The following is a 57,671-nucleotide window of genomic DNA, read 5'->3' on the forward strand; positions in this document are numbered from 1 at the left end:
CTAGGACACGCTACATCGTGTGCGTCGGACGGTCGTTGGTGAGCTTGCCAGCTAGGTAGTTCTCAATCTTCTCCTGGGTCGCGCCGCGGTCCTGCTCACTAAACTGCACGCCTATGCCTGCCGTGCGCTTTCCTTGAGCACCCTTCGGCGTCATCCACACCACGCGGCCTGCCACGGGCAGCTTCTCTGGCTCATCCATCAAGGTGAGCAGCATGAAGACCTCGTCACCTAGACGGTAAGAGCTGTTAGTCGGGATGAAGAGCCCTCCGTTCTTCACAAACGGCATGTACGCCAGGTACAGGGCACTGGTGTCCTTGATCGTCAGACGCAGCAGACCAGGTTTGTTCGGAGCTATGGCCATAGGTTAGATAGTGGCAGATGTGTTGCAACGGGCATAGTAGCTAGATCACGCTCTCGGGCGGAGAAGTAGCGCTCATGACGGCCTGCGCCGGGTACGCGCCGGTCGCGTCACGCGGGCCCAGTCGATCAGCAGCCCCTCGAGCAGCAGGCGCTGATTAGCTTGACCGCGCAGGGTTAGGGTCGCCTCTGCGAGGCGGTCAGAGAACCCGAAGAGATCACTCGCCGCTACCCACCGTGCACCTTGCGCGGCCAGCACGCGGTAGCTGGTGGCCATCTCGCTCGCGTTGTCCTCCCCGGCAGCGACCAATCCTTCCCGCGCGATGGCGTGCAGCGCCCCTTGCCACCAGTTCACGATTCGGCCGATGTCGAGCTTCTCCCACCGGCCGGCGACGCTGATGGGCTCCGCCTTGCCCAGTGCGATCTGACCCAGTGCTTCGGCAAGGTCCGCGGCCTGTTCCGCGAAACCGTCCTCGACCAGCCGCAGTGCCGCCAACGGCGATTGCCGTGCCAGTTGCAGCGCCTCGGTACTCGCCCCTACATCCACCCCTCGCTCAGCGAGCCATGAGCGCGCTTGCAATCCACCTGGCCCGGCCACGGACACTTGCTGGCATCGGCTACGAATCGTCGGCGCTAACGCGTCCGCCTGGTGTGTGATCAGCACCAACACCGCCCCCGACGGCGGCTCTTCGAGGGTCTTGAGGAGACTGTTCTGCGCGCTGATCGTCATCCCCTCCGCCGGGGTGATCAGCGCCACTCGGCTGCCACCGGCGTGGGGTTTCAGGGCGAGCTCCGCGGAGAGCTCTCGCACCTGATCCACCGAGATGGTGGCCTTGCCCTCCGCGGGGACCAGCCGCTGTAGGTCCGGATGATTGCCCACCGCCGTGAGACCGCAACCCCGACAACGTCCACAGGGCCGGGCCGACGCGTCCACACCTTCAGCCTCACACAACCATGCGTCGGCGAGCGCGTGCGCGAGGGCGTTCTTACCGATGCCTATCGGTCCGCTCAGGAGAAGCGCATGGGCAAGGGTCTGTGCAAAGCGGGCCCCGACCAGGCGAAGGTATAGGTCGTCGAGCCATGGCAGAGCTACGCGCTGACCTTGACCATCTGGCAAGTTAACGAATCCGCTAGCCATGCGACTTCCCGAGCCGCGGGTAGCGCGCCGCCAAACCATCTCGAACGCGCATAGCTACGGCCTCGGGCCCGCCATCGCCCGCATCGATGAGCAGGAATCGCTGCGGCTCGCGCCGAGCCAGCTCCAGGTAGCGATCGCGAACTCGCTGGAAGAAGGGCGCAGCCTGCTGTTCAAAACGATCGGCCTTGCCGTGGCGTGCGCGCGCGCGCGCGAGGGCGACGTCGACCGGCGCGTCTAATAGCACCGTGCAATCAGGTGCGACCAACTCCTCTGCGTGCACCCACTTTGCCAGCATTTCGATCCGCTCGTCGTCGAGGCCACGTCCAGCGCCCTGGTATGCGCGCGTCGCATCCGTAAAGCGATCACACACCACCCACTCGCCCCTGCGCAGGGCGGGGAGGATGCGATTCGTGATGTGGGTTTGTCTGGCAGCGAACATGAGCAACAACTCTGCCAATGGCGGAAGCTCGTCCCCCTCCGTCGCCAGCAGCACCTCACGGATGCGTTCGGCGCGTGGGGTTCCTCCCGGCTCGCGAGTGGCTACCACGCCGACACCGTGGGACTCAAGCCAGGCGCTTACGGTCGACACTTGAGTGCTCTTGCCCACGCCCTCGATCCCCTCGAGCGTAATCAGCTGCCCGCGGCCCGTTCGACTACTCATTCGCGCGTCCGTGCTGCTGCTGCCGTTGTCGCTGGAGGTAGCGACGCACAGCGGCATTGTGTTCCTCCAGGGTCGCTGAAAACTGGTGGCTGCCATCACCCACCCCAGTCGCCACGAAGTAAAGCGCATCGCCCACGGCCGGGTGTGCGGCCGCCTGCAGGGCCGCCCGCCCCGCCATGGCGATCGGGGTCGGCGGCAGGCCGCTACGCGTGTAGGTGTTGTAGGGGGTATCCGTGCGCAGATGGGCGCGCGTGATATCGCCAGCGTAGGCATCGCCAAGGCCGTAGATCACAGTGGGGTCGCTCTGCAATCGCATGCTCCTGCGAAGGCGTCGCACAAATACCCCAGCGATCTTCTCGCGTTCCTCGGCGAGGCCCGTTTCCTTCTCCACGATGGAGGCGAGCACTAGCAGGTCACTGGCATTCTCCAGTGGCAGTGCCGTGTCTCTCGCCTCCCAATGCGCCATCAACGCTTCCCGCAGACGTGCGTGGGCGCGCTTGAGCAGCGCGATATCTTCGCTACCTTCGGGGAACTGATAGGTATCAGGAAAGAGCTGCCCTTCGAGGGTCGCCCAAGTGCATCCGTCGGGCGCACAGTCGGCGCGATACTCCAGGGCCTGCACGATGGCCGCCGGGCTGCTGGTCGCCGACGTCACGCGCACGTGGGGGTGCTCGCGAATCGCCCTGACCGCCTCGCGCACGGTCCAGCCCTCTATCAGCGTGACCTGATACTGAATCACCTCGCCGCTCACGAGCAGGGCCAGTAGGCCCGAAGGCGTCAGCGACTGGTCGAGGCGATACTGCCCCGCCTGAATCCGCGTCGCATCGCCCTGCCACCTCGCGAGCAGGCTCAACCAACGCGGATGGGTCAGCCAACCGCGCTCCGCGAGCTGTTGCGCCAAGTGCGTGAGAGAGGTTCCAGGCTCAACCTCCAGCACGGCATCAGCGGGAATTGGCAGTGGGGATTCCAACCAACGCCATACCGCATTGGCGCCCCACGCAGCCACGCCACCCAACCCGAGCAGCGCGATGACGGCAACCGCAAGCACGCGGGAAATGAGTGAGGTCATGCGTTCGGGACCCCAATTCGCTGACCTAGCGCTCGGCGCAAGCGCTCGATGCGACCATCGACGTCCGCCGAGCCCAAACGCAGAGCTTCGCCATCGATGCTGCCAACTTGGCGAACACCTGTTAAAGAGCTGCTCAGCATGACCGCATCGGCACGATGGCGAAGCGTATCCAGGGTGAGATCCTCATAGGCCACGGCCACGCCCTCATCGCGTGCAACCTCGAGCAGGGCCCGCCGCATGACCCCGGCAACCCCCGCCTGCTCCAGGGCAGGCGTCACCAGCGAGTCGCCTCGCAGGGCGAATACGTTCGCCGATGTGGCGCACACGATCGCCTCGCCAGCGGCACGCATGAGACCTTCGGTGACCTCGCCGCCCGTCCACTCACTACGCGCGAGCACCTGCGGTAGTCTGTTTAGGTGCTTCATACCCGCCAGGACGGGATTGACACTCAGCGGGGTGTCGCACACACGCACGGCTATCGGTGCCTGAGGCGCGTTGCACCAGGTGTCGGCGAAGCCGGCGGCCTGGCAGGTTTCCAAAAACAGACGCCGCGGGGTCACCGTGGGCGGGATCGCGTAGCCGCGGGGGCCACTGCCGCGAGTTAACAGCAGCTTTAACACACCATGATCCAGCACCCGAGCGCGTTGCTGAACGGTGGACTCCAGGGCTGGGCGATCGATCGGCAGCGACAAGCGGGCGGCGTCGGAGCAGAGCCGGTCGAGATGATGATCGAGCAGGCGGACTCGACCGAAAACCACCGCCATGGTTTCGAACAAGCCATCACCATAGGCGAGCCCGCGGTCGTCCGCCGGCACGCTGACCCTGGATTGCTCGGGCATGGGCGCCTTTCGACGGGGTCGAAGCTAGTCGACGCGTTTGAAGATCACGGTGCCGTTGGTGCCACCGAAGCCGAAGGAGTTGGACAGCACGACACTGAGGTTGGCTTCGCGGGCCGTGTGGGGCACGAAATCCAGGTCACACTGAGGATCCGGGTTATCCAAGTTGATGGTGGGCGGAATCACCCCCTCACCCAGCGCAAGCACCGAGAACAGAGCTTCGATCGAACCGGCTGCCCCCAACAGATGCCCCGTCACCGACTTGGTGGAGCTGACCGCGAGCCTGTTGGCGTGGTCGCCGAAGGTGCGCTTCATGGCGATCGTCTCAGCAATATCGCCCGCTGGGGTCGACGTAGCGTGGGCGTTGATGTAGTCAACGTCTTCCGGGTTGATCTTCGCATCGCGAAGAGCGGCCGTCATGCAACGGCGCGCCCCGTCACCATCTTCCGAAGGCGAGGTCATGTGGTAGGCGTCAGCGCTCATGCCGAACCCAGCGTACTCGGCATAGATCTTCGCCCCGCGAGCCCGCGCGTGCTCGTGCTCCTCAAGCACCAGACAGGCCGCGCCGTCGCTCAGGACAAAGCCGTCCCGGTCCTTGTCCCAGGGGCGGCTCGCGAGCTGCGGTTCGTCGTTGCGGGTCGAGAGAGCGCGCGCCGAGCAGAAGCCGCCGAGGCCTAGCGTCGTGGTAGCCATCTCGGCACCGCCGGCGACCATGACGTCGGCATCGCCGTGCTGGACCATCCGCGCGGCATGCCCAATGTTGTGCGTGCCCGTAGTGCACGCCGTGACCACACTAATGTTAGGTCCGCGCAGCTTGTACTTGATCGACAAGTTGCCGGCGACCATGTTGATGATGCTGGCTGGAACGAAGAAGGGCGATATCTTCCTCGGCCCCTTGTCCAGCGCCGCTTCGTAGTTGCGCTCTATCGTGCCAATACCGCCGATGCCCGCACTCACCGCGCAGCCGATGCGTTCGGCGAGCTCGTCGTCGATATCCTCAAAGCCAGCGTCCACGAGCGCGTCCGCACCGGCCGCGATACCGTAGTGCATGAACGGGTCCATCTTCCGCGCTTCTTTAGGCTCGAGGTAGGCCCCAAGATCGAAGTCGCTGATCGTGCCGCCGAAGCGCGTGGTAAAGGCGCTGACGTCCATGGACGTGATCGGACCGATCCCGCTACGACCTTCTTTCACCGCGGACCAGGCCGCCTCGACCGTGTTGCCCACGGGCGATACGACGCCGAGTCCAGTGACTACGACTCGTCTCATGTTGCTCAACCTCGGCCTGGAAAGGCTGGCCGCAAGGCACGGTCCAGCCTGCGCTTGAAGGGACCCGCAGACCCGGGGAACCGAGCGACTCTAGTCGCTGGAACGATCCTTGATGTAGTCGACGGCCTGCTGCACCGTGGTGATTTTCTCGGCCTCTTCATCCGGGATTTCCAGCTCAAACTCCTCTTCGAGCGCCATGACCAGCTCAACGGTGTCGAGCGAATCGGCACCCAGATCATCGACGAAGGAAGCATCGCTGGTGACGGAGTCTTCCTTCACCCCGAGCTGCTCGGCGACAATCTTCTTGACCTGTTCTTCAATGCTCATGTTCGTGTAGTTCCCCTTCAAGGATCTCGTGTAAACCCGGACCTCGGCCCGGGGCGGCTTCCGCTGCGGCGCTGCATTTTACGCAAAAGCGCCGCCTGACTACTACTGGTTGGCACAGGGCTCGGGCGCGCTAGCACCCCATCAGCTCTATTGCATGTGCAGACCGCCGTTAACGTTCAGGGTCTCGCCGGTGATGTAGGCCGCACTGGGCGAAGCCAGAAACGCCACCGCCGCCGCGATGTCGTCCGCCGAGCCGAGGCGGGCCAGGGCGATCTGCCCCTGCAGGGCCTCTCGCTGCGCCTCGTCCAACGCATCGGTCATGTCCGTGGCGATGAAACCCGGCGCTACCACGTTGACGGTGATGCCTCGCGAGCCTACTTCTCGCGCCAGGGACTTGCTGAAGCCGATGATCCCTGCTTTGGCGGCCGCGTAGTTGGCCTGGCCTGCGTTGCCCATCAGGCCCACCACGGACGCCACGTTGATGATCCGACCCTTGCGAGCCTTGGTCATGCCGCGCAAGGCGGCCTTGCACATCCGGTACATGGACGTGAGGTTGGTGTTGAGCACCTCGTCCCACTCTCCACCTTTCATGCGCATCAGCAGGTTGTCGCGGGTAATGCCGGCGTTGTTCACGAGCAACGTTGGCGGACCCGCAAGCTCCTTGACCGCAGCAAAGGCCTCGGTAACAGAGTCATCGTTCGATACGTCGAGCACCAAACCGTGGCCCTTGGCCCCAGCCTCACGCAAAGCGGCTTCGACACCGTCTGCGCCACCCTGGGACGTTGCCGTGCCGATCACGACGGCACCTTGAGCCGCAAGTAGGCGTGCGATCGCGGCGCCGATCCCGCGCGACGCGCCGCTCACTAGGGCGATCTCACCCTCGAGCAATCGATCAACCACGGCTGAGCTCCCGCAGCGACGCGAGGGCCTCGTCCATGGTGGCGGGGTCGTAGATCCCGTGGATGGCCAGCTCGCGGCGTCGCTCGATCCGTCGATTGAGCCCCATCAACACCTTTCCCGGTCCACACTCGATCACCGCATTGACCCCTTCCTTCACCATTGAGCGAATCGTGTCGACCCAGCGCACGGGCTTGTACAGCTGCTGTACGAGCGCCTCACGAATGTCCTCGGGGTATCCGTGACGACCGATGTCCACGGTGTAGATCTCCGGTACCAACGGATGGCGGAACAGGGTGTCTTCCAATCGTTCGCGCATTCGCTCCGCGGCCGGCCTCATCAAGGAGGAGTGGGAGGGCACGCTCACTTGCAGAAGCACCACGCGCTTGGCTCCCCTGTCGCGGGCCGACTGCATAGCACGCTCGACCGCACCCGCATGGCCAGCGATAACGATTTGATTAGGCGCATTGAAATTGACCGGCTCGCAAACGCCTCCCTCGGCCACCGACTCCTCACACGCACTTGCCACCTGTCGATCGGTCAGCCCGATGATCGCCGCCATCGCACCTTCGCCCGCAGGAACGGCCTCTTGCATGACGCGCCCTCGGTACTCGACCAGCTTGATCGCGGTGGTGAAGTCCAAGGAATCCGCACACACCAGCGCGGTGTACTCGCCCAGGCTGTGTCCGGACATGACGGTTGGTGAAGGGCCGCCACGGTTACGCCACACACGCCATGCGGCAACACCCGCTGCCAGCATGGCTGGCTGCGTGCGCTCCGTGCGCGCCAGCTCCTCCACTGGACCCGCTTGGGTCAAGGCCCAAAGGTCGTAACCGAGCGCGTCGGAGGCCTCTTCAAAGGTGTGATTTACCACCGGCTCGGCGGCGGCCAGCTCGGCGAGCATACCAACCGATTGTGACCCCTGCCCTGGGAACACGAAGGCTAGCGCCATTACGGTCTCCAACGTCGCAAACGCGGAAGTTTACTGGCCCCGGCGCTGCACGCTCAACCGTTCGCGACAGGTTTCGTCGAGGGTCATCAGCAACCCGAAGGCTGTCAAACCACCCGCCGTACCGTAGAGGTGAGCCACCTCGATGACCGGCCCCCGAGAGGCGCTAGTCGACCAGGGCATGGGCCCAATCGACACCTCCCAAGCGAGCTTGGCCGCGAGCCCACCCAGCATAAGCGCGGCACCGGGCATGCGGGCCAGAGCCATCCAAGTCGCACCGGCGACGAACAGGCCGTGTTCCACCCCGGATAGGCCGACGTACCACCCCACCTGCGGCTGCCAGTAGTAGAGGCCCGCATCGATTGCCAAGCAACCCCCTAAAAATGCCGCCCACCAAGCGCGCACCGGTAGATTTCCCGCGAACAGTAACCAGATGAGCGCAAACGCCACCCCATCCAGCAGGAGATGGGCACCATTCATGTGTACGAGGTGGGCCGACAAGAGACGCCATGGCTGCGCGATGAGTAGCGGTAGATCACGTTCGTAGCGCAAAAGTAGCCGCCAGACGTTACCCCCTAGGGCGAATGCCAAGGCCAAGCCCACGGGCACTAAGACGCCAATCCAATCCGCGGCAGCCAGGCGCAGCATTTCGCGTCTGCGTGAGGTCCCAGATCTCATTGTCCACGGGTCCATTTGCTAGAATGGGGGGCTTCTTAGCCGTCGGCGGCAAGAGTACCCACTGAAGGGTCGTCGGCGCTCGCGCATCCCCGCACGTCTGCGGACGCGCGGCCCCCCAATAGTATGAACACGGTAACGAGATCAGGGAGTCTTGAGAGATGATGAACGCAACGCCCCGAGTGGCGAAGGGCCGTCAACACGGATTTACGCTCATCGAAATTATGGTAGTGGTCGTGATCCTCGGCATCCTGGCCACGTTGGTGCTGCCCAACGTCATGGGCCGCGCAGATGACGCTCGCGTGACAAAGGCCAAGTCTGACGTGCAGGCGCTCATGTCGGCGCTAAACCTCTACCGTCTGGATCATCTTCGCTACCCCGCCGCAGACGTCGGCCTCGAGGCGCTGGTGAACCCGCCTCCCGGCACCACCCGCAATTACCTGCAGAAGAGCACCGTCCCTCGGGACCCTTGGGGCAACCCCTATCAGTACGTAAATCCCGGGGTTCGCGGTGAGATCGACGTGCTGAGCTTCGGCGCTGACGGTGCCCCCGGCGGCGAAGGCTTCAACGCCGATATCGGCAGCTGGGAAACGAGCTAACGGCTCGCGCACCGGTTAGTGCTCGTGCGTCGAAGGGTCAACACCGCGTCTTCCCGCGGCGGCTTCACCCTGATCGAGGTGATGGTGGTGATCGTGGTGATCTCCGTGCTCGCCACCTTTGCCGTGATCTCCTTGCCGTCTAGCAGTGGCGATCGGATGCTCGAGCGCGAGGTAAATCGCCTGACCGCGCTGCTGCAGATGGCTAGCGAGGAGGCCTTGTTTCAAGGGCGCGACCTGGGCTTGCATATCGATCTAGCCGGCTACAGCTGGCACCAGTTCGACCCACAGGGCCTGGATTGGATTGCGCTCCAAGACATCGAGCAACTACGACCACGCGAGCTGCCCGAGCTTGTGGAGTTCGAGCTAGTGGTCGAAGGGCGCGGGGCCAAGCTGACCCCGTCTGATAAGGAGCGCCGCCAGCTTCGCCAACGCGAGCGCGAGCAGCGGACGGACGCGGACGCAGCAGACGAGGACGGTGACAACCAGGTGCAAGCGAGTACCGTCACACCGCAAGTCATGGTCCTCGCGAGCGGTGAACTCACCCCCTTTACGCTCTACTTCCAGAGTGAGGTGTCCGAGCGACGCTACATCCTCACCGGGCAGCCCTTCGGCGCCCTCGAGGTCACTCGTGAAGATGACCTCTGAGATGCGGCACACGCAACGCCCGCCCGGGTCGACTGGCGGCTTCACGCTGATCGAACTGTTGGTGGCCGTGACGGTGGTCGCCGTGAGCCTTGCGGCGGCGTTCCAGACCATCAATCAGGCGTCCTTCGGAACTGCGCGCATGCAGGAGCGCACGCTCGCGAGCTGGATTGCCCTCAACCGGATCGCCGAGCTGCGACTGCAGCCGACCATCCCGGAGATCGGCCGATCAGATGGCGAAGTGGAGTTCGGGCCCGCGGAGTGGGTATGGGAGGCGGAGGTGAGCGCCACCCAGGTCGAGGCCCTGCGCCGCGTCGAAGTGGTGGTGCGGTACACACGGGATGGTGACTCCTTGGCGACGGTGGTCGGCTTCATCGGCCAGCCCCCCGCCCCCGGCGGTGCCCCCGCGCCCTGGGCTGGCATCCCCGGCGGACAGCCCGGGACGCCTGGCTTGCCGGGCAATCCGACCGACCCCCAGACTCCGCAGCCGGGTCAGCGTGGCGGCGAGGAGACCTAGCATGAGCCTCACCTGGCATGGTCGACCCTGTCGCAGCCGGGGGTTCACCCTGCTCGAGATCGTCGTGGTGGCCGGGATCTTCGCCATCTTCGGCCTGCTGGCCTTCGGTAGTCTCAACCGACTCCTACAGCAGGACGGCATCTTGCGCGCCTCGGCGGAGCGCCTCCAGGAGCTGCAGTTCGCCGTCCGATACATGGCCAGCGACCTTTATCAGGCGCAACCGCGCCCGGTGCGTGATCTCCTCGGCGACAGTCGGGTGCCCGCCATGGTCTCCGGGGCCGCCAGTGAGTTCCCCCTGGAGTTCACGCGGGGCGGCTGGAGCAACACGATCGGCGCTAGACGCCCCACCCTGCAGCGCGTCGCCTACCTAATCGACGACGGTTCGTTGGTGCGCGTGTACTGGCAGGTGCTCGACCGAACCCTCGGCAGCCAACCGGTGCGTATCGCCCTACTGGACGGCGTGGAGCAGATGACCATTAGATTCATGGACTCCACGCGAGCCTGGCAGACGGACTGGCCTCCCCTCAACACCGGAGGCGACCCCCAAGGACAGCTCTACGCGCGCCCGCTGGCGGTGGAATTCGTGCTCGTGATGGAAGATTTCGGACAGATCCGCCGCGTAGTGGAGCTGAGTCCGTGAGGCCGACACACCCGCGACGACAAAGCGGAGCAGCGCTGCTCACAGCCATGCTCATCGCCGCGCTGGCGGCGGTGGTCATGATCGGCCTCTCGGACGCCTACCAGCTGCACTTCCGCCGCACCACCGTAATGGTGAGCTCGGAAGTCGCCATGCAGTACGCCCTAGGTGCCGAGAGCTGGGCCCACGACATCCTGCGCCAGGACCTGCAGGACACACAGTCCGATCACCGCCTAGAAGCCTGGGCCAGCTCCCTCCCCCCGCTGCCCATCGACGACGGCCTGATCGAGGGCACACTCGAGGATCTCAACGGCCGCTTCAACCTCAACAACCTCGCCGGTGGCCAGCAGCAGGCGGGCGCCGGTCAGCAGCAGGGCGGCGCAGGCCAGCAGCAAGGCATCGACGAAAACGCTGTCGCCCAGTTCCAACGCCTCCTGACGGCGCTCGAGATCGACCCCGCCCTCGCCTACGCTGCCGCCGACTGGATCGATTCGAACCAAGAGGTGGCCTTCCCGGACGGGGCCGAGGACGACTTCTACACAGGCCAAGAACCCGCCTACCGTACGGCGAACGTGGCGATCACCAACCCCAGCGAGTTGCTTGCGATCGGCACCTTCGACGTGGCTGCCTGGCGTGCTTTGCGCCCCTATGTCACGGCCCTACCTCCAGGCACGGCGATCAACCCGAACACCGCACTGCCGGTGGTGCTGCAATCACTTTCGGAGAACATTAGCCCGAGTGATGCGCAGGGGATCTTCGAGCAGGCGGGTATCACCCCCTACGAGAACCTGGACGATTTGAGTCAGCAGATCGGCCTGGAAGGTGGCGGCGCGGCGAGTGTCACGGTCAACTCCAACTACTTCCGTCTCATCGTGCGAGTCACCGTTGGTGCTACCCTGTTCACAATGTACAGTCTGCTCGAGCGCGACAATCAGGGTCAGGTCTGGACCCGTTTCCGCACATTCCACACAGAATAATACTCCGAGCCCGCCATGCCCGAACATCTGATCGTCCGTTTGCCCGCCGACCCGGACGCCGCGCCCGAAGTGCTGCGCGTCGGTGAAGGCGGTGCCGGCCACCCCGTGGAGATGGTGTCCCCCGATGAGCTGACGAGCCCACCGGTTGAAGGGACCCGCGTCCTCGCCCTGGTGCCGGGCGAGCACGTCTTGCACAGAGTCACCAGCGTACCGGTAAAGGGGACCGCGAAGATCCTGGCCACCGTTCCCTTCGCCCTCGAGGAGCACATTGCGGAGGATGTAGGCACCCTGCACTTCGCTATCGGTGCGCGGGAGGACACCGGTGACGTGCCGGTTGCGGCGGTCGCCGCTGACCTCATGGAGCAGTGGACCGAAACCCTGGCGGAGCTCAACCTCTCGGCCAAAGCGATGTTCGCCGAGTCCTCCCTTCTCCATCCGCCTGCGCGCACGGCGGTGGCCTTGATCGATGGCGAGCATCTGCAGCTCGCCGCCCACGGTCACCCCCCAGTGGTGGATCAAGTGGACAACTTGGAGTTGTTGCTGGATGCGCTAGGTGCGGGCGAAGACGCGCTTACGATGCCGGCCGATGAGCAGAATGAAGACGACGACGATGACGCCGAGGAGGATGCGAGCAATGCTGCCAGGAGCGCGCCTAGCATTCTGACGGTCTTCGCCGGCAGCGAAGACCTGCAGCGCCACGCCGCTATGCTGGATGCGCTTGAGCGCCGTCTGGAGCGGGTCGAGCGACGTGAGCTCACCGCGGGCGTCGCCCCCCTGCTCGCCCAGCAAGCCGCGCAGGAAGTCGAGGCGATCAATTTACTCCAAGGCGCCTACGCGCCTGCCTCACACTACGGTGCAGTGTGGCGCGAGTGGCGCGTGGCGGCGGTGCTGGCTGGGATCCTCTTTCTTACGGTCCTTGGCGGCAAGGGTGCACAGCTTTTGCAGTTGCGTGCGGAAGACGCCCGACTCACGGCCCAGGTATCCTCGGCGGCCAACCAGCTGTGCCCTGGCGGTATAACCGGCGTTTACAGCGTGCAGGAAGAACTCGGCCGATGCCTGGGAGACGGCGCCGGTCCCGCGGAGGACGAACTGTTCCTGACCATGCTCGACGTGCTCGGTAGCGCGCTTAGGGATACCCCCAACACGCGGATCGAGGAAGTGCGCTTCGCCCGCCAGAAGATGGACCTAAAGCTGCTTGCCCCGAGCGTCGATACGCTCGATGAGATCAAGCGTATGGTGGCTGATCGCGGGGGTATCAACCTCGAGATAGAGCAGGTGAATCCGCAGGCGGATGAAGTTGAATTCCGCATCGAATTGACTAGGCCCAATGCATGAAAGAATGGTTCGAAGGACTAGAAGCCCGTGAACGCTGGGTGCTGGTGATCGGCTCGATCATCGCCGTGATCAGCATCCTGTTTGGCGGCATCATCAGCCCTCTCTTCGGCGCTGTGGACAAGCATCAGGCGAGTGTGCGGGAGCAAACCCGACTGCTGCAGTGGATTCAAGCCAACCAGGGGCGTGCCGTATCCCGCCCGGGCGATGGCCCCGTGAACGGTAGTGCCGTGACTGAGCTCAGCCGTCAGGTGCGCAGCGCCGGATTGCAGGCGTATCTCGAGCAGAGCCGCCCAAACGGCAATAACGGCGTGCGGGCCGAGTTTCGCGAAGCACCCTTCGATGAGTTGATCAAATTGCTCGGTAACCTCGAGAGCAGTGCGTCCCTACGGGTGGTCGATGCGGCCGTGCAACCCGGAGACGTCCCCGGCACCGGCAACTTCCGTATCACTCTGGCGCGCGCAGGATCCTAAGAAGTGAACGCCCAGGTTCGCAGGCTGCTGATGATCGGCGGTGCCGTGTTCGCGGTGGCGATGATCCTGCACATCCCGGCGGGGCCTGCCTTCGGCTGGGCTGGCCTGAATAGGCAAATCGCCATGCAAGGTGTGGCGGGCACGATCTGGTCCGGCTCTGCCAGCGCCGCGAGCATCAACGGGCCGGCCAATGGGTCGAAGCGAGGCGTGTACCTCGGGCGCTTGCGCTGGCAATTCCAGCCGCTTTCGCTCTTTCTGGGCCGCCTGGAGTATCTAGTGGAGGCGGATGGGCCTACCATCGCCGGCCTGCGCGGGCGGATCAGCCCCGCCAGCGGCGGCGCCGTGCGCCTAGTGGCCACGCGCGGGCGCGCGCGCATCGATGCGGTGGCACCCCTTCTTTCGGTCCCTATGCTGGGCGGACTGAGCGGCACCGTCGACTTCGAACTCGACCATGTGGTGCTCAATGGTAACGAGGGTGGCGGCTGGCCCGAACGAGCGGATGGGCGTTTACAGCTACGCACGGTGAGCGTTCCCTTGCTCGGCAGCGATTCGCTCGGCGACTTCGATCTGTCCTTCCACACGGAGCAGGCCACCGGTGACGTCCAGGTGGAGTACGCAGATACGCAAAGTGGACCGCTCGCCCTGCAGGGAACGGCCACCCTGCGTGCAGACGGTAGCCTGGATCGGGAGTGCGAATCACGTGCGCGGGCAGGCGCTAGCACTTCCCTAGCACAAGCTGCACCGCTGATCTGTAGCAACGATTTCTTCTAGTCCACTGCCTCCGTGGTGCCATCCCCAGGAGTGACCTCGCGCCACTCACCGAGCAAGGGGAAGTACACCCCGGCGCGGTGCTCGCGTTCCGTCTCCAGCATTTGCGCCAAACGTAAGGCCAGCTGCAGCTCACGACCTACGGTTTTCGTCTCACTGCGCAAAAACTGCTCCAGGCCGCCGCCTTGGTGCTCAGAAGTACGCAGCTCGATCAGCCAACGCACTTGACCGATAATGAAGCTTAGGTCAACGCGAGCGCTGACTGCTCTTCCTTCGAACCAGCCCGATAGGGCCCAACCCGCCTGAGTCTGCGAACCTCGCTCGCCGAGCGCCCACCGCCCCTGCGGATCCTCCAGAGTCGATCGAATCGCGGTCAACGCCCGACGCGCCGCGTCGAGCAACGGATCGGCCCTCAGCCCTGCCCTGTGTAGGGCATCTACGACGCGCCGGTTGAGCGCCGCCGCCTCGCCCGCCGGCGTCGGCAGCGGGCCCTCCGCGGCCGCCATGCGCGCGAGCACCCAGTGGACCACTCGCCCCACGTGGCGCGCCACCTCGCCCGCACCCTCGCGAGGCAGGAGCACCGACTCCTCCGTCACGGACGGGCGCGGCACCCGCACCACCTCGGGGACCGGCATGCGCTTTAAGGACCAGTCAGAGGGCAGCCGGTACAGCGCTTGGGGAGCCTGCGCCGTCGGCCGCACGGGCTGCGCTGAAGGAATCGCCTCGCACAGCGGGGACCACAGATCCGTCGCTCGAAGCCCCGGCTCCAACAGAGACAGCAAGGACCCGGGCGCGGGCCGGACGTGCTCATCGCTGCCAGCGGCGCTGCTGCTCGACGAGCGTAGCTCACCGGAAAGGTGTAGGGCCTCGCGCGCGCGCGTGAGCGCCACATACGCCAGTCGCAGCGCCTCGTCCCGGTCGAGCTGCCGCTCGCGGCCTCGCAGGTAATCACCTATCGGATCCGTCGCCCGCCGAGTGCCGATCGGCCCAACGAGCAGGCGATTGTGTTCGCCCGCCTCGGGGTCGATCTCACGCAGGGGCAGCTCAGCCACCTCGAGCAGGGCGCGCGGTGCCGCGCGGGGCGTGGCGCCCAGGCCAGGGACGACGACAACATCGAACTCCAGGCCCTTGGACTTGTGCATCGTCATTACCTGAAGTCGACCGTCTGCGCGCGGGTCGGGCTCCGCGTAGAGAGCCGTTAGGCCACGCTCCAGGGGCGCCAGATCGCGCAGGCGCCCCGTACGGTCCACCTGATCCAGCAGATCGAAGTAGCGGTGGACGTTGGCGAGGGCCTGCTCGCTGAGCAAGGTCGCCGCACCGCCCATGGCCGTCCACGCACCCTCGACGGAGTCGCGCAGGCTCGCGGTACCCCGCTGACGCCAGGAATCCGCCAGTACGCCTTTCACGCGCGATAGGCGCCTGCGGCCATCTTCGCTCAGGCGTGCTCGACCGCGCTGGTCGATCACACAGTCCCAAACGGTCCGCCCACGATCCTCCAACACCAAGGCGTGCAGGTCGTGTAGGGTCATCCCACACCAGGGAGCGCGCAATACGGTCAACCAGGCGGCACGGTCGCCGAGGTGCCAGAGCGCACGGGTTAAGGCATGTACATCACGCACCTCGAGCGCGTCGCGAAGAGGCTCGATATCCACACCCAAGTAGGGCAAGCGCGCCGCGCGTAGGGCGGGCAAGATCTGCGCGAGGTGATCTCGGGCCCTCACCAGTACCGCCACGGATCGACCAGCCACGCTGAGGGCCTCTCGAACGCGCTCGACCACCCACTGCGACTCGCCCTGCCTACTCCCCTCGCCACGCAAGGCTAATGTGATCGATGGTCCGACCTTCGCACCATCCCCTTCGCGCACCGGTTCGCTGGCTTCGAAGTGAACCTGCCCGGCCTCGTGACTTGCTTCGCCGTCCCGCTCGAGCGCTGCCATCGCCTCGTTGACCCACCGCACCAAGACCCCATCGGAGCGAAAGTTGCGGCGCAGCTGCAGCGAAGGCAGCACGAGATCCCCTACACCTTGGCGTTGCACCTGCGCGAACAACTGCACCTCAGCGTCCCGAAAGCGATAAATCGACTGCATCGGATCACCGACAAGAAACAACGTCCGGTCAGGGTCGCCCGGCGACCAGGCACCGGTGAGCCCCCGAAGCAGCGCGAGTTGAGGGTGGGAGGTGTCTTGAAACTCGTCGACGAGGATGTGGCGCACCTGCTCGTCCAAATCGAGCGCAATCGCGCTCGCATCTGCCTGCGCGCCAACACCCACCTGGGCCGACTCCCAGTCGAGGGCCCGTAGGGCGGCGTGCGACACTTCCGTGAAGTCGACCTCACCTCGATCGCCAAACACGATCTTCAGGTGCGCAACGGCTCGCGGCAGCAGCTGCATGAGCGCATCGACAAGACTCCATTGGGCATCGCTGTAGGTAGGTGCCGGCAAGCGGGCCAAGCCGTGGAGCTGCTGAACAAAACCCTCGTGGGACGCCATCGCGCGCAGCAGCTCCCGCATGCGCTCGCGTCGGTTCGCGCTGTGATTGTCACCCGCCCGAGGCGCAGGAAAGCCGATGCGTTTACTCACCTGGGCCCTCAACTCACCCTGGCGAGTCAGTAGCAGCTCGCGCACACCGCGCCAGACATCGAGGGACCGTGCCAAATCGCGCGACGCCGCGAGGTCGCGCAGACCCGCGCACGCCGTAATCGGCGAGTCACTACCCGCCCCCTTTAGCGCCTCACCAGCGACCGCCGCCAGGTATGTGAGCTCCGCCGCGTGCGCCGTTGGCAGCAACCGCGTGAGGCGTGCCAAATGCGCCTCACACACTGACTGTAGCCCCGACTCCAGTAGCTCTCGCCAAGCGACGCGCGCAAGGCCGGCGACACCGCCCACCACGTGGCGCAGCCAGCGATCGCGCACGGACAGCATGTGCGCTACGAGCACGATGGCACGCTCTTGATCACCGTCGAGATGCTCAAGCAAGCGCTGCTCTGGCGCCATCTCTTGCCCCGTCGTCTCACGCCCTGACCAACGATCGAACAAGGCGCGCGCCGCCTCGCCGTAAAGCACGTCCGGCCGCTCGCTGATCGCATCTATCCCCACCAAGCGCGCGCTCAGGGGGTGGCGGCTGGCGATGTGCATGCACAGAGCATCGATGGTCTGAATCCGCAAGCGGGCAGGCGTAAGCATCACACGCCAACCGCGCACGCGATCGCGTGAGACGACAGCGCTAGCGAGATCCCAGGTCTTGCGTGCATGGGGCTGGGACGGGGGCAGCGTGTGCTCTGCTCGATGCAAGGCGCCGAGAACTCGCTCGCGCATCTCCGCCGCCGCCTTCACTGTAAAGGTGATGGCAAGCACCTGTTCAGGTTGTTCGCAGCGTGCCAGCAGGGCCAAGAAACGCTGGATCAGCAGCTCCGTTTTGCCAGACCCCGCCGGAGCACGCACCACCCAAGAGCGTTCAGGGTCGATCGCCTGCGCCCGTGCCCGATGGTCAGCCTCGACCACCGTAGGATCTACGGGCCTGCTCACGGCTGCTCCTGTCGGTCGTCGGTGTTCGCCGCAAGGGGTGGCATCTCGCCTATCTCCTCGCTCGATGCACTCATGGCTGCACCGGGAATTCGGCACAAGCTAGTGAGCTCACAGTACTGACAGGTCGCGCTGCCACGCACGGGCGATACGCGGGCATCACCGCGTGCGAACTCATCGGCCAGGGAGGACAAGGTCGCGCGCCATTGAGCAAGTTGGTTGCTCCAGAGTGCGACTTTGTCGCCAGCTTCTGCGGGTGTTTCTAGGCCGGGCAGGACAGCCGCGTGCGCCCCCATTCCCACAAAGCGCTGCGCCCCCGCCGCGAGCACGGCGAATGCCACCGCGTCGGGCGACGGATCCAAAGCCAGGGCGTACAGCGGGAGCTGCGGCGCATCCGGCCGTGGGCCCTCCCATCGCCGTCGGGATGCGGCCTGCCCCGACTTGTAGTCGAGCACCAAGCGCCTACCGTCGCTCACTTCGTCCACGCGGTCGATACGCAACGAGAGACGCAACCCACCTAATATGAGCGTTTGTGTCTGCTCGATACCCACCACACGAAAGGGCTCGCGCTCCCCCTCACGCCTTAGCCAGTCGGCCAAGACGGCCGTCACCACTCGCCGCTCGACCTCCGCGAGCGCTGACGGCAGCTTAGCGTAGCCACGGCGATCCAGCGCAGCTCTCTCCAGGGATAGTGCCTCCCCTAGGGTGGATTCTAGTGCGTCACTCTCAAGCAATCGCGCCAATCCCGCCGAATCCTCGAGTACGGACCAAACCGCCGCCAGCGTCTCATGCAGCAGCACCCCTCGCCGCAATGCGCCGCGCTGCCCTGGATCCGGCAAGGCACCAGCGGCGAGTCTGGAACTTGCGAACGCTCGGAAGGGACACTCCGCCTGCATGGCGATGACGCTCGCGCCGCCACGCGCCTGCGGCTCCAGGCCTGGCAAAGTTGTCCCCTCGTCCGACGCAGCCGATGCGCCAAGCGCGGGGCCCCGTTCATCGAGGAAGGGTTCGAGCCGTGCGGCCGGCACCGGTAGCCGCGGACTTCTACGCAGGGCACCGTGGATCACCTCTGGGTCGGGTGCTAGCGCATGCATCATCGGGCTGGGCGCACGCACCTGCTCGCCCAGGCGCGCCGCACTCGAGACAACCACCTGCGCGGCGCCGCGCAAGGCATGGCGCAAGGTGCGATGAGCCTGTTGTCGCTGGCCGCTTGCGCTCGCTTGCGGTAGCCCTAGGTATCTCGCCAGCGAGACGCCCAACAGCGGCTGTGGTCGAGGCGGTGGCGGCCAGCTCAGAGCATCGAGCGACGGAATCCAAAGCGCATCTACATCGATTGCGAGCGCACTGCCCAAGGCGGCGACCAGCACGGGCGTATCGCCTTGCTCCGGCTGAAAGGGCGCTGCTTGGAGCAACCGCTGCAAGCGCATCAGGGCCTGCTCGGCACTGAGCTTGGGCATTAGGTGAGCTACCTCGGCCAAGCGACTCAGGGCCGTATTGAACTCATCAGCAGCCTGTTGCTGAAGTAGCGACTCCAGGCGGCCCGGCCATCGGAACGCTTGCAGCAGGGTCCGAAAGTGCGCCACCCATTCATCAATGCCCAAGGTCCGGGCACACGCGAGAGCCAACTGCGCCTGCTCGAGGGCCTGCTCCAGCAGGAGCGGACGACGTCCGCGGCGCCCGTACTGGCGCAGGAGCGATGGCAGCTCCCTCACCTCCACCTGACGCCATCCATGCTCGCGCAACCAGACGTCGAAGAGAGCCCGGGCAGCAGATTCCTGCTGGCCACCATCCACAGACGGCTCGTGCAGCAAGGATGAGAACTCATCGGCGGCAAGACGCTCGCGCACCAATTGAAGAACAGCCAGCGCCGAGCGCGCCAGCGGTTGGTCTGCCAATGGACCCTGCTGCGCAAAGCTCCAAGGTCTAGGCAGGGAGCTCATGCCAGGCAGCAGCGCGACCGGAACCAGCGCGTCGTCCAAGGCGCGCGCAATCCGCCGTCCTGCTTGGCTGTCGGGCGATACCCGCTGCGGTGGAGCGATCAGGATGGCGCCGCCGGCGTGGCGACGCAGAGCGTCGCGTACCCAGTCGCCGAGAGCGGAAAACTGAGAGGCGTCATCGGCGAAGCGAAGGTGGCGCAGACCTTCGCCGTCTACTGGCCGACGTCTCGGTTGGCAGGCGCGCACCCGCAGGCCACGATCAGCAAGGCTCCGTAGCAGGGAGCGCTCCGCGGGCCGCAGGGCGTCGAAGCCGAACATCAAGATGCTCCGTCCTCGGAGCGACACGCGAGCGACGGCCTGGCGCAAGGCACGGCCGGCCTGTGCCCGATCCACCCAACGCTGCTCTGCGAGTACAGCTTCGTAGCGGCGCGCCCAGCGCTGCAGGGCGGCGGGTTCGGGGCCAAAGCTAGCACCCTCGCTCAGTAGCAGATCGCGCGCGTTCCAGGCGTCGACGGTCTCCCAAGCGTCGACCGCCAGTCGGGCCAAGCGGGTTGCCTGCCCAGCATCATCATCCGGCCCGATCACCTGCTCCCAGATAAGCTCTTCGCGATAGCGATCGATGAACTCCCCCGGGTACCCCAAGGAACCGTCCCAAAGGAGGTACTCTTGCAGGCGGGCCAACCAACCTCCCCAACTCACGACGTCTGGGGTCGGCCAAACGGCGGCGGCGCGCGCTGTCGTCGCGCCGAGGGCCTCAGGGCGCTCCCTATGCTGAGCGCGCCAACGGGCATAACGTGCACGGAGGTGGCGTGCCGCCGTAGCGTTGGGCACAACGACTGTCGTGCCCTGATGAATTGCTTTGGTCAGCCGCGGGTCCATCGCGCTGTCGTCCTCAAGCCCGGCGTGCGCCCTTCCCTGGCGCCGCGCCTTAGTCAGCCGCTCGCCGCTGCAACACCAGCATTGCTAGCGGCGGTAGATTCAACCGAAGCACGCCCGGCACCGCCTCGCCATCGTCGGCGGTGAACGACGGCGTCTGTGCGGTGGCCGCACCCTCCTCCTGGCGCAACGCTGCGGCATGGACGATGGCCGCCTCGGTCGAGGCTCCCACGGGGGCCGATCCTCCGTAGGCCGCCGCATCGCTGTTGAGGACGATCTCGTATTCACCGCTCACGGGGACCGTCAGCCCATAATCGGCACGCTCAACGGGCGTGAAGTTAAACGCAAAGACCAGTGTAGGGGCATTGGCGAAGCGCTCCGGATCGGCCTCGCGTGCGAAGGCGTAGACGCTGTGCGCGTGGTCGTCGACGACCAGCCACTGAAAGCCCCTGGGGTCCGCATCCATGGACCAGCAAGCGGGCTGAGCCCGATAGAACTGGTTCAGCGTTCGAACGTAGTCGAGCAACGCTCGATGACCAGGTTGCTCGAGCATATGCCAATCGAGACTGCGCTCTTCTGACCATTCCCGCTCCTGACCGAACTCACTACCCATGAAAAGTAGCTGCTTGCCCGGATGCGCGAGCTGCCAGCCCAAGTACAGACGAACTTGGGCCAGGCGCCAGAACGCATCCCCCTGCATCTTGGAAACCAGCGACCGCTTGCCGTGTACAAACTCATCGTGGGACAAAGCGAGCAGGTAGTTCTCGCTGTAGGTGTAGACCATAGAGAAGGTGATCAAGTTCGCGTTCGCGGCACGGTGGACGGGATCGAGGGCCATGTAGCGTAAGGTGTCATTCATCCATCCCATGTTCCACTTGAAGCGGAAGCCGAGGCCGCCCTGATCCACGCCATGGGTTACGCCAGCAAAAGCCGTGGACTCCTCAGCGATCATCAAGGCATCTGGTCGGTAGCGGGAAACCGTCTCATTCAGTTCCTTGAGAAACTCGATCGCCTCGAGATTCTCTCGACCGCCATGCTTATTGCGGATCCACTGCCCTTCTTCGCGGTTGTAGTCGAGGTAGAGCATGGAGGCGACGGCGTCCACGCGAAGACCGTCCACATGGTACCGGTCTAACCAAAAGAGTGCGTTAGCGACAAGGAAGTTGCGCACCTGCGGGCTGCCGTAGTCAAACACCTTGGTGCCCCACTCGCGATGCTCCCCCACCCGCGGGTCCGCGTACTCGTAGAGGCTAGTGCCGTCGAAGCGGGCGAGCCCATGGGCATCACGGGGAAAGTGAGCAGGCACCCAATCGAGGATCACGCCAACTCCGGCGCGATGGCAGGCATCCACGAAGGACATGAAGTCCTGAGGCGATCCGTGGCGTGCCGTAGGTGCGTAGTAGCCAACCACCTGGTAACCCCACGAGGCATCGAGGGGGTGCTCGGCTACGCCCATGAGCTCGATATGGGTGTAACCAAGATCTGCGACGTAGGGGACCAACTCCTGTGCGAGTTCCCCCCAGGTGAACATGCGCTCTTCCTCCCCAGTGCCAATCCGCTTCCAGGACCCCGGATGCACCTCGTAGATGTTCATCGCTTCGCACCAGGGTCGTTCAGCCCGTCCCTGCACCCATTGCGCATCGCCCCAGGCGTAACCGTTCAGGTCGCTCACGATCGACGCGTTGGCCGGGCGAAGCTCCATGGCGAACCCCAGGGGGTCACACTTCATGTGCATCTCGCCATCAGCACCACGAACGGCGTACTTGTACATCTCGCCGGGTGAAACGCCGGGGATCCACAGCTCATGGACGCCCGCATTCTCCAGTCGATGCATGATGTGCTCTGCGCAATTCCAGCCGTTGAAATTGCCGACGACAGCAACCTGGCGCGCGTGGGGTGCCCAGACGGCAAAGTAGGTGCCCGCGACACCGTCGCGAACCCCGGGATGGGCGCCAAGCTTCTCGTAGAGTTCGTAGTGCTGGCCGATGCCGAACAGATAGCTGTCGAAGTCGCTGAGTCCTACCGGCATCGCTTCGCCTCGCAGCCTTGGCCATGTTCCCGGCGACAGCATGCCATCGCCGGCTCGTCCTGTCCTACAGCCAGCGCATCAGCCCCATCTCGAAGCGGTGCGTCAATAGGGGATGCCACGGGAAGATGCGGATGCGGTAGCACTGAAGCCCGGCCAAGGGGGGCTGGTAGTCCAAGCGGTAAGACATGAAACCCGCGCCCCCCCCAACGGCAGCGTCGAACTGCTGGCTCGCGTGTACTTGCAGCTCGCCCTCAGCGTCTTCCACACCGGTGACGCATTCCACCACGAGGTCCGAGGCATCGAGTTCACCCAGGGCGACCGTCACCTCGAGGGGCAGGGTGTCGCCCTCGCCGATCGCCGACGGCTGAGCCGACTCCATCGTTGCACTGACGGTGGGCCAGGCGCGCTCGATGCGAGACCGCCACTCCGCCAGACGACGTGCCCAGAGGAAATGCTCCCCGTCTAAGCGGCGGCGCTGAGCGGCCGCCGGACCGTAGAACCCTCGTAGGTAGTCCTCGAGCATCCGCTGAGCGTTGAAGCGAGGCAGTATGCTGGCCATGGACGCCTTCGTGACCGCCACCCAATCGTCCGAATAACCGTGCTCTTCACGCTTGAAATAGAGCGGGATGATCTGATGCTCTAGCAAGTCGAGCATCTCTTGACTCTCGACCACATCGCGCGTTTGCGGATCGTCTTCGGGACCATGGGCGGCCACCGCAAAGCCGTTCTCGCCGTTGTAACCCTCGCCCCACCAGCCGTCTAGGATGCTGAGGTTCACGGCGCCATTCATCGCCGCTTTTTGACCCGAGGTGCCGCTGGCCTCCATCGGGTACTCGGGCGTGTTCAGCCACACATCCACACCGGGGTAGAGGGTGCGAGCGAGGGACAGATCGTAGTTCTCGAGAAGCAGTAGGCGACCCAGAAACTCCGGTCGCTTGGAGATGGCGTGCACCTGGCGAATGAGATCCTGCCCGGGTACATCCGACGGATGCGCCTTCCCGGCGAACACCAGGATCACCGGTCGCGCCTCATCGTTCAGCAACCGAGCCAGGCGATCGAGGTCGCGCAGCAAGAGGGTCGCCCGCTTGTAGGTTGCGAAACGACGGGCGAAGCCGAGCACCAGCACGTCGCGATCGGCGGGGCGCAGTTGCGCCGTCAGGCGGGCGATCTGCGGCTCGCTGGCACCGTGGCGCTTGGCCTGAATCGTCACCCGATGCGCCATGTCCTCGAGCAGGCGCGCCTTGAGCGACTGAGTGATACTCCAGAAACTGTGATTGGGGATCTTGGCCGGCACTTCAGCCCAATACTCGGCGTTGCTAAGTTCGTTCCGCCAACCACCGCCGAGCATCACGTCGAAGTGGGCGCTCCAGTCTTCGGCGAGGAAGGTCGGCAGGTGCACGCCGTTCGTCACGTAGGCGATCGGGTTTTCCTCAGGCGGCACCTCAGGCCAGATGTACTGTTCCATCTGGGAGACCACGCCACCGTGGATGCGACTCACGCCGTTGCGAAAGCGCGAGCCGCGCAGCCCCAGCGCCGTCATGTTGAAGCTATTTGGATGATTAGGGGCCGCACCGAGAGCTAACAGTTGCGGCAGCTCGAGACCCAGTGCCTCGGCGAATGGCGTGAAGTACTCGGCCATCATCCCGTGGTCGAACACATCGTGGCCGGCGGGCACGGGAGTATGCGTAGTGAACACGGTGCCAGCCGCCACCGACTCGACAGCTGTCTCGAAATCCAGGCCCTCGCCCGCAACCCGTTCACGACAGCGCTCCAGAATCTGGAAGGCCGCATGGCCCTCGTTGATGTGCCAGACCGTCGGGCGCAAGCCGAGTGCACGCATCGCGCGCACGCCACCGATGCCGAGCACGATCTCCTGCTGGATTCGGGTAGTGCGGTCCCCACCGTAGAGCTGATAGGAAATCCGCCGATCCTGCTCGCTGTTCTCCTCCACATCCGTGTCCAGCAAATACAGGCTGATGTGACCGCAGCGGGCGCGCCAAATGCGCAGCGCGATCTCCCGCCCGGGTAGGCTCACGCTGGTGCGCAGCTCCTGACCTTCCTCGCCTCGGCATATCTCGAGCGGTACATCTGCGTAGTCGGTTGGCCGGTAGCGGGCCACCTGGTTGCCGTGCGCATCGATCTCCTGCGAGAAGAAACCCAGGCGGTAGAGCATGCCGATAGCCACGAAAGGCACGCCCATGTCGCTGGCTGCTTTACAATGGTCCCCGGCCAGGACGCCGAGCCCACCCGAGTAGAGCGGGAAGCTCTCGTGGATGCCGTACTCGAAGCAGGAGTAGGCCACCAAATCCTGCTCTGGATCGAGCGTGTCGGTAACCTGTGGCGCACGGGCAGACTCGCGGTAGCTATCGTAGGCCGACAGGACGCGAGTGTACTCGCGCATGTAAACGCGATCGGCCGCCGCCCCATCGAGGCGTGCCTGCGCCACGCGACGCAGGAACACCCGGGGCGTGTGTCCGCAGTCGTTCCATAGCTGCGGGTCCAGGCGCGCATACAGGGCGCGCACCGACGGATCCCAGCTGTAGTAGAGATCGTTGGCCAGCTCGTCCAAACGGGCGAGCGAATCCGGTAACCGAGGGCGAACCTCGAGGTAAAAGCTAGTGCCTGGCATGGAGTCCTCGAATCAGGGCAGTCGACGCGGCGCTGATTTTCTGTGAAGCCGCAATTCGGGCAGCAACGATACTCGCAGCAGCCCCCGAATGACAGCCACCAGGCCCGGCCGAGAGCACCAAGTTGGCGCGCTCCGGGTGGGCCGGCTCAAGGGACTGACAAGATGCCTGAGCATGATGGATTTATGGTCTACGGCGCCTACGGCTACACGGGCGAGTTGATCGCCAGACGCTGTGTCGAACGCGGCTTACGGCCCCTACTCGGCGGGCGCGACAGCGCACGCCTGTGCGCCCTCGCCGCCGCTCTACGGCTACCTGCCCGAACCTGCGCCCTCGAGGGCCCAGGACTGCCCGACGCCCTGCAGGGCGTGCAGCTGGTACTGCACTGTGCGGGACCGTTTTCAGCCACTGCACGACCAATGCTCGAGGCGGCGCTGTCGGTCGGCGCCCACTACCTGGACATCACGGGCGAGGTCGCCGTATTTGAACTTGCCTTGGCGATGGATGCGCGCGCTCGCGAGGCCGGCGTCGTCGTGTGCCCGGGCGTGGGTTTCGACGTGGTCCCCACAGACTGCATCGCCATGACCCTTGCCGCTGCCTTGCCTAGCGCCAGTCGCCTGTCGCTCGCCTTCGATACGCGATCCCGCTTGAGCCCGGGGACGACGAAGACCTCCATCGAGGGCCTGGTGGCGGGCGGGCGCGCGCGCGTCGATGGCAGGTTGATCCGCGAACCCCTGGCCCATCGCTCGCGTTCCATCGACTTCGGCGCCGGCGAGAAGCTCGCTATGGCGATCACCTGGGGCGACCTAGTGACGGCTTGGCACAGCACGGGCATACCAAATGTCGATGTCTACGTGCCGATCTCTCCGCGGGCCCTGCGGCGCCTGCGACAACTCAGGATGCTCAGTCCCCTGCTCCACCTTCCCGGCGCCCTCTGGGCAGCGAAGGAAGTGGCGGGTCAGCGGGTTCACGGACCCGATTCGCCGGCGCGGGCAGCCCACGGGACCGCGCTTTGGGGCGAGGTGGCGGAGTCGGAACCTGGCGGCGCGCGCAAGATTGCTCGCCTGAGCACTGCCAACGGCTACGAGGTCACGATCGAGGCGGCGCTGGCCATCGCCCAGCACGTCCTGCAGGTGCGCCCCAGCGGCGGTTACTACACGCCGGGTCAGCTCATGGGTGCAGAGTTCGTCAGCGAACTGCCGGGATCGAGTGCGATCGTGGTGACGGACCCCTAGGCGATGTTTAGCCAGCGACGGTAGTCCGCGTAGCGCTCCGCCTCCTGGTGCGGATTCAGCCCGAAGCCCTCTAGGGAATAGCGGTGGCGCCCGTGACGCCCCTGGGGATTGGACGCTAGGTACCCCTGCATGCGCTCTCTGGCGAGATCGCCGAGCGACAGACCCGCGTGGGCATAGAGGTCTGCGATCACTCCCATGGGGTCGGCCAGGAGTCGTGAGTAGTGCAGATCCAGGACGCGCTGATCGAGGCTCGCGTCTGCCTGGCGCCGGGCCATGGTCCGGGCGAGCGCTCGCCCCCAACGATTACTCCAATCGACGGCTACCTCCTGCACATCCACCTGCTGGCTGAACGCCTTGCGCAAGATCACCCCATGGCTGCTGATCGACGCCACCACCTCCAGTGGGTCGCGGTGAGTCTGCACGAGCACGGCATCTGGGTAGACTGCTAACAAGGCGTCGAGCGCGAACAGGTGACCGGGTGCCTTTAAGACCCAGGGCCTGGGCGCGAAGGGGCCGGAACCGGCCGCCTCACGATCCTCCGCCTGCAGGTGCTGGAGGAATCGGCGATGGAAGGCATAGGCCGGGACTTGATCGCTACCCTCCAGCCAGTTCTGATACCCGGGCAACCGATGGGTCGTGTGAAACTCGATGCTCTGCAAGGTGTAGGCGGTGATCGCGATGCACTCCTGCGGCAAGCTGGCGCTCACCTCGTGCACGGTGCGAAAGGCCGGTGCCAAACGGTGCACCCACTGCAGGCGCTTCGCCACGGCCGCGCGACGCGCTCCTCGCGACAGGGCGCCCGGCTGCGGGGTGGGCATCATCACCTCGAAAGTCCAAGGCACGCGCACCTGCGGATCTTGCGCGATCAAGTTGTGCAGCAAGGTGGTGCCAGTACGCGGCAATCCGAAGATGAAGACGGGACGCTCGACCGGCTCCAGCGCGCCTACGTTCCGCGGTTGGTGCCAGCGCCCGGTGAGGCGTAGGCGCGCGGCAAGCAGTTCTAGCAGGTGCTCGCGCATCGCCGTGCGGCCGGTCTGGCTGGCGTGGGACTCGGCGAGGAAGTCCTCGCTCAGGCGCCGCAGGGGCTCGTCGAGCGGCGGCGCGCCAAAGTCGTAGCTTCCAATAGCCCGTCGGCGGGCCCCTTGTCGCAGTGCTTCCGGTCGGAACGCCTGATCGCCGCGCAACCCGATGGCAGACGCCGCGGCGCCCAACCCGTTGTAGGCGCCGACATACCAAGGACCTTGGTCGAAATGGGCCGACTCACTCATGCACCAGGCTCTCCCGTCGCGATCGAAGATGCCCAGCCCACGTGGGCCGGGAGCTGGCGGGGCAGATCCAGCGAGGGGCGCACCATACCGTGGCCGAATTACTTCGGCAATCAGCGTCTTGCAGCATACTGCGGTGCACCTCTCAGGCGACCGCAGCTTGTGGTGCAGAGCAGCAAGTTAGCATGGCGTTGGGGGCCGCAGGTGTGGTACTTTCGCGGCCGCACTGCGCAGAAGATCCCGCCCACGCGCGTCGTTTCGCGCCCGATCGAACCGAGCGAGCATCCGTCGTACATGTCCAGTGGTACCGAGACCGGTCAACTCAGGAGCAATTCCACCGCCGGAGTCACGTCGGCTACCACCGCCCCCTCCTCGGCCCCCAAGACCCGATCGACGCAGCAGCACGTGGCGTATCAGGATCAAGTGCTGCCGGAGGTTTCGCGCACCTTCGCCCTGACCATTCCACAGCTACCGGGCGACCTGCGCACGGTGGTGACAAACGCCTACCTGCTGTGCCGAATCGCCGACACGATCGAGGACGACGGCGGGCTCAGCGTCGCTGCCAAGCACGCGCTGCACGAGCAGTTCATCGAGGTTATCGCAGGCACCCGCAACGCGCGCACATTCAGCGACGAGGTGGTGCCGATGGTGAGCAAGGACATGCTGGCGGCGGAGATCGAACTGATCGCCCACACCGATCGGGTGGTGGCGGTAACACACAGCTTCAACGCCTCACAGCGTGCGGCCCTCGAGCGCTGCGTGACGATTATGTGCGAGGGCATGCCGCGCTTTCAGAACCACAAGAGCCTGCGTGGCCTCAGGGACCTCGAAGAGCTCAACGAATACTGCTACTACGTGGCCGGCGTCGTCGGCGAGATGCTAACCGAACTGTTCATCGACTACTCCCCGGCTATCGCCGAGCGAGGCGACGACATGCGCCGCTTGGCGATCTGCTTCGGTCAGGGGCTACAGATGACGAACATCCTAAAGGACGTCTGGGAAGACCGTCGCACGGACACCTGTTGGTTGCCAAGGGATGTGTTCGACGCGCTGGGCTTCGACCTGGCAGACCTGACCCCGGGCAAGCACGTGGCCGCGTTTGGCGAGGGCATGCGCGAGCTCATCGGCGTGGCCCACAGCCACCTGCGGCGGGCACTCGAATACACCCTGCTGATCCCCGCCAGTGAGCGGGGCTTGCGTCGCTTCTGCCTGTGGGCCATTGGCTTGGCCATCTTCACCCTACGCAAGGTCAACAGCAACCCGGCCTTCAACCGGGGCCAGGAAGTGAAGGTCTCGCGCAACACGGTGCGAGCGACGGTGTTGGTGGGCTCCCTTGCCGCCGGCAGCGACGGAGCCATCCGTTTCCTGTTCGATCGGATCGCCCAAGGCCTTCCACTCGCGCCGATGGGTGAGCCGCTGACAGCGCCCACGAGCGCGAACGCGTAAGGCACCGTGGCGAGTCGTGACGGCCGGGCACCCGCCGCGGCCGCCCGGGAGGGCGCCGAGTCGCCAACGCGCACTGCCATCACCCCGCAAGCCCTCACCCTGCTGTGCGCCCTGCCTCGCGAAGCCGCAGCACTGTGCAACGCGCGCCTGTCGATCGGACGATCCCAGCCCCTTGCCGACCAGATCGCGATCTTTGTGAGCGGCCCGGGACCTGACGCCGCGCGAGACGCCGTCACCGCCCTTGGCCGCTCGACAGACGGCACGCCAGCCCTGCTCGGCTTCGGCGTGGCCGGTGCCCTGACACCCGATCTGGTTGCTGGCGATGTGCTCCTCGCAAGCGAGTTGATCGATGATAGCTGCTCCCAGGTCCTGGCCCTAGATCCGCCGCCATCCTCGTTCCGCGATCGACTGCAGGATGGTGGGTTGAGGCTCCGTACCGGCACACTCGTCAGCACGGACACGGTGGTCAGCACCCCGCAGGCCAAGAACGCCCTGCGCGAGCGATGGCGCGCCGCTAGCGCCGTTGACATGGAGAGCGCTGCCTACGCCCGCGAGGCCCAGCGTCTGGGCATGCCTTTCTCCACCTTTCGCGTCATCATCGACGAGGCCGACATGGCCATTCCGCGGGCGGCCGCCTCCAGCCTGGGTGCCGATGGTGAGACCCACTTGCCTACCCTGTTGCTCAGGCTGCTTCGAGATCCTGCTCAACTGCCAGCGCTCATGCGCCTCGGCCGGGCCTGGCGGCGCGCCCAGGCGAGCCTGCACGCCTGTGGTCGACTGCTCAGCGAGCCTGGCCACCCTTAGCCGCACGCCATGGCCACGTCCTCCCACAGTGATCCGTTCTCACCTAACAACGCGCTAGGGCGTGGGCTCGCACGTGGAACCGCGATGATCCAACGCAGCGCGTGGATGTGGGTGCTGCTCGCCTTCGCTCTGAGCGCCGCCGCCGGCTGGTACACGGTGAACAACATCGGTATCAACACGGATACCACCGACATGATCTCCGCGGACCTGGACTGGCGCGGAGACTTCATCGAGTTTCGCGAGGCGTTTCCGATCCTCTGGCGCTCGCTCGTCGTCGTGATCGACGGCGACAGCGCCGACCTCGCGGAGAAGGCCCAGCGCACCTTACTGCTCGAGATCGCCTCTCGCGAGGACCTGTTCGCCCTCAGCGATGGCGAGAGCAGTGAGGACTACTTTGCGCGGCAGGGGTTGCTGTACCAGGACACGCAGCAGCTGCAGCAGCTCGGCGATCGCCTGGCGCAGATTCAGCCCTTTCTCGGGCGCCTGTCGCGCGACCCCACCCTGCGTGGCTTCGCCGAATTGTTCACCCTGCTCAATCGAGCTGCTGACCAAGGCAGCGACCTGGATGCGCAGCCCCTAATGCGGGAACTAACTTCCGCCCTCGACGCAGCCAGCGAGCGGCGTTTCCACCGCTTCCCCTGGCTCGAACTGATGGACGCGGACGGCGAAGTCGAGGCTAGCGAACGCCGCCGGGTAATCCTGCTCGAACCGCGCCTCGACAGCGCATTGGTAGCACCCGCACGACCAGCGATCGAGTTCATCTATACGCTCACAAAGGACCTTGAACTCGATCCGGACCACGGCGTGGAGGTTCGCCTGACCGGCCCGGTCGCCCTCGAGTACGAGGAGCTTCGCAGCGTCAGCCAAGGGGCGGCCGTGGCCGGCATGCTGGCGCTCGGCATGGTGCTGGCGGTGCTCTTGTGGGGCCTACGATCAGCGACGCTGGTCCTCGCCTCTCTCATCACCTTACTTCTCGGGCTCGTATTGACCGCCGCCTTCGCCGCTTTCTCCGTGGGACGGTTGAATCTGATCTCCATCGCCTTCGCGGTGCTCTACATCGGGCTCGGCATCGATTTCAGCGTGCACTACTGCCTGCGCTATCGGGAGCTCCTACGCGAGGGGGTTGACGGTGCCCAGGCCCTGCGAACAGCGAGTAGCGATGTGGGGGCGTCGCTGATCCTGTGCGCAGTGACCACCTCGATAGGCTTCTTCGCGTTCTACCCCACCGCCTTCACGGGCGTATCGGAACTTGGACTCATCTCGGGCACGGGGATGTACATCTCGCTGCTGGCTAACCTCATTGTGTTGCCTGCGCTGCTCCACGTGCTGCCCACGCCCAGACCCACGGCGGACCAGCCCCTTGGATCAAGCTCCGGGCGGGCGGCTCGGGGTGCCTGGCCCCAACGCCACCCCCGCCTAGTAGTGAGCCTAGCGGTAGCGCTCGGTGCCGGCGCTGTCGCTATGCTGATGCTAGTACGTTTCGACCCGAATCCGCTGAACCTTCGCGACCCCGATTCACCCTCGGTCACCGCCTACCGAGATCTACTTGGCGAACCGCAGACTTCACCGCTGATCTTGAGCGTACTGGCCAGCGACCTACAGGCAGCGCAGGCGGTGGCAGAGCGGAGCGATGGCCTGCCGCTCGTGCAGAGTGCGCGCACTCGCCGCAACTTCGTGCCCTCGGAACAAGAGGAGCGCCTCGCCCTTATCGAGGAACTCGGGTTCATCATCGGGCCGGACTTGACGGTTGCCGACCCGCAGGACCTCGACCAGGCTCAGCGCCTGAACGCCCTGATGACCCTCGGCAACGCCCTTGAGGAGCTCGCCAGCGACGGTGACCCGGGGGCGACTCAAGCCCTCGCGGCCCTCGAGCGCTATCGCCGTGGGGACCCCAGCGGACCCGCCCTCGATACGCTGGAGCGAAGCCTAATAGAGGGATTTGCTCCGCAGCTAAGACGACTAACGACGGCTCTAACAGCCAGCCCGGTCACCCTCGACAGCTTGCCCACGACGCTGAGCGTTCGCTGGCGGGCCGTGGACGGGCGGGAACGAGTAGAGCTGCGCCCGGTAGAAAATCTCGCTGACAACGCAGCGATGGCACGCTTCGTCGATCAGGTGCGCGGCGAGCACCCGCGCGCGACGGGGTTACCTGTGGTTCAGCTCGGTGCCGGCGCCGCCGTTGTACAGGCCTTCGTGCAGGCGATCGTGACCGCGTTGATCCTGGTGAGTGTGTTGTTGCTGCTCCTGCTACGCTCGCCTCTGGCCACCTTCCAGGTGATGGCGCCTGTTCTACTCGCCTCCGTGTTCACTGCCGCGGCCACCGTGCTGCTTGGCGTAGACTTCAACTTTGCGAACATCATCGCCCTCCCCCTGCTGCTCGGGATGGGCGTGGACAACGGCATTCACCTGGTGCATCGCTATCGCAGCGCGCCGCCCGGCGACGGCAACCTGCTCGCCACCAGCACGGCGCGGGCCGTGATCTTCAGTGCCCTCACCACCATCGTGAGCTTCGGCAACCTGGCCACGTCCGCGCATCCGGGCACCGCCAGCATGGGCCTCGTCCTCGCGGTCGGCCTTGGCCTCATCCTCCTGTGCACCTTGCTCGTCTTGCCAGCCGTGTTGAGCCTCGGCAGCACCACCGACGAGGCCACACCTTGACCACGCTGGTGACCGGCGCCACTGGGTTCGTTGGCGCCGCCGTGGTACGTGCCCTGCTCGGCGAGGGTCGACATGTACGCGTGACTGCGCGGCCCACAAGCGACTTACGCAACCTGGAGGGCTTAGACGTCGAGCGGGTGACCGCCGACCTTACCGATGCCGCCTCGCTGATCGAGGCCGTCCGAGGTTGTTCGGCCGTATTCCACGTGGCGGCCGACTATCGCCTGTGGATCCCCGAACCAGAGGAGATCTACCGCACCAACGTAGAGGGCACGCGCTTGCTGCTGCGCGCCGCCCACGCTGAGGGGGTTGAGCGCATCGTGTACACCAGCAGCGTCGCAACCTTGGGCATTCCAGCGGGAGGTGTGCCGGGGGATGAGCGCACCCCAGTGAGCCTCGACGACATGATCGGTCACTACAAGCGCTCAAAGTATCTCGCAGAGCGCGCCGCCGTCGAGATTGCCAAGGAGGACGGTGCCCCCGTAGTCATCGTCAACCCATCGACCCCGGTCGGACCTCGCGACATCCGTCCCACGCCGACAGGCAAGATCATCGTCGATGCGGCCACGGGGCGCATGCCCGCTTACGTCGAGACGGGGCTGAACGTGGTCCATGTGGATGACGTGGCCCAGGGACACCTTCTGGCAGAGCGCCACGGCGCGATCGGCGAAACCTACGTGCTCGGTGGCGATGATATGAGCCTGATCGAAATCATCTCCGCCGTGACGTGCTTGCGAGGGCGCACAGCACCTTCCCTGCGCCTGCCGCACATCGTGCCGACGCTCGCCGCCTACGCCACCGAGGCGGCGGCGCACCTGTTCGGCTTTACCCCGACGCTCACGGTGGAAAGCGCGCGCATGGCGCGCAAGCTGATGTACTTCAACAGCGCCAAGGCGCGCCAGGCGTTGCGCTACTCGCCCCGCCCGGCACGGGAGGCCTTACAGGACGCCGTCGCGTGGTTCGAGCAGCACGGCTATCTGCGCTAAGCGTGGCGCGCCAGGAGTTTCGCGCCATTTTTCATTATCATTACGTTCCGATTCACCTGGTTGTCGCCTCGGGGGACGTTGACAACACGGGCCCATCGGCATAGCCCTCCAGATCTTTCGACCACATCACACATGATCCTTTCTGTTCGAGCAGCGCGCGCGAGGCTAAATCCGTGCCAGCGGTAAGCGCCGTCGCCGGCGCCAACATCGCCCTGGTGAAGTACTGGGGCAAGCGGTCCGTGGCGGGTAACTTGCCCGCCGTCGGGTCCCTGTCCATCACCTTGGCCGGCTTGACCACGCGCACACGGGTGGCCCCTGACCCACAGCTCGAGGCCGATCAGCTCGCGCTCAACGGGCGAGGGGATGAGAAACAGCGGGCACGAGTCAGCGCCACCCTGGCGCGAGTGCGAGCCTCGAGCGGAGATGCCCTGCCCTTCGCTCGGGTGGACTCGCACAACGACTTTCCTACTGGTGCGGGCCTTGCGAGTTCGGCCTCGGGCTTCGCCGCGCTGGTCTTCGCGGCCGCCCACGCCTATGGGGCGCCCCTCGATGCCGCCCGCCTGAGCGCGCTCGCCCGCGAGGGGTCGGGATCGGCTGCACGATCGATCTTCGGTGGCTTCGTTGAGATGGCCCGAGGGAGCCGCGAGGACGGCAGCGACGCCGTTGCCGCACCGCTGATGGACGCGGCCGACTGGCCCCTGGAGGTCGTCGTCGCCATTACGGCCAGCGGCGAGAAGGAAATAGGCTCAACCGAGGGCATGAACCTCACGGCGGATACCTCCGCGTACTGGTCCGGCTGGCTGTCCGCGCAAGAGCGGGATCTGAGCGAAGCGCGACAAGCCGTACTCGGGCGCGACTTCGACAAGCTGGCTGAGGTAAGTGAGCTGTCCTGCCTAAAGATGCACGGACTCGCGATGTCCGCACGGCCGGGACTCCTGTACTGGAACGGTGCCACCGTCGAGTGCATTCACCGCATCCGAGATCTGCGCCGCAGGCAGGCCTTGGCCGTGTTCTTCACAGTGGATGCGGGACCGCAGGTAAAGGCGGTCTGCGCCCCCGCCCACGTACCTGCAGTGCGCGAGGCCCTAGCGAGCGTCCAGGGCGTCCAGCGGGTCATTCATACACCCCTAGGGCCCGGCGCACAGCTCGTCGCGGATAGCTCGGCGTGATCATCCGCAGCACCGCCCCGGGCAAACTGATCGTGCTTGGTGAGTACGCCGTGCTGGAAGGGGCGCCGGCCTTAGTGCTAGCCGTCGATCGCCGCGCGCGGGTGCGGCTGGAGACGCGGGACGCCCGCCCGGGTGAGCTGCCTGCCCAGGTGGCAGCCGTGATCGACGCACACCTGCGCGCTCCCGAGCGTTTTCGTGCCGTCGGCCACTACCGCGAACAAGCCGTTCAATGGCGCGCGTCATCGGACGCCCTAGAGCGCCGACTAGGCCTGGTCAGCACACTGCTAGAGGCGCTCCTACCACTAGCGACGGCAAAAGCGCAGCAAAATTGTCGCTCCTTTCGGATAAGCATTGAATCGATTGAGTTTTTTCAAGAAAATAGGGGTGGGCACTGGCGTAAGCTGGGGCTCGGGTCGAGCGCCGCAGTCACGGTAGCTGCCGCCTCGGCATTGCTGGAGCTGATCGGCCGTGAGCCCTTTGGTCGAGATGCCACGGGGCTAGCCGCGCTGCTCGATATGCACCGGCAGTTTCAGGGCGGGCGCGGCAGCGGGGTCGACCTGGCGGCGAGCCTCTTCGGCGGTGCCGTCGAGTATCGGCTAGAGAAGGCAGGCCTCGAGGATGACGATCCTGACCCGGTAGTAACACCTGTGGCGGGCGCGGCAACCCTGCCAGCCCAGCTGCAGCTGCAGCCGGTCTGGACCGGCACAAGCGCATCGACGGGGGAGTTCTTGGCCACGCTGGCGGCTTGGCGATCGACGCACCGCCAGGAGTACGCCGAGCGCATGGATACGATGGCAGCGCTGGCACGGGCAGGTGTCGACGCCTGTCGAGCGGACGATGCGCCGGGTTTCTTGGGCTGCGTGCGCGAGTACACGCAGGCCCTTGCGGCGCTCGGGACGGCCAGTGGATTGGACATCGTCAGCCGCGATCACGCTGACCTGCAGGAGTGCGCGGACACCACCGGCGTGGTGTACAAGCCCTGCGGCGCCGGCGGTGGCGATCTCGGCCTGGCGCTCAGCACGGACCCAGCGGCGATGGAGAAGTTTCGCCAGCTGGTGCGCGAACGGGGCTACCAGCCGTTAGATCTGGCGGTGGATCCGAAGGGATTGGAAGTGGAGACGGAGTCAAACGTGCAAAGCTCACGGATACCGGAGTTCTACAAGCTGTCGGTCGAAGACCGGGTAAAGAAGGTCAGGGAGAAGGGCCTGCTCTCCAAAGCGGACTACCAGGCACTCGCCAGCGGCGAACACACGCTCAGCATCCAGAACGCCGACAAGATGATCGAAAACGTCATCGGCGTGATGGGCTTGCCGGTTGGCCTAGGCCTGAACTTCCTGATCAACGACCGGGAGTACGTCGTGCCCCTGGTGGTCGAGGAGCCCTCCATCGTCGCCGCCCTGTCCTCCTCCGCGAAAGTCGTGCGTGCTGCCGGTGGCTTTATCACCGAGAGCACAGATCCGATCCTCATCGGACAGATTCAAGTGGTCGGCGTGCCACATCCTTCGAAGGCGCGTGCTGCCCTGCTCTCCAATCGCGACGAAGTAGTCAATCTCGCCAATAGCTTGCACCCGAACATGGTGGCCCGCGGCGGCGGCGCACGAGACCTCGAGGTATTCATCCACCCCTCGCCGTCCGGCGGCAACGACATGCTCGTGGGCCACCTGCTCGTGGATACGCGCGACGCAATGGGTGCCAACCTGGTCAACACCATGTGCGAAGGTGTGGCCTCCTTGGTCGAGAACATCACGGGCGGCAAGGTCTTCTTGCGGATCCTGTCCAATCTGACCGACCGCGCCATGGTGAAGGCGAAGGCCGTCATTCCTGTGGAGCAGCTTGCCGGCAAGGGCTTCTCCGGAGAACAGGTGCGCGATGGCATCATCCTCGCCTCTGAGTTTGCAGCCGTCGACCCCTACCGCGCCTCCACCCACAATAAGGGCGTGATGAATGGCATCGACGCCCTCGCCCTCGCCACTGGCAACGACTGGCGCGCCATCGAGGCGGCGGCGCATGCCTACGCCGCCCGTGGCAATCGCTACACCTCGCTCACCCACTGGAACAGCAACGATAACGGTGATCTCGTCGGCTCCCTGGAAATGCCGATCAAGGTAGGCACGGTCGGCGGACCGCTGCAGTCCAATCCCACCGTGGCCGTCAATCTGCGCCTGCTGGGTGTGCGCACCGCTCGAGAGCTAGCGGAAGTGATGGGTGCCGTCGGCCTCGGCCAAAACTTCTCTGCCTTGCGCGCGCTGAGTACCGAGGGCATTCAGCAAGGGCACATGACCTTGCACGCGCGAAGCTGCGCCCACGCAGCCGGTGCACCGCCGGAGCTGTTCGAGGCGGTAGTGGAGCGCTTGATCGAGTCCCACCAGATCAAGATCTGGCGAGCGCGCGAGATAATCGCTGAGCTGTCCGCACAGCAGGCGGAGAGCGCCCCCACGGCCCCGAAGGAAATCGTACGTAACAAGCGTCGCAGCTCTACCGCGGCTGGACACGGCAAGGCGATCCTATTAGGCGAACACGCAGTCGTGTATGGGCGCCATGCGGTGGCAGCTCCTGTGCCCCTCGCCATCGAGGCAAGGGTCGAGGATGCCGACGAAGGCGTCTCTCTGTTGATTCCCCGTTGGGGCGTAGAACAGCGCATGCACCCGGACGCCGCACAGCCCCAGTCGTTCCACAAGCCGAGTGGGCTCATTCTGCAAAAGCTCGGACTGACTGACCGACCGATGCGCATCGAGGTGTTCCCCAACGTCCCCCGAGCGATGGGATTGGGGGGCTCCGCGGCCGTTGCAGTTGCCATCATCCGCGCACTGAACGAACATTTCGGGTTGGGCTTATCGGATGCGCAGGTGAATGACCTCGCCTTCGAGTCTGAGAAGGTGGCGCACGGCACACCGTCAGGGGTAGACAATACACTCGCCACGTACGGTCGCTTCATGCTCTATCGTCCCGGCGATCCGCCGGTGATGAAGGAGCTAACGGTGTCCGAGCCAATCCCTGTAGTGGTCGGCATGACGGGCGTTGAGAGCCTAACAGCGAAGATGGTAGCGCGTGTTCGCGCCGCTTGGGAGCGCAACCCCAAGCGCTACGAGCGCATCTTTGACGAAATCGACTCGCTGACCCTGCAAGGCATTCGCGCGATCGATGACAACGACCTGGATCAGCTCGGTGAGTTGATGAACATCTGCCAGGGCTTCCTAAACGCGCTACAGGTGTCGTGCTGGGAGGTTGAGGAGTTGATCCAAATCGCACGCGAGAATGGTGCGGTGGGCGCTAAGCTCACAGGCGGCGGCGGCGGTGGTTCGATCATCGCCATCTGCCCCGAGGATTCGGATCGCGTGGTAAGGGCCATGCAGGACGCTGGCTATCAGGCGATGGAGGTGAAAATTGGATAACCGCGCGGCGGCGATCAAACACGAGGTCGTGTCCTCGGAGGACGAGGAGCTGATCCTCGTCGACGAGCAGGACCAGGAGATCGGCTTTCTGAGCAAGGGTGCCTGCCATGACGGCGATGGCATCCTGCACCGGGCCTTCTCCGTCTTCGTGTTCGACAGCACCGGACGGGTACTGCTTCAACAGCGCAGTGAGCAAAAGCGCCTCTGGGGCGGCTATTGGGCCAACAGCTGCTGTAGCCACCCACGTCGCGGCGAGAGCATGGCGGAGGCCTCCGTGCGCCGACTGCATCAGGAGCTGCACCTAAACTGCGAACTGCACTTCCTATACAAATTCATCTATCAGGCATCCTTTGGCTCAGAAGGCGCCGAGCACGAGTTGTGCTGGGTATACAAAGGGGTGACCGATGAGGCGCCGGTGGTCAACGCCAACGAGATCGCCGACTATCGCTACGTGACCCCTGCGGAGCTGGACGCGGAGATCGCCGCGTACCCGGAGCGCTTCACGCCCTGGCTGATGCTGGAGTGGGAACGGGTGCGCGAGACCCTCTAGGCAAGGGCAAGAACACATACACGACTCGGTGCTCGCCGCCTGAACGGTGAGCCCTCTCGAACGCACGGAAAATACAAAAAACGGAGGTTTCGATGGGCATTCCCGCGATCCAGACATACAAGGTAGCGAAGTACCTGCTCGGCAAGAAGCTGAGCGGCGTCAAGCGCTATCCGCTGGTGCTGATGCTCGAGCCGCTGTTCCAGTGCAATCTGGCCTGCGCCGGTTGCGGTAAGATCGACTATCCGGACGACATCCTCGCCAAGCGCGTCGGGGTGGATGAGGCGCTCAAGGCGGTCGACGAGTGCGACGCGCCGATGGTATCGATCCCAGGCGGTGAACCACTCATTCACAAGGAGATGCCCGAGATCGTGCGTGGCATCATCGAACGCAAGAAGTTCGTTTACTTGTGCACTAACGCGATCCTGCTGCAGAAGAAGCTCAAGGATTACGAGCCGTCGCCCTATCTCACCTTCTCCGTGCATCTCGACGGCAACGAAGAGCGCCACGACGAGTCGGTGTGCCGTGATGGCGTGTACGTAAAGGCGATCAATGCCATCAAGGCGGCCACGGAGCGCGGCTTCCGCGTGACGATCAACTGCACGCTCTTCGCTGGCGAGGACCCCAAGGAGGTCGCGGAGTTCTTCGATACGGTAGCCGAGCTCGACGTCGAGGGCATCACGGTGTCCCCCGGTTACAGCTACGAGCATGCGCCTAAGCAAGACGTGTTCTTGGGCCGCACCACCTCGCGCAATCTGTTCCGGGACATCTTCCGCATCGGCAAGCAGGGCAAGCACAAGTGGACCTTCAACCACTCGAGCCTGTTCCTCGACTTCCTCGCTGGCAACCAGAAGTATCAGTGCACCCCCTGGAGCAACCCCACCTACAACATCTTCGGTTGGCAGAAGCCGTGCTACCTAATGGCAGAGGAGGGCTACACCTCTAGCTTCGCCAAGCTGATGGAAGAGACCAACTGGCAACGCTACGGCACCGGCCGCCATCCGAAGTGCGACAACTGCATGGCGCACTGTGGCTACGAGGGTACGTCAGTCGTTGACACCTTCAACAATCCGCTCAAGGCCCTGTGGGTTGCCATGCGCGGACCGAAGACCGAGGGACCCATGGCGCCCGATTTCCCCGTCCTCTACGACGGCTCGACGAACGAGGAAGACGGTGCTGGAGGCGCGATCGCCAGCATTCCCGTCGGCAGCATCGGCCAGCGCGCCAGCGCCTCGCGCGACGACTAAGCGACCGCGCTGCGACGCGCGCATGCCCCACCACGTGCAGTCGCGGCAGCGGCCACCGGCACCCTCACGCTGATGGCCGCTTTTCTTTTCGTCGGCGCCGTTGCGGCCGCAATCATGTGGGTCGCCCTGCTGCTGCTGCCGTGGCAGCCCTGGCGCACGCGCGAACGCCTGAACAGCATCCAGTCCCCGCCCACGGCAGACCCGGGGGTGGGGGTTACCGCGGTGGTCCCAGCCCGCAACGAGGCGGCACACATACGGCAAACGCTCGCCGGACTGCGCGAGCAGAGTGCGCAGCTGCGCATCCTCATCGTCGACGACCAGTCGACCGACGACACCGCCAACATCGCTCGCAGCGTACCCGACGTGGAAGTGCTCGCCGGACAGCCCTTGCCGATGGGGTGGACGGGCAAGCTTTGGGCCCTCCATCAGGGCATCGCCGAGGTACGGACCCCGTTCGTGCTCTTGGTCGACGCAGACATCACCCTGGGGTCAGGCGTCCTCGCAGCGTTGCGCGATCGGCAAGCAGGCAGCGGCGCAGGCCTGGTGTCGGTGATGGCATCGCTCGCCATGGAGAGCTTCTGGGAGCAGTTGCTGATGCCGGCCTTCGTCTACTTCTTCAAGCTGATCTATCCATTTGCCCTCGCGAACGGCACCTGCAAGCGCTTTCACGCCGGCGCTGGGGGCTGCATGCTGCTTCGTGCCGACGCGCTCGACGCCGTGGGGGGTGTCGCGAGCCTGCGCGAGGCCGTGATCGACGATTGCACCATTGCCCGGCGCATCAAGGACGCCGGCTATCGCATATGGATCGGCCTCTCGCGGCAGGTAGTCAGTACCCGCCGGTACCGCCGCTTGAGCGACACCTGGGCCATGGTGGCGCGCACGGCCTACACTCAATTGGGTGAGTCCCCGTGGGCGCTGCTGGCCTGTACGGCAGCGATGGTCGCAAGCTTGCTGGTGCCCGTGGCAGCGCTGCTTCTCTCCACCGATCTACAGACGCGCCTCGCCGCCCTGATCGCGCTCGCAGCGATGGCCATCAGCTATGCCCCTACGATTCGCTTCTACGGGCTGCCGTGGGCTCTGGCGCTCACCCTGCCGCCAGTCGCCAGTCTGTACCTCGCCATGACCTGGAGCTCGGCATGGAGCAGCTGGCGTGGCATTCGGGCCCGCTGGAAGGATCGCGAGTACGCGAGGATTGTCACACGGTAGTGTTTCCCCAGTGAGTGAGGTCTTCCAGATGAGTCATCCGCAGCGAGTTTCAGCACCTGCTACGGCTATCGCGCTGTCGGCAATACTGGCCTGGCTGCCTAACCCGTGCCTTGCGGATCATCACGCCGCCACCCCGGCGCCGCACCAGGCCAGCGCGCCAGTCGCAGTGGTGGATGCGCTACAAGGCAGGCTCCTCGCCTATATGGGCAGCGCGGCAAGCACCGATTTGGCAAATCAGGGTGCGGCCGTTGCGACGCTCAACCAAGCGGTGCTGGATAGCCACGACTTTGCCTACATCTCGCGCATTGTGCTCGGCCGCGCATGGCGTGTGTTGGAGGATGCAGACCGTGAGCGCTTCATCGAAAGCTTCACTGCGCTGAGTTTGGCCACGTACGCCAGGCGCTTCGCCGAGTTCGCCGGCGAGCGCTTCACCATTACGGACGAGCGCGACGGGAGCTTTGGACAACGCCGCGTAAGCGCGGAACTGATCACGCCCGCGAAGCGCCATAGCTTCGACTACCTGTTGCGCCAATCAGGCGAGCAGTGGCGCATCGTCAATATCATCGTGGACGGCGTGAGCGATTTGGCCCTGAAGCGAGCGGAGTACTCAACCCTGATCACTGAGAGTGGGTTCGAGGGCCTTATCGAGGAACTGGAGCGTCAGCGCCTGGCGCTGGCAGAGCGATCCAGCGAGGCCTAGGCCGATCCGCTGGCAGCGGCCAGCAGCGTTTCCAGCGCCGCGGTCTCCCGCTCGCACGACTCCAGCGCACGCGCGAAGGCCAGCTGGTCCCCCAGATCCACCGATTCTCCGTCACGATGACGCACGGCTACCGCATCGACGGGCGCGCAGGCGCTGTTCATCGTCTCCTCAGCGCCAAGCAGCTTCTCGGCGACCTCAGGAGCCTCTGCCTCGAGAAAGGGCAAGGCTTCGAGCAAAGCGCTGCTCGCCGCGTTATGGCGACGAAACACCTCACCGGCGTAAGCGCGAATCGACTCCCCGCGCAATCGCTCCGTACTGCCGTCCGGGAGCGTACGGATGACACTCACGCAGGCACTGAGAGCCACGGTGGACAAGAGCCCAAAGACAACCGGGGAGGCGCGCATTGAGAAACGGGACGCCGGGAAGAGCTCGCGGCGTCGAGGGTGACTCAGGGCGGACTACCCGCTGTGAGGTTGGCGGGTAGCGGGAGGAAGCTCCTCCTCGTCCAGGTCGATCTGCTTCAGCACCTCTTCGCGATGCACGGAAATCGAACGTGGCGCCTCTACCCCGAAACGCACTGAGTTCCCCGTTACGGACAGCACCACAATGCGGATGTTGCCACCCACTACGATCGCTTCCCCGATTCGCCGGCTGAGCACAAGCATGACAATCCCTCGCTCGTAAATCCCTGTCCCGTGAGCTGAGCTCGCGGCCTCACGCTCGACCCGGCCGAGCTGGCCCCGAATCGAGCAAATCCCCCGTCCGCTGTAACCGACGCGCGCTTACGAACCACACGCATCATCATGAGCCGACGAATCCTAATCATCGAAGACGAGCCCGATATCGCCCGCCTCCTTCGGCTGCACCTACGCGAGCTGGCGGAGGATCCGCAGATTGCCAGCGACGGCAGCGAAGGGCTCAGACTTGCCCTCGCCTCGCGCTGGGACCTGATCCTGCTGGATCTTCGCCTGCCCGGCGTCGACGGCCTGGAAATATGCCGCCGGCTTCGCGAACAGCCGTATTATGTACCCATCGTAATGCTCACATCCAAGTCTGGTGAAGGCGATCGGGCGAGCGGTCTCGATATCGGTGCCGACGACTACATCACCAAGCCCTTCAGCATTCCCGAGCTTTTGGCGCGCATAAAAGCCATTTTCCGCCGGGTCGAGCTCCTCGAACGCGGTGACGAGCCGGCCAGCGAGCTGCGCGCCGGCGCGCTGCAAATCGACCTCGATCGGCGCGAAGTGCACGTCGATGAAAAGCCGATCGATCTGACCGCGAAGGAATTCGACCTACTTACGCACTTCGCGCGCGCGCCTGGCAAGGTGTTCACCCGCGCGCAGCTCCTCGACTCGGTGTGGGGATACGGCCATGATGGCTACGAACACACCGTAAACACCCACATCAACAGGCTACGCGCCAAAGTGGAGCCAGACCCCTCAAATCCGACCTACGTGGTGACCGTGTGGGGTGTCGGTTACAAGTTCGGCGTCGACATCGGCCCCTGAGCGCCGGCGCCCTTCGCCCCGCTTGCCCCCTATGCTTAAGTCCCTGTACGGAAAGCTCGCTCTCTCCCTGCTGGTGCTCGTCTCCCTGCTCGGCGTCGCGTTCCTCTTCGTGGTGCGCTTCGCGGCCGACTACTACTACCAGGAAATCACCCAGCGTCTGAATAGCAGCATCGTGGAGTACATCCTCCAACACGAGGTGCTGATGCAGGACGGCGAGCCTAACCTCTCGGACTGGAAGGACCTCGCCCACACGGTGATGATCGTGAACCCGACGGTCGAGGTGTACCTCCTCGATCCCGACGGCCGCCTCCTCGCCTACGACGCACCAGAAGAGAAGATCCGCCGACGCCAGGTGGATGTTGCCCCCATCGAGCAGTTCCTCGCTGCCAACGCACCCATGCCGACGCGCGGCGATGACCCGCGCAGCGACGACGCGCGCAAGCTTTTCGCCGCCGCCGCCCTCGAAGAGGACGGTGAGCTCTCGGGCTACGTCTATGCCATCTTGAGTAGTGAGCGCTACCAAGCCGTGGCCCAGAACATCGCCAGCAATTTCATGCTGCGCCTAAGCTTGATCGGCGTGGTGGTGAGCGCCCTGTTCGCGTTCCTCGCGGGCCTGCTCATCTTCAACCTCCTAACCCGTAGACTACGTCAACTAACGCGGACCGTGGAGGCTTACCGCGCCAGCGACTTCTCGGCCAGCGAGCCGCCGCGCCTGGGGCGCGCGAACGGCGATGAGGTGGACCGTCTCGCCCTCGCCTACAGCGACATGTCCGAACGCATCATCGAGCAGGTGAACGCCCTAAAGCGATTGGACGGGTTGCGTCGCGAGCTCGTCACCAACGTCTCGCACGATCTACGCACGCCGCTGGCTGCGATGCTTGGCTACATTGAGACCCTGCAGTTGAAGCAACCTGAACTCGATGACGAGGGACGCCAGCACTACCTCACCATCGCGCGGCGCCACGGCGAGCAGCTCAACCGTTTGGTCGATCAGCTGTTCGAGCTCTCGCAGCTCGATTCGGAACAGGACGGCGCCAAGGCCGAGCCCTTCTCCCTGACCGAGCTGATCTTCGACATCACCCAGACCTATCAACTGCGCGCCGAGGCCTCGCGGATCACCCTGGAGGCTGATCTGGACCGAGACACGCCGTGGGTGGTGGCGGACATCGCGTTGATCCAGCGCGTGCTGGAGAACCTGATCGACAATGCGATCAAGCACACGGACCCGAGCGACCGGGTGATCGTGCGTGCCCGCGGTGCCGAGGCCGACCTCGATGGCGAGGTCCTGGTGACGGTCGAGGACACGGGCCGCGGAATCCCGGCGGCAGACCTTCCCCACGTGTTTGAGCGGCTCTACCGAGCGCCGGATCCAGGATCGGGGGCGGCGGCCAACCGCACCGGCTTAGGCCTTGCCATCGTCAAGCGCGCCATCGATCTGCACGCGCGCGAAATCACGGTGACGAGCGCGCCTGGTGAAGGGACGACCTTCCGCTTCACTCTGCCGGCGCACCGGGCCTGAGGCATTCGCGCCAACCTCAGCGACCGCCGAAGCGATGGCCGAGGCGTAGCCAGGCGGTACGCCCGAGCAAGGGGTAGGTGGTGACGTCGGTATTGGCTTCGTCGGCGTTGGCGAAGAACGGGGGATCGCGGTCGCTCACGTTGTCTACGCCGAGGGTCACCCGGGTGCCGACATCGAAATCACGGCTGATGGTGACATCGTGGTAGACGCGAGCGCCGATGGCGCGCGTCGTGTTGGCGGTGACCTCGCCGCCGCGTTCGCGAAGGGCGCCGATCCACAGGGCCTCGTAGCCAGCGCTCCAGCGACCGCGGCTCACGCCGAGGCGGTAGTTGCCTCGCCAGCGGGGGATGGCGCCGAAGCGATCGGGATCGAACTCGCCCACGCCTACGAAGGGTTCGGCGCCCGGGAACGCGATGAGATCTCGGCGCAGCACACGGCTCAAGGTCACGTTGTGCGTCAGGGTGAGATCACTAGGACCCCCATGTTCCGCCAGAACCGAGAGATCCATTCCGCGCGCTGTCTCCTGGGCAATGTTCTGCAGAGCCGTTTCGATCTGCATGATGTTGCCGGCGCCATCGCGTTGGATCCGGTCGCAGAACACGGCCTGGCCCGTCGCCAGACACTGGGAGAGGACCGTGTTGCCGCCGAGCGCTCCGATCGCACCGTCGATCTCGATGTCGTAGTAGTCGAGGGCTACCTCCAGGGCGTAGGGGGTTGCCGCTCGCCAGCTGATACCGGCGGTGATGATCTGCGCCTCCTCCGGCGCAAGCTGCGGGTTGCCACCCCCTAGCTGAGGCGTCTCGTTGCCCGTTTGATCGAAGCTGCCGTCGGCGGGCACGCCCTGGGCGATGCAGCGCTCGATCGCGCTCGCGCTCAAGGGGGAGAAATCGGCGCACGGATCGTCGATCGCCGGATTGGACTGGGTGACGCCGCCGAACAGCTCACCCACGTTTGGCGCACGAAACGCCTGGGACCAGGCAGCGCGCACCACCACCGGGGACACCGGCTGCCAGTGCAGACCTACGTCGAACACGCTGCGCGAGTCGAAGCTCGAGTAGTCGACCAAGCGCGTGCCCAGCTCCAGCTCGAGGGCCTGTGCGAACGGCTGGTTCACCACCAAGGGCACACCCAATTCAAGGTACACCTCGTTGCTCTCGAAGCTGCCTTCGGTGATGGCCCGCGCCGCGCCGCTGGTATTGCCCGCAAGGGTCTGGGCGTCGGGCTGGTCGCGTCCTTCCTCGCGCCGGTACTCGTAGCCCACCGCCATGGAGAGATCACCTGCCCACAGGCGCAGGGGGCTGCCCCCGGCGTTCAGGGACACGACGGTCTGCTCGTTGACGCCGACGTCCTCGAGGTCCGCGCCGATGAACGCCAGCATGGCGCTATCGATGCTGCCAGGCCCGCCGAACAGGTTCAGGGGCACGCAGTCGGCAATCGGCGCGGTGGGCGTACCGCAGGTAGCGCGTCCGGCCGAATCGATGAACGACGGGCCCAGAGCGGCACGCAGGCGATCGTCCAGCAGGTCGCCCGTTTGCCGCTGTTTGGTCTCGTTGCGCGCTTGGTTCAGGCTCGCATCCCATCGCCAGTTGCCTAGATCGCCCCGCGCCCCAAGCACGCCGCGCCACGCGCGGTTATCCTGGATAAACTCCCGCGGCCCGGCTTCCACCAGGCGACGTCGTACATCGGTCAGCGTTTCGCCGAAGGGGTTGAAGAGGTTGGTCGCATCGACCACCACGTCCGTCTCGCGGCTGGTGAACAGGGGTAAGGGCGCCAGCTGCTGATCCGAGTCCCGTCGGTGGTACAAGGCCTCGGCGAATAATTCCGTTCGCTGACCGATCGGCAAGGTCGCTTCGATGAAGGCGCTAAGCCTGCGCGAGTCCTGCACCAGGTCCTCGAAGGGGTTGAAATTGAAGCGATCGGTCTGCGGGCCGTCAGAGATAAAGGGCCGAAAGTCGCTCGCCTGCGCGCCGTCTTCGCCCTCGATAAGGGTCAGGCGACCATCGCTGGTGCGGAAGTTCCCCTGCGGTGGCGCAGAACTGCCGTCGGGAACGATCTCATTGTCGGGGCCCTGGACGGTCAGGAGTTGGGAGGAAAACCCGCGATCGCCCTTGCTCACGGCCTGTTGATCGCTGATCTGCAGGCCGCCGAGCACCTGCGCACGGCCGATGGATCGTCCGGCGGTAACTTGCAGGGAGACGCTCTCACCGTCGCCACGGTCAGTGCTACCACCAGTAAGCTGCACGCTCACCCCCTCGAAGCGCGATCGGGTGATCAGATTGATGACCCCTGCAACGGCATCCGCACCGTACTCGACGGACGCTCCCGTCTTCAGGATCTCCACCCGCTCGATCCACGCGAGGGGGATCATGCCGAGGTCCACGATGCCGCTGGCACCGCTCCCGCCTGGAACGAAGCGTCGACCATTTAGGAGTATTAGGGTGCGCTGCTCGCCGAGGCCGCGCAGTTCGATGGACTCGGTGCCGCGAGAGAAGCCACCGCCAGCGCCGCGCGCGCCCACACCGGTGCTGATGGGCGAGCCCCCGACGAAGGGTAGCTCCTGCAGCAGCTCGCCGATGCTCGCCACCCCGCTGCGCTCGAGCACATCACGCTCGATCGTGGTCACCGGGTAGGCGCCTTCGATCAAGGTCTGCTCGAGGCGCGAGCCGGTGACTATCACGTTCTCGATGGCCCCAGTCTCTGGCGCGTTCGGTGCCTGCTCCGTGGCAGCGGGCTGACCCGAGGCGACCGGAATGGCGGCCACGAGCAGTGCAGCCAGCGTTGGCACGAGGGCCAATTGACACAACGTGCGGGGGCGTGCGACCAGGTTGTCCGGGGGGCGGAAAGGGTGCATCGAGAGCTGTACCTCAGGGCCTGCTTCGTGCCGCGTCCTGCAGCCGAAAGCTTTATTCTTGGTGTGCTCTCAATGCTGCGTTCAGGATCTTAAGAAGACATTAACTGGGTCACCGTTCACAGTCTTTTCGTGCGCTTACCGACACTTGGAAGCACCAGGGAGACGGTGAGGCCACGCCCACCTCGTCCATCGTCGAAATCAAGCGTCGCCTTATGCAACTGAGCGATACGCCTGGCGATGGTGAGGCCAAGCCCTGTGCCCGTCTGATCGTGGCGTTCGCCGCGGGCGAAGGGTTGGCCGAGTCGTCGTCTCAGCTCCGCGTCGATGCCAGGACCGTCGTCGCGCACCTGGAGCCGCACGCCTGCATCCTCGCGCGTGACGTCCACCTCGACACGGCCGCCCGCTGGCGTGTAGCGAAGGGCGTTGTCGACCAGATTGCGGAGCAACACCTGGAGCAGCACCGGATCGACTTGCACCTCGCCAGGTTCCTCTTCTCCCGCCTCAAGCTGCAACTGCACCTCGCGCGCGAGGCCGAGGGAGGCCTGATCCGCCAGCACTTCGCGCAGCAGGGGCATCAGGGCTACCGATTGGGTCGGTAAGCTGCCGCCGGCATCGGCCGCGTCCACGCCGGCCAGGCTCAACAGCTGCGCCAGCACGCGCTCGGCTCGCTCCGTTTCGGCGACGATCGCGCTCATAGGCCTACGTACCGCCTCGCCAGGCTCTGCACCCAGCGCCTGCTCGGCGCGCAGGCGCACCGTCGCCAACGGCGTACGAAGTTCGTGGGCAGCTTCTGCGCTGAAGCGCCGCTCCTGGTCGATCAGACGCCGTTGCCGCGCGAGCAGATCGTTCATCGCGCTGAGCAAGGGGCGCACCTCCAGCGCCCCCGGCGCCTCGGGCAACGGGGAAAGATCACCGGGCGCCCGAGCACGAAGCTCCGCCGCCAGATCGCGCAACGGGGCGAGTCCACGACGCAGGCCCCACCACACCACCGCGCCGGTGAGCGGCACCACCAACAGCCACCACGCCACCGATGGCAACAGGGTGTCGAGCACGATCGCCCGTCGCGCGGCCAGGGGTTGGCCAACGCAGACCGTGGCGAGAGGCTCCCCGCCCCAAGTCGTGTACACCTGCCAGCGCCTGCCATCGCCAGCCTCGATCATCGCGAGCCCCGGCGACGTGCAGGCATCGGGCTGATCCAGCGCGCCCCCGCGCGAGGCGCGGGCTTCGATGATGCCGGGCCGAGCGAAGCGGTAGGCCAAACTTCCGGACCATGCCTCGAGGGTGTCTTGGGAGGTCCCCGCTGCCGCACCCACGGATTCGAACAGTTCCGCCAGCTCGCGATCGATGTTCTCCGCGTTCGCTTCGGTGCCCGTTCGGGGCTCCGCAAGCACCCAGAGCAACAGCACGCGTGCGCTCTCGGCCAGCTGCGTATCGAGGAACGCGGCGATACGGTTACTCGCCGCCACGTAGCCCGTCCCCGCTGCCGCCGCTGCGATGAGCAGCAACGCCGGCAACAGCAGCGTGAGCAGTCGGCGGCGGATGGAGCTCACGAGGACGGCGGCTCGTCATGCGAGGGGTTGGGCGCCTCGAGGACATAGCCGATGCCGTGCACGGTGCGGATCACGCTTGCGTCGAGCTTGCGCCGCAAGCGGTGGATGTAGACATCGAGCGTGTTGCTGCCAGGCGTGCGCGCCGACCTTGCCAAAACCGCCTCCAGGCGGTCTCGCGGCATAACGCGACCGGCCTGACGGAGCAGGCACTCGAGCAAGTCGTACTCGCTCGCCGTCAGACTCACGGCCCGACCCAGGTACTGAGCGCCGCGCGGATCTTGCGTCAGCTGCAGCCCGCCCACGGCCATCGGCTCCTCGCCGCCGCCCGCGTCGCGACGAAGACGCGCACGAATCCGAGCCAGCAGTTCCGCCAGATGGAATGGCTTGACCAGGTAATCGTCCGCCCCCGCATCCAGGCCGCGCACGCGGTCTTCCGGGCCGTCGCGCGCGGTCAATACGAGGACGGGAGTGTCGAGGCCGCCGCGGCGCGCCTTCTCCAGCACCTCCAGCCCGTCGAGCCCGGGCAGACCGAGGTCCAGGATCACCAGATCGAGGCTGGGAGCACTCGCCCAGGCGTTGGCAGCAGCGTCGCCGGTGCGCGTCCAACTCACGCGGTAACCGGCCGCTTCCAAGGCGTCACGAACGGCGGCCCCGAGGGACGCGTCATCCTCGGCCAACAGCAGGTGAGGTGAGGGTTCACTCATCAGCGATCGCGGCACTTAGCGTTCGGCGGATACAAATCACTTTCATGCTAGGGTGCTGTCGGCGCGGGCCCCGGCCCGACGATCACCGTAAGGGTAACCATTCGACGCTCGAGGTATACAACGTGAATCACCGGTGCCATCTACTGCTGTCGCTGATCGCCTGCGCCCTGGCGTGCCATACGGCCTACGCCGACCACGATCAGCCCAGTATCCAACGCTACCCACTGCCGAACGATAACCCTTTCCCCATCGCCCTCGCCGTGGAGACCCCACCGGGCACCACCCTGATTCACCACAGCGGCTTGGTGCCGGGGCCCGCAGACCCGACCGCCACGCGCGGCTCGCGGGCCTTTTGGGGTGACACCAAAACCCAGGCCATGAGCGTCTTCTCTCGCATGGAGCAGTCGCTGACAGGGTTGGGATTGGGCTTCGGCGATGTGATCAAGATGACCGTGTTCCTGGTCGGCGATGAGGCCAAAGGCGGTCGGATGGACTTCGGCGGCTTCATGGAAGCCTACACCCAGTACTTCGGCACCGAAGAGCAACCCAATTTGCCTGCCCGCTCCGCCGTGCAGGTGGCAGGACTCGCCGGCGACGGCATGCTGGTGGAGATCGAAGTGATCCTCGCCCGCCCGCTCTCCCCTGGCGACCACCACCACTAGCGTCCAGTGATCGAACCCTCCGCCTCCGGTCCGACGAGCCTGCGCACCCGCTATCCGCAACGGATCGTCTGCTTGACCGAGGAAACCACCGAGACCCTTTACCTCCTCGGTGAGCAGTCACGCATCGTGGGCATCTCAGGCTTCACCGTACGCCCGCCGCAAGCGCGGCGGGAGAAGCCCAGGGTCTCGGCCTTCACCAGCGCCAAGATCGACAAGATCCTGGCTCTCGAGCCCGACCTCGTGCTGGGGTTCTCGGATCTGCAGGCGGATATCGCCTCGGAGCTGATCCGCGCGGGGGTGGCCGTCCACGTGTTTAACCAGCGCAGCGTTGAGCAGATCCTAGACATGATCGTGGTGCTCGGCGGCCTGATCGGTTGCCACGCACGCGCGGAGCGCTTGGTCCAGGAGCTCGAAATGGGCCTTGAGGAGGTTAAGACCCTGGCCCGGGAACTCCCCCGCCGCCCTCGCGTCTACTTCGAAGAATGGGATGAGCCACCTATTGCTGCCATCAGGTGGGTATCGGAGCTGCTGCAGCTAGCGGGCGGCGACAACGTTTTCATTGATTTGGCCCAGAAACCGCTCGGAAAAGACCGAATCATCGCCGCTCATCAAGAGATCATCGACACCGCGCCGGACATCATCATCGGCTCCTGGTGCGGTAAGAAGTTTCGCCCCGAACGGGTGGCCGAGCGTCCGGGTTACGACATCGTCCCCGCGGTTCGCTACGGGCACCTGTACGAGGTGAAATCGGCGATCATCCTGCAGCCCGGCCCCGCCGCCCTGACCGACGGCGTACGCGCCCTAGCCGACATCTTTCAACGCTGGGCGGAAGACCCAGACGCTATCGGGAACGGCTAGATCGCCCCCACCCCCCTGAGTCCCCCATGAGTCGCATCTACAACGTCAGCGCTCGGCCCGCCGCGCCGACCCAGGCCGTTTTCAAACGCACCCCCGCATTCGAACGGTGGCAAGTTGGCGAGGACGCCGCTTACCTGCACCACCACACCCACGCCAAGGCGGACTCGATGACCGCCCACCTACGCGTGCTGCCTCGCCGGCGCTGAAGAAGCCAGCATGTCGTCGCCAAAGGGTCACCGCTGCGTCGGCGGCATGCGCGCCAGCCTCAACGACGCGATGCCTTAGGAACACGTGGACGCCCTCTTGGCGTACACGCAGGACTTTTAACGCCTCCACGGCCAACGAAACGAATAACACCGCTATGTACAGGATTCTCAAACTCAACAACATCGCCGCCACCGGCCTCGCTGAGTTGCCCCACGATCGCTACGAGATCGGCACGGAGATCTCTCAACCGGATGGGATCCTCGTGCGCTCGACGAAGATGCACGACATGGAACTGCCCGCGTCCCTCAAGGCCGTGGCCCGCGCCGGTGCCGGCGTCAACAACATCCCCGTGGAGGCGCTCACTGCGCGCGGCATCCCCGTTTTCAACGCCCCCGGTGCCAATGCCAATGCGGTCAAGGAGCTTGTGCTAGCGGGCATGTTGCTGGCCTGTCGCAACGTCTGTCCCGCCTGGGACTACGCGCGCCAGCTCGACGGCGACGACGACGCGCTGCACCGGGCGGTCGAAGCCGGTAAGAAGCAGTTCGCCGGCTTCGAGCTACCGGGCCGCACGCTCGGCATCGTCGGTCTCGGCGCCATCGGTGTGCAGGTAGCGAATGCCGCCCTCGCCCTTGGCATGCGGGTGATCGGGCACGACCCGACCATCACCGTGGAGCGCGCCTGGCAGCTCTCGGCCCAGGTCGAGCAAGCCGGCAGCGTAGACGAGGTGGTTGCCGCCGCAGAATTCATCACCTTCCACGTCCCCCTTATCCCCTCCACCCGCCATCTGCTCAACGAGGCACGCCTGCAGCGCATGCGTAAGGGCGCGGTGGTGTTGAACTTCGCGCGCCAGGGCATCGTCGACGACGAAGCCGCCCTTCGCGCCCTTGACGACGGGCCCCTGTACGGCTACGTGTGCGATTTCCCCACCGTGGCCCTGAACGCCCATCCGCGCGTCGTCGCCCTGCCCCACCTCGGCGCCTCGACAACGGAAGCCGAGAGTAACTGCGCGGTGATGGTGGCACAGCAACTGCGCGACTATCTCGAGCACGGCAATGTGCGCAACTCGGTCAACTTCCCCAGCATCTCGCTACCGCGCGGGTCAGAGCGACGCCTGGCGGTCGTGCACCAGAACCAGCCCGATATGGTCGGTCAGCTGTCCCATCACTTGGGCGAAGCGCGGGTGAACATCGTACGCATGCTCAACGAATCTCGTGACCAACTCGCCTGCACCATCATCGATGTGGATGGGGAGCTATCGGAATCGCTGCTGGACGCCTTGGCCGCGGTGCCTGGGGTATTGAGTCTTCGGGTGCTCTAGTCGCCCGCCCCTTCTTTGAGCGCCCGCCAGCGGATTCGTCACCGGGGCGCGCTTAGCGTTGCCGATTCGTGTATCCAGCGACGCTCCGCGGTTCCGCACATGGCCAGCGCCCCCTCGACAAGCTAGCCCTGAGGTCCGATGATCTGAGGGTGTGCTCGAACCCGTGCGGCGCTAGCCATGTCAGCAAACGTCCCAAGCCCTTCCACTCCGGCGCCGCCACGGCCACGCCGCCAGCCGGCGAAACCGACCAACCAACCGTCAGCAAACCGGCCACCTCCGCCCCTCACGCACCACGACATCATGGCCCTGATGCCGCCGTTCACGCGCGCCGGCGAGGTACTCGATCTGGAGCGCAGCGACCGTGCGCGACGCATCCTCACCTTTAAACAAGCGAAGCTCGACGGCGGCGATGCGCATCCCCCACTGACCGCCTCCCTGCGTTTGGAGCTGCCCGCGTTCGGGCGGCCGCGACGGCTGGTGCGCACCCTCACCGCGCAAGGCTCGGCGGCGACGACGGCGACGATGACGGTCGAGGGCAAGGAACTCGAGACCATGCTCGGGCACGTGCGCGCGATGTCGCCTGCCAGGCAGATCATCTGTCGCGACGGCATCGTGCTCACCCGCAGCTACCTCGTGTCGCTAGAGGAAGACTCGCCCGTGCCCACGCTGGTGGCAGCGAACGCCCTCTTCGACAACCTCTCACTGGGCGTTACCAAAGAGCGCGGCGGCGTGGTGTACCCGCTGACGCTGGTGCCCGTGGATGGCCGCAGGTTGAACCTACCGCAAGACTTTTTCGCTGTGCTGAACCCAAGTTGGCGTCCCCTAAAGCAAGTGGAACGGGGCGGCGCGTGGCTCGGCGGCGTGCGCCCGCCGCAGCGCGAACCTGATCGCACAACGCGTCTGGAGCAACACTTGGGCCAGGCGATCGCCCATTGCCGAGCGACCTTCGCGAGTGATCCCCGCCAGTTCCACCGCACCCACCAGCGCGCTCGGTGGCGAGTGGTGGGCCAGCGCATCCTTCCCCTCTGTACTAGTGTGCTCGTGGCAGGTGGTGTCGTAGGGCTCGCGCTCGCGCTACCTAAGACTGCCCTATGGCACATGGTGATGTCGCAGGTCCCGATCGTTCTAATCTGCGTGATCTCTCTGTTCAAGGAACCGCCGAAGCTGGAGGTCCCTCCCTTGCCATCCCCACTCGCGCGATCCGCCTGGCCCCACGAAGCTGCGGCGACACACGAGGCTGCGGGTACCTAGAATTTGCCGCCATTGACGTCCTTGGCCGGGACAGGTTCTCCGTTGTCCCAGTGCTCGACGATCTTGCCGTCGTCGAGGCGGAATATGTCTGCCTGACACATCGCCTGCCTGCCTAGATCGGCCTTGCAAAGCGTGGCGACGAAGTTGCCCTCGCCCACACAGAGCACGACCTCTTGGTAGCACAGGGCGCGCGCGAGGAACGCATCGATGCCGTCCCCGTGCTGGGGATTGTGTTGGCGGAGGTCTTCGGCAACGTAGGGCGCCAATGCCGTTGCAGACGTGTCGGGATTGGCGATCATGCGCTCTAGCATCGTCATCACTCTTGCCTTGTTGCCGTCGGTCAAGTGGTGGTCGACGGTTTCCGTAGGTCCATCCACCTGCGTACGCCCCGTCGCGCCGGGGCCGCTGAACGCCGTGATGACATCCCAGTGTTCGATGATCTTGTCGTCGGCGTCGGTATCGAAGAAGTCGGTGGTGACCCACTGGGTATCGCCCATCTTCTGGTACGCGTGGAGGAATACGTACTGACCGTCCGTCCAGGCGCGAGGGATCTCGATGTGGCGCTCAGGATTGCGCTTTAGGAACTCGCTGAAGAAGGCGATGAAGCCCTCGCGTCCGTCAGCGACGCCGGTGCTGTGTTGAGTGTAGCGCTCGCCCGTGTAGGCGTTGACCGCTTGCACCGGATGGCCGTCGCGAATCCCTTCGAGATAGAGGCGACGGGCGTGGTCGAGCTTACGGTTCATGTGCGGTGTTTCCTCGGGTCTTCACGAGAGGTCGTTAGTCGAGCACGGGTGGGTCCTGGGAGCAAAGGTGTACTTAGGCCATTTTAGGGTTAAAAATGGACAGATGACCCCGAAAACTCACAGATTTGGCCATTTTAATGGTTTGAATTCACCACCTCGTCAGCTCACCTGGTCGCCGCAGGGGGCCGCGAGGCAGCTCGAGATCCTGGACCGAGCGACCCTGTTCAAACGCATTCCCCGTGCGCTCCTCACCCAACCGGAACGATTGGACTTCCAGCTGGTGATCGTCTGCTACAGCGGCGCGGGCGAGCATGCCGTCGACGGGGTGACGGTGCCTGTGGGGCAAGGCGTGGTGCTGCACATTCAGCCAGGGCAGATCCATCAATGGGCGGGTGGTGCGACCTACGGAGCGTGGCTGATCCTGGCGTATCAGTTGCCGCTCGTGCCGGTGTCGCGCACGGTGGGGCCTCGCGTCAGACATGTCAGCCAGGGCGCCCTGCGCACGACAAGCAGCCTAGTAAAGCTCATCGGGCAACCGCCTGCTCGGGCGGAGGATCGGCTGGCGGCGGAGCGTGCCGTCGCCGATCTACTCGCGATCACCCTCCGCCTCACCGCGCCTGACCCACTGCCTGCCGGCCCCTACGCCGCCCTGTACCTGGCCCTTCGCAATGACGTGGCCACCTGGCCCGATGTGCGCCTCAACCTCTCCCAGCGCGCGGCCCGCCTGGGCTGTAGCAGCCGCACGCTGACCCGCGCGTGTCTGGCGATATCCGGGCGCACCGCGAAGCAGGAGACCGACGCCTTACTGGCCCTGGAGGCACGGCGCCTACTCGCCGTGCCCGCCTTGTCCGTGACGCAAATCGCCACCGCTCTAGGCTTCAGCGAAGCCACGAACTTCACCAAGTTCGTTAGGCGTACCACGGGTGCACCACCCGCTACTTGGCGACGTCGAGCCTAGCCGCGGAGCGCCAAGACATCAACATCTCACCTGTGGAAGACTGACTGCACGACTTTGTCCCCAGTGCCCGATGCAAATACTGAAGACCGATACCCGCCGTCACCTGACACGGCTTCTAGCATCGCTGAGGCACCCGCTCAGCAGTCCAGAGCGGACGGACGTCAGCGATGCGGGCACGGCACGCTCAGGTGGCCAGCGATCGTCCAAGGAGCGACAGGGAGAGCACCGATGCGCTGTCGCTGATCGCCGTCGCCTGCCAGTCCGCAGCGGAACGATCGTAGGGGACGATAGCGAGGTCTAGGAGGTTGCAGGGAGGCAACTGCGAGTCGCGGGCAAGGATGAGCAACAAGGGCTTTCCCATCCCCTCGGCCATGCCCACCTCGTGAAGCACGTTAGCGTTGCTCGTCGTAAGATCTGCGAGAACGACACCGGACTTGCGCATGAGCAGACCGATCAGCGCCTGATAGTTTTCCCGGGCGAGGCCACCCCAGGCGCGCAGAGCGTGTAACCCGAGTTCCCTCAGCAAGGGCCGGTAGAAGTCGCTGAAGTAGGTGTCAAAGGGAGGCTGAAAGGGCATAGCGACAAAGGCCGTTCGCGAGGCCATCTCCGCTGGCGCAATAGCGGCATGTAAGAACTTAAGCCCCGCGGTGTGCAGCTCATCCGCTGACACCCACCCGTTCTCGCAGGGCACCACGGCAGCCGCGAACGCATCTAGCGCCCCGTCGGCAACGCCGAGGTTCTTCAGGTGCGCACACGCCGTCTGCTCCGCCTTCGCTGCCGCGTCCGGATCAACGCCCCGAAGGATCACGAAGTGGAACGCCGCGGCGGTCATCAACGCTACATCGCAGATCGCCTCCGACGCCTGCGCGACCTGGAACAGCGTCTCCTGCATCACGCGCGGCGTCGCGTCGGGGGCTGGTGGCTTCGAGGGGAGGATCGGCAGGCAACCGATCTCCTCGAGGAACGCGTTCATCCGACCCGCCAGTACCGGGTAGTGGCCCACGGCGTGGCGCGCCGGCGCGCCGGACAAGAAGTAGCCGAGCATGCCGCCGTTGTAGCGTATGTAGAGGGAATCCAAATCGTCCCGGAGCTCCATTCTGCCTGCCCTCTCAAGTTGCCATGGCTAGCTGATCCTAGCCGGACTGAGGGGCGCTTCCGATCTTCGGGGCCGCGCCCGCAGCACCCTCGCTCACCGAGCCCGGCCTCGACGTGGCGCGGATCGCTATCGCGAGCTTGCTTTACTGAGCTCGCGACTAAGGTTGCTAGGGGCATTGCACGCCGGCGCTGTCGATCTCCGCGACAAGCGCTCGTTCGGCGCGACTCGTCCGCAACTAGCGTGTGAAACGGCGGTTGCCGCCCCCGCCCAACGTGCCACGTGCTCCTGCCGGTGTACCCGCGCCTTCGGGAGTAGGCGCCTGCCCAGCCGACGTACACCAGCTGGCGAGATCGCGCCCAATGAGTGGCCTCGACCCCGCGCGACCCTACGCTTTGAGTTGATCGCCGATCGGCAACCTACGCAGTCGCTTACCTGTAGCAGCATAGATCGCATTGGTCAGGGCGGGCGCAGCGCTCGGCAACCCCATCTCCCCGGCTCCGGTGGGCGTGTCGTCGTAGTTGAGCACGTGCGCCTCGAAGCGAGCCGGGAACGCCGCGATCTGGGCCAGGGGGTAGTCGTGGAAGTTGCTCTGCTCGATCTGCCCGTCGCGTACGGTGATCTCCAGGCCTAGCGCCGTGCTCAACCCATCCACCGTACCCCCCTGGAGCTGCGCCTCGACCG

Annotated in this window: 50 protein-coding genes (1 of these 50 running past the window's edge); 27 read left to right on the forward strand and 23 right to left on the reverse strand. The window is 65.2% G+C overall.

All coding sequences use genetic code 11. The features are described from left to right. Window positions 1-10: 10 nt before the first annotated feature. The 10 genes from AAGA68_07800 to rrtA all read right to left on the reverse strand — a co-directional run bounded on the left by AAGA68_07800 (window position 11) and on the right by rrtA (window position 8,148). Entirely contained in the window at window positions 11-361 is a 351-nt protein-coding gene (locus AAGA68_07800) for a PilZ domain-containing protein (GenBank protein MEM9384951.1), read from the reverse strand. Between the two features lie 72 nt (window positions 362-433). Further along, entirely contained in the window at window positions 434-1,495 is a 1,062-nt protein-coding gene (gene holB, locus AAGA68_07805) for a DNA polymerase III subunit delta' (GenBank protein ID MEM9384952.1), read from the reverse strand. Beyond that, a complete protein-coding gene (tmk, locus tag AAGA68_07810; protein ID MEM9384953.1) occupies window positions 1,488-2,156 on the reverse strand; it encodes a dTMP kinase in 669 nt (222 codons plus the stop codon). Before tmk ends, holB begins: the two co-directional genes overlap by 8 nt. Next, window positions 2,149-3,225: an endolytic transglycosylase MltG gene (mltG, locus tag AAGA68_07815; GenBank protein ID MEM9384954.1), complete on the reverse strand. Its 1,077-nt coding sequence runs from the start codon at window positions 3,223-3,225 to the stop codon at window positions 2,149-2,151. Before mltG ends, tmk begins: the two co-directional genes overlap by 8 nt. Next, a complete protein-coding gene (gene pabC, locus AAGA68_07820) occupies window positions 3,222-4,064 on the reverse strand; it encodes an aminodeoxychorismate lyase (GenBank protein ID MEM9384955.1) in 843 nt (280 codons plus the stop codon). The genes mltG and pabC overlap by 4 nt, the downstream gene beginning before the upstream one ends. A 24-nt stretch (window positions 4,065-4,088) precedes the next feature. Then, entirely contained in the window at window positions 4,089-5,327 is a 1,239-nt protein-coding gene (gene fabF, locus AAGA68_07825) for a beta-ketoacyl-ACP synthase II (GenBank protein ID MEM9384956.1), read from the reverse strand. A 90-nt stretch (window positions 5,328-5,417) separates the two neighbouring features. After that, window positions 5,418-5,654 (reverse strand): acyl carrier protein, encoded by a 237-nt coding sequence (gene acpP / locus AAGA68_07830; GenBank protein MEM9384957.1) that lies wholly within the window; start codon window positions 5,652-5,654, stop codon window positions 5,418-5,420. A 147-nt stretch (window positions 5,655-5,801) separates the two neighbouring features. Then, window positions 5,802-6,542: a 3-oxoacyl-ACP reductase FabG gene (gene fabG, locus AAGA68_07835; protein ID MEM9384958.1), complete on the reverse strand. Its 741-nt coding sequence runs from the start codon at window positions 6,540-6,542 to the stop codon at window positions 5,802-5,804. 4 nt (window positions 6,543-6,546) lie between these two features. After that, window positions 6,547-7,503, reverse strand: a complete 957-nt coding sequence (fabD, locus tag AAGA68_07840) for an ACP S-malonyltransferase (protein ID MEM9384959.1) — start codon at window positions 7,501-7,503, stop codon at window positions 6,547-6,549. A 30-nt stretch (window positions 7,504-7,533) separates the two neighbouring features. Further along, complete coding sequence (rrtA, locus tag AAGA68_07845) at window positions 7,534-8,148, reverse strand: rhombosortase (protein ID MEM9384960.1); 615 nt, start codon at window positions 8,146-8,148, stop codon at window positions 7,534-7,536. Between the two features lie 188 nt (window positions 8,149-8,336). Here rrtA and gspG point away from each other — a divergent pair, with 188 nt between their 5' ends. Genes gspG through gspN form a run of 8 tightly spaced genes read left to right on the forward strand, consistent with a single transcriptional unit; the run spans window position 8,337 to window position 14,123 of the window. Then, a complete protein-coding gene (gene gspG, locus AAGA68_07850; protein ID MEM9384961.1) occupies window positions 8,337-8,774 on the forward strand; it encodes a type II secretion system major pseudopilin GspG in 438 nt (145 codons plus the stop codon). A 24-nt stretch (window positions 8,775-8,798) separates the two neighbouring features. Next, a complete protein-coding gene (gene gspH, locus AAGA68_07855) occupies window positions 8,799-9,419 on the forward strand; it encodes a type II secretion system minor pseudopilin GspH (protein ID MEM9384962.1) in 621 nt (206 codons plus the stop codon). Then, the gene (gene gspI, locus AAGA68_07860) at window positions 9,409-9,933 is read left to right on the forward strand and encodes a type II secretion system minor pseudopilin GspI (GenBank protein ID MEM9384963.1); all 525 of its coding nucleotides are present in this window, start codon (window positions 9,409-9,411) and stop codon (window positions 9,931-9,933) included. The genes gspH and gspI overlap by 11 nt, the downstream gene beginning before the upstream one ends. 1 nt (window position 9,934) lies before the next feature. After that, window positions 9,935-10,573, forward strand: a complete 639-nt coding sequence (gspJ, locus tag AAGA68_07865; GenBank protein MEM9384964.1) for a type II secretion system minor pseudopilin GspJ — start codon at window positions 9,935-9,937, stop codon at window positions 10,571-10,573. Continuing rightward, the gene (gene gspK, locus AAGA68_07870; protein MEM9384965.1) at window positions 10,570-11,547 is read left to right on the forward strand and encodes a type II secretion system minor pseudopilin GspK; all 978 of its coding nucleotides are present in this window, start codon (window positions 10,570-10,572) and stop codon (window positions 11,545-11,547) included. Before gspJ ends, gspK begins: the two co-directional genes overlap by 4 nt. A gap of 15 nt (window positions 11,548-11,562) precedes the next feature. Continuing rightward, complete coding sequence (gene gspL, locus AAGA68_07875; GenBank protein ID MEM9384966.1) at window positions 11,563-12,882, forward strand: type II secretion system protein GspL; 1,320 nt, start codon at window positions 11,563-11,565, stop codon at window positions 12,880-12,882. Further along, the gene (gspM, locus tag AAGA68_07880; protein ID MEM9384967.1) at window positions 12,879-13,352 is read left to right on the forward strand and encodes a type II secretion system protein GspM; all 474 of its coding nucleotides are present in this window, start codon (window positions 12,879-12,881) and stop codon (window positions 13,350-13,352) included. Before gspL ends, gspM begins: the two co-directional genes overlap by 4 nt. A 3-nt stretch (window positions 13,353-13,355) precedes the next feature. Next, window positions 13,356-14,123: a type II secretion system protein N gene (gene gspN, locus AAGA68_07885; GenBank protein ID MEM9384968.1), complete on the forward strand. Its 768-nt coding sequence runs from the start codon at window positions 13,356-13,358 to the stop codon at window positions 14,121-14,123. Here the strand turns inward: gspN and AAGA68_07890 are convergent. The 4 genes from AAGA68_07890 to glgP all read right to left on the reverse strand — a co-directional run bounded on the left by AAGA68_07890 (window position 14,120) and on the right by glgP (window position 25,112). Beyond that, complete coding sequence (locus AAGA68_07890; protein MEM9384969.1) at window positions 14,120-17,644, reverse strand: UvrD-helicase domain-containing protein; 3,525 nt, start codon at window positions 17,642-17,644, stop codon at window positions 14,120-14,122. The two genes, gspN and AAGA68_07890, sit on opposite strands and share 4 nt — an antisense overlap. Then, window positions 17,641-20,457 (reverse strand): PD-(D/E)XK nuclease family protein, encoded by a 2,817-nt coding sequence (locus AAGA68_07895; GenBank protein MEM9384970.1) that lies wholly within the window; start codon window positions 20,455-20,457, stop codon window positions 17,641-17,643. The genes AAGA68_07890 and AAGA68_07895 overlap by 4 nt, the downstream gene beginning before the upstream one ends. Window positions 20,458-20,506: 49 nt before the next feature. Next, entirely contained in the window at window positions 20,507-22,483 is a 1,977-nt protein-coding gene (glgB, locus tag AAGA68_07900; GenBank protein ID MEM9384971.1) for a 1,4-alpha-glucan branching protein GlgB, read from the reverse strand. Window positions 22,484-22,547: 64 nt separating this feature from the next. Next, window positions 22,548-25,112: an alpha-glucan family phosphorylase gene (gene glgP, locus AAGA68_07905; GenBank protein ID MEM9384972.1), complete on the reverse strand. Its 2,565-nt coding sequence runs from the start codon at window positions 25,110-25,112 to the stop codon at window positions 22,548-22,550. Between the two features lie 162 nt (window positions 25,113-25,274). Here glgP and AAGA68_07910 point away from each other — a divergent pair, with 162 nt between their 5' ends. Then, window positions 25,275-26,345, forward strand: coding sequence for a saccharopine dehydrogenase NADP-binding domain-containing protein (locus AAGA68_07910; GenBank protein ID MEM9384973.1), 1,071 nt, complete (start codon window positions 25,275-25,277; stop codon window positions 26,343-26,345). Here AAGA68_07910 and AAGA68_07915 read toward each other — a convergent pair. Next, window positions 26,342-27,613 (reverse strand): sulfotransferase, encoded by a 1,272-nt coding sequence (locus tag AAGA68_07915; protein ID MEM9384974.1) that lies wholly within the window; start codon window positions 27,611-27,613, stop codon window positions 26,342-26,344. The genes AAGA68_07910 and AAGA68_07915 overlap by 4 nt on opposite strands. Window positions 27,614-27,904: 291 nt before the next feature. Here AAGA68_07915 and AAGA68_07920 point away from each other — a divergent pair, with 291 nt between their 5' ends. The 10 genes from AAGA68_07920 to AAGA68_07965 all read left to right on the forward strand — a co-directional run bounded on the left by AAGA68_07920 (window position 27,905) and on the right by AAGA68_07965 (window position 41,765). Beyond that, window positions 27,905-29,056 (forward strand): phytoene/squalene synthase family protein, encoded by a 1,152-nt coding sequence (locus AAGA68_07920; GenBank protein MEM9384975.1) that lies wholly within the window; start codon window positions 27,905-27,907, stop codon window positions 29,054-29,056. 6 nt (window positions 29,057-29,062) lie between these two features. Further along, a complete protein-coding gene (locus tag AAGA68_07925) occupies window positions 29,063-29,860 on the forward strand; it encodes a purine and other phosphorylase-like protein, family 1 (protein ID MEM9384976.1) in 798 nt (265 codons plus the stop codon). A gap of 84 nt (window positions 29,861-29,944) precedes the next feature. Beyond that, a complete protein-coding gene (locus AAGA68_07930) occupies window positions 29,945-32,518 on the forward strand; it encodes an MMPL family transporter (GenBank protein ID MEM9384977.1) in 2,574 nt (857 codons plus the stop codon). Beyond that, window positions 32,515-33,504 carry a hopanoid-associated sugar epimerase gene (gene hpnA / locus AAGA68_07935; protein MEM9384978.1) on the forward strand — a complete coding sequence of 330 codons (990 nt, stop codon included), beginning with the start codon at window positions 32,515-32,517 and terminating at the stop codon, window positions 33,502-33,504. The genes AAGA68_07930 and hpnA overlap by 4 nt, the downstream gene beginning before the upstream one ends. 173 nt (window positions 33,505-33,677) lie before the next feature. Beyond that, window positions 33,678-34,673 (forward strand): diphosphomevalonate decarboxylase, encoded by a 996-nt coding sequence (gene mvaD, locus AAGA68_07940; protein ID MEM9384979.1) that lies wholly within the window; start codon window positions 33,678-33,680, stop codon window positions 34,671-34,673. Further along, complete coding sequence (locus AAGA68_07945) at window positions 34,670-38,065, forward strand: hydroxymethylglutaryl-CoA reductase, degradative (protein MEM9384980.1); 3,396 nt, start codon at window positions 34,670-34,672, stop codon at window positions 38,063-38,065. Before mvaD ends, AAGA68_07945 begins: the two co-directional genes overlap by 4 nt. Beyond that, complete coding sequence (idi, locus tag AAGA68_07950) at window positions 38,058-38,615, forward strand: isopentenyl-diphosphate Delta-isomerase (protein MEM9384981.1); 558 nt, start codon at window positions 38,058-38,060, stop codon at window positions 38,613-38,615. Before AAGA68_07945 ends, idi begins: the two co-directional genes overlap by 8 nt. A gap of 92 nt (window positions 38,616-38,707) precedes the next feature. After that, complete coding sequence (gene hpnH / locus AAGA68_07955; protein MEM9384982.1) at window positions 38,708-39,859, forward strand: adenosyl-hopene transferase HpnH; 1,152 nt, start codon at window positions 38,708-38,710, stop codon at window positions 39,857-39,859. Between the two features lie 72 nt (window positions 39,860-39,931). Then, window positions 39,932-41,065, forward strand: a complete 1,134-nt coding sequence (locus AAGA68_07960) for a glycosyltransferase (protein ID MEM9384983.1) — start codon at window positions 39,932-39,934, stop codon at window positions 41,063-41,065. Window positions 41,066-41,093: 28 nt separating this feature from the next. After that, window positions 41,094-41,765: an ABC transporter substrate-binding protein gene (locus AAGA68_07965; protein ID MEM9384984.1), complete on the forward strand. Its 672-nt coding sequence runs from the start codon at window positions 41,094-41,096 to the stop codon at window positions 41,763-41,765. Here the strand turns inward: AAGA68_07965 and AAGA68_07970 are convergent. Continuing rightward, entirely contained in the window at window positions 41,762-42,112 is a 351-nt protein-coding gene (locus tag AAGA68_07970) for a hypothetical protein (GenBank protein ID MEM9384985.1), read from the reverse strand. The genes AAGA68_07965 and AAGA68_07970 overlap by 4 nt on opposite strands. A gap of 111 nt (window positions 42,113-42,223) precedes the next feature. Next, on the reverse strand, window positions 42,224-42,430 hold the full coding sequence (gene csrA / locus AAGA68_07975) for a carbon storage regulator CsrA (GenBank protein ID MEM9384986.1): 207 nt from the start codon (window positions 42,428-42,430) through the stop codon (window positions 42,224-42,226). A 138-nt stretch (window positions 42,431-42,568) separates the two neighbouring features. On the opposite strand from csrA, the gene AAGA68_07980 reads away from it, so the two are divergent. Both AAGA68_07980 and AAGA68_07985 read left to right on the forward strand, forming a co-directional pair. Beyond that, window positions 42,569-43,273 (forward strand): response regulator transcription factor, encoded by a 705-nt coding sequence (locus AAGA68_07980; GenBank protein MEM9384987.1) that lies wholly within the window; start codon window positions 42,569-42,571, stop codon window positions 43,271-43,273. A 31-nt stretch (window positions 43,274-43,304) separates the two neighbouring features. Next, window positions 43,305-44,792: a HAMP domain-containing sensor histidine kinase gene (locus AAGA68_07985; protein MEM9384988.1), complete on the forward strand. Its 1,488-nt coding sequence runs from the start codon at window positions 43,305-43,307 to the stop codon at window positions 44,790-44,792. 16 nt (window positions 44,793-44,808) lie between these two features. Here AAGA68_07985 and AAGA68_07990 read toward each other — a convergent pair whose 3' ends face one another. The 3 genes from AAGA68_07990 to AAGA68_08000 all read right to left on the reverse strand — a co-directional run bounded on the left by AAGA68_07990 (window position 44,809) and on the right by AAGA68_08000 (window position 49,897). Next, window positions 44,809-47,643: a TonB-dependent receptor gene (locus AAGA68_07990; protein MEM9384989.1), complete on the reverse strand. Its 2,835-nt coding sequence runs from the start codon at window positions 47,641-47,643 to the stop codon at window positions 44,809-44,811. A 116-nt stretch (window positions 47,644-47,759) separates the two neighbouring features. Further along, window positions 47,760-49,193, reverse strand: a complete 1,434-nt coding sequence (locus AAGA68_07995; GenBank protein MEM9384990.1) for an ATP-binding protein — start codon at window positions 49,191-49,193, stop codon at window positions 47,760-47,762. Further along, on the reverse strand, window positions 49,190-49,897 hold the full coding sequence (locus AAGA68_08000) for a response regulator transcription factor (protein ID MEM9384991.1): 708 nt from the start codon (window positions 49,895-49,897) through the stop codon (window positions 49,190-49,192). The genes AAGA68_07995 and AAGA68_08000 overlap by 4 nt, the downstream gene beginning before the upstream one ends. Before the next feature lie 152 nt (window positions 49,898-50,049). On the opposite strand from AAGA68_08000, the gene AAGA68_08005 reads away from it, so the two are divergent. From AAGA68_08005 to AAGA68_08025, 5 genes are all read left to right on the forward strand, one after another. After that, a complete protein-coding gene (locus tag AAGA68_08005; GenBank protein ID MEM9384992.1) occupies window positions 50,050-50,559 on the forward strand; it encodes a RidA family protein in 510 nt (169 codons plus the stop codon). A gap of 72 nt (window positions 50,560-50,631) precedes the next feature. After that, complete coding sequence (locus tag AAGA68_08010; GenBank protein MEM9384993.1) at window positions 50,632-51,417, forward strand: cobalamin-binding protein; 786 nt, start codon at window positions 50,632-50,634, stop codon at window positions 51,415-51,417. A 26-nt stretch (window positions 51,418-51,443) separates the two neighbouring features. Beyond that, complete coding sequence (locus AAGA68_08015) at window positions 51,444-51,623, forward strand: hypothetical protein (GenBank protein ID MEM9384994.1); 180 nt, start codon at window positions 51,444-51,446, stop codon at window positions 51,621-51,623. Window positions 51,624-51,778: 155 nt separating this feature from the next. Continuing rightward, the gene (locus AAGA68_08020; protein ID MEM9384995.1) at window positions 51,779-52,942 is read left to right on the forward strand and encodes a 3-phosphoglycerate dehydrogenase family protein; all 1,164 of its coding nucleotides are present in this window, start codon (window positions 51,779-51,781) and stop codon (window positions 52,940-52,942) included. Window positions 52,943-53,119: 177 nt separating this feature from the next. Beyond that, complete coding sequence (locus AAGA68_08025) at window positions 53,120-54,193, forward strand: hypothetical protein (GenBank protein ID MEM9384996.1); 1,074 nt, start codon at window positions 53,120-53,122, stop codon at window positions 54,191-54,193. Here the strand turns inward: AAGA68_08025 and AAGA68_08030 are convergent. Continuing rightward, window positions 54,190-54,936 (reverse strand): nuclear transport factor 2 family protein, encoded by a 747-nt coding sequence (locus tag AAGA68_08030; protein MEM9384997.1) that lies wholly within the window; start codon window positions 54,934-54,936, stop codon window positions 54,190-54,192. The two genes, AAGA68_08025 and AAGA68_08030, sit on opposite strands and share 4 nt — an antisense overlap. A 142-nt stretch (window positions 54,937-55,078) precedes the next feature. Here AAGA68_08030 and AAGA68_08035 point away from each other — a divergent pair, with 142 nt between their 5' ends. Continuing rightward, window positions 55,079-55,894, forward strand: a complete 816-nt coding sequence (locus AAGA68_08035) for a helix-turn-helix domain-containing protein (GenBank protein ID MEM9384998.1) — start codon at window positions 55,079-55,081, stop codon at window positions 55,892-55,894. 184 nt (window positions 55,895-56,078) lie between these two features. Here the strand turns inward: AAGA68_08035 and AAGA68_08040 are convergent, their stop codons facing one another. Both AAGA68_08040 and AAGA68_08045 read right to left on the reverse strand, forming a co-directional pair. Beyond that, window positions 56,079-56,990 (reverse strand): hypothetical protein, encoded by a 912-nt coding sequence (locus AAGA68_08040; GenBank protein MEM9384999.1) that lies wholly within the window; start codon window positions 56,988-56,990, stop codon window positions 56,079-56,081. Between the two features lie 385 nt (window positions 56,991-57,375). Next, on the reverse strand, window positions 57,376-57,671 hold the 3' portion of the coding sequence (locus AAGA68_08045; GenBank protein MEM9385000.1) for a molybdopterin cofactor-binding domain-containing protein. The gene runs 1,930 nt beyond the window's last position; the window shows 296 of its 2,226 coding nt (coding positions 1,931-2,226); its start codon lies off the right edge, out of view — the gene reads right to left on this strand; its stop codon occupies window positions 57,376-57,378.

It is taken from the genome of Pseudomonadota bacterium (assembly GCA_039193195.1).
In the GTDB taxonomy this organism is placed as follows: domain Bacteria; phylum Pseudomonadota; class Gammaproteobacteria; order Steroidobacterales; family JBCBZW01; genus JBCBZW01.

Bases quoted from the DNA above. Each gene is read 5' to 3' on its own strand.
- AAGA68_07800 (MEM9384951.1), bottom strand. From the start codon at position 361: ATGGCCATAGCTCCGAACAAACCTGGTCTGCTGCGTCTGACGATCAAG.
- holB (MEM9384952.1), bottom strand. From the start codon at position 1,495: ATGGCTAGCGGATTCGTTAACTTGCCAGATGGTCAAGGTCAGCGCGTA.
- tmk (MEM9384953.1), bottom strand. From the start codon at position 2,156: ATGAGTAGTCGAACGGGCCGCGGGCAGCTGATTACGCTCGAGGGGATC.
- mltG (MEM9384954.1), bottom strand. From the start codon at position 3,225: ATGACCTCACTCATTTCCCGCGTGCTTGCGGTTGCCGTCATCGCGCTG.
- pabC (MEM9384955.1), bottom strand. From the start codon at position 4,064: ATGCCCGAGCAATCCAGGGTCAGCGTGCCGGCGGACGACCGCGGGCTC.
- fabF (MEM9384956.1), bottom strand. From the start codon at position 5,327: ATGAGACGAGTCGTAGTCACTGGACTCGGCGTCGTATCGCCCGTGGGC.
- acpP (MEM9384957.1), bottom strand. From the start codon at position 5,654: ATGAGCATTGAAGAACAGGTCAAGAAGATTGTCGCCGAGCAGCTCGGG.
- fabD (MEM9384959.1), bottom strand. From the start codon at position 7,503: ATGGCGCTAGCCTTCGTGTTCCCAGGGCAGGGGTCACAATCGGTTGGT.
- rrtA (MEM9384960.1), bottom strand. From the start codon at position 8,148: ATGCTGCGCCTGGCTGCCGCGGATTGGATTGGCGTCTTAGTGCCCGTG.
- gspG (MEM9384961.1), top strand. From the start codon at position 8,337: ATGATGAACGCAACGCCCCGAGTGGCGAAGGGCCGTCAACACGGATTT.
- gspI (MEM9384963.1), top strand. From the start codon at position 9,409: ATGACCTCTGAGATGCGGCACACGCAACGCCCGCCCGGGTCGACTGGC.
- gspJ (MEM9384964.1), top strand. From the start codon at position 9,935: ATGAGCCTCACCTGGCATGGTCGACCCTGTCGCAGCCGGGGGTTCACC.
- gspL (MEM9384966.1), top strand. From the start codon at position 11,563: ATGCCCGAACATCTGATCGTCCGTTTGCCCGCCGACCCGGACGCCGCG.
- gspM (MEM9384967.1), top strand. From the start codon at position 12,879: ATGAAAGAATGGTTCGAAGGACTAGAAGCCCGTGAACGCTGGGTGCTG.
- AAGA68_07895 (MEM9384970.1), bottom strand. From the start codon at position 20,457: ATGGACCCGCGGCTGACCAAAGCAATTCATCAGGGCACGACAGTCGTT.
- glgB (MEM9384971.1), bottom strand. From the start codon at position 22,483: ATGCCGGTAGGACTCAGCGACTTCGACAGCTATCTGTTCGGCATCGGC.
- glgP (MEM9384972.1), bottom strand. From the start codon at position 25,112: ATGCCAGGCACTAGCTTTTACCTCGAGGTTCGCCCTCGGTTACCGGAT.
- AAGA68_07910 (MEM9384973.1), top strand. From the start codon at position 25,275: ATGCCTGAGCATGATGGATTTATGGTCTACGGCGCCTACGGCTACACG.
- AAGA68_07915 (MEM9384974.1), bottom strand. From the start codon at position 27,613: ATGAGTGAGTCGGCCCATTTCGACCAAGGTCCTTGGTATGTCGGCGCC.
- AAGA68_07920 (MEM9384975.1), top strand. From the start codon at position 27,905: ATGTCCAGTGGTACCGAGACCGGTCAACTCAGGAGCAATTCCACCGCC.
- AAGA68_07930 (MEM9384977.1), top strand. From the start codon at position 29,945: ATGATCCAACGCAGCGCGTGGATGTGGGTGCTGCTCGCCTTCGCTCTG.
- hpnH (MEM9384982.1), top strand. From the start codon at position 38,708: ATGGGCATTCCCGCGATCCAGACATACAAGGTAGCGAAGTACCTGCTC.
- AAGA68_07960 (MEM9384983.1), top strand. From the start codon at position 39,932: ATGGCCGCTTTTCTTTTCGTCGGCGCCGTTGCGGCCGCAATCATGTGG.
- AAGA68_07965 (MEM9384984.1), top strand. From the start codon at position 41,094: ATGAGTCATCCGCAGCGAGTTTCAGCACCTGCTACGGCTATCGCGCTG.
- csrA (MEM9384986.1), bottom strand. From the start codon at position 42,430: ATGCTTGTGCTCAGCCGGCGAATCGGGGAAGCGATCGTAGTGGGTGGC.
- AAGA68_07980 (MEM9384987.1), top strand. From the start codon at position 42,569: ATGAGCCGACGAATCCTAATCATCGAAGACGAGCCCGATATCGCCCGC.
- AAGA68_07985 (MEM9384988.1), top strand. From the start codon at position 43,305: ATGCTTAAGTCCCTGTACGGAAAGCTCGCTCTCTCCCTGCTGGTGCTC.
- AAGA68_07990 (MEM9384989.1), bottom strand. From the start codon at position 47,643: ATGCACCCTTTCCGCCCCCCGGACAACCTGGTCGCACGCCCCCGCACG.
- AAGA68_08000 (MEM9384991.1), bottom strand. From the start codon at position 49,897: ATGAGTGAACCCTCACCTCACCTGCTGTTGGCCGAGGATGACGCGTCC.
- AAGA68_08015 (MEM9384994.1), top strand. From the start codon at position 51,444: ATGAGTCGCATCTACAACGTCAGCGCTCGGCCCGCCGCGCCGACCCAG.
- AAGA68_08020 (MEM9384995.1), top strand. From the start codon at position 51,779: ATGTACAGGATTCTCAAACTCAACAACATCGCCGCCACCGGCCTCGCT.
- AAGA68_08025 (MEM9384996.1), top strand. From the start codon at position 53,120: ATGTCAGCAAACGTCCCAAGCCCTTCCACTCCGGCGCCGCCACGGCCA.
- AAGA68_08030 (MEM9384997.1), bottom strand. From the start codon at position 54,936: ATGAACCGTAAGCTCGACCACGCCCGTCGCCTCTATCTCGAAGGGATT.
- AAGA68_08040 (MEM9384999.1), bottom strand. From the start codon at position 56,990: ATGGAGCTCCGGGACGATTTGGATTCCCTCTACATACGCTACAACGGC.